Consider the following 45,944-nt stretch of genomic DNA (forward strand, 5'->3'; position numbering starts at 1 on the left):
CAGCGCGCCACCCGCAGGTCGAGTTCAATTACATCGGCCGCTACGACCTCAGTGCCGACCCCGCCGTGCGGGCGGGCGCCGACACCTCGCCGTGGTCACTGATCACCGACGCCGCGCTCAACGAACAGCTGCCACTGGCGCCGGAACCCGATCTGCCGCTGCGCTATACGTTCGACGTCATCGCTGTCGTGACCTCCACCACCGAAGGGCCGCAGCTGATGACGAGCTGGCGGCGGAGCGAGAAGCTTTCCACAGCAGCGGAACTCGACGAGTTGGCGGAGTTGTGGCGCCGCGCCATAGACGTGTTGGGGGAGGCCCTGTGAGTGCAACGCTGGCCGTTGTCGGCGCCGGCGCCAAAGCGGTCGCCGTCGCCGCCAAGGCCGCCGAACTGCGCACGATGGGAGTCGATGTCCCGGACGTCATCGCCGTCGAACGCACGGGAATCGCGGCCAACTGGCAGGCCAGCGGCGGCTGGACCGACGGGCAGCACCGGCTGGGCACGAGCCCGGAGAAGGACGTCGGGTTCCCGTACCGGTCGTCGCTGGTGCCGCGCCGCAACGCCGAACTCGACGAGCGGATGACCCGGCACAGCTGGCAGTCGTATCTGATCGCGACCGGACAGTTCGCCGAATGGGTGGACCGCGGCCGGCCCGCGCCCACGCATCGCAGGTGGAGCCAGTACCTGCGTTGGGTGGCCGACAACATCGACATGACTGTGATAGCCGGTGAGGTGCAACGCATCTCGGTGTCCGAACGGCGATGGGCGCTGCACACCCACGAGACCACGGTGCACGCCGACGCGGTGATGATCTCCGGCCCGGGGCAGGCCGAACGATCCATCCTGCCCGGCAACCCGCGGGTGCTGTCCATCGCGCAGTTCTGGCACCGCGCCGCGGCACACGAGCTGATCGTCGCCGAGCGGGTCGCAGTGATCGGTGGCGGGGAGACCGCCGCGTCGATGCTCAATGAGCTGTTCCGGCATCGGGTTTCGACCATCACCGTGATCTCACCGCAGGTGACGCTGTTCACCCGGGGTGAGGGCTTCTTCGAGAACACGCTGTTCTCCGATCCGACCGGCTGGACCGAACTGACGCTGGCCGAACGCCGTGATGCGTTGGCCCGCACCGACCGTGGCGTGTTCTCGGCGCGGGTGCAGGACGCCCTGCTTGCCGACGACCGGATCCGTCACTTGCGGGGTCGAGTCGCGCACGCTGTGGCCCGCGACGAGAAGATCCGGCTGACCCTGCAGACCGAGCGGGGCAGCGAACGCCTGGAGACCGTGCACGGTTTCGACCTGGTGATCGACGGGTCGGGAGCCGACGCGCTGTGGTTCGTGCCGCTGCTGGGTCAAGACGCGCTCGACCTACTGGAGCTCGGGCTCGGTGGTCCGCTGACCGGTGAGGCGCTGCAGCAAAGCATCGGTTACGACCTCGCGGTCACCGACGTCGTCCCGAAGCTGTTCTTGCCCGGGCTGTCCGGGCTCACCCAGGGCCCTGGGTTTCCCAACCTCAGTTGCCTGGGGCTGCTGTCCGACCGAGTCCTGGGATCCGACTATTCAGCAAGTGCCGACACCACGATCAGGAGTAGCGATGAGCACCAACCCATTCGATGACGAGAACGGCACCTTCTATGTGCTGGTCAACGAGGAGGACCAACACAGCTTGTGGCCGACTTTCGCCGACGTCCCCGCGGGCTGGCGGGTGGTGTTCGGTGAGAGCACCCGCGCCGACTGCCTGGCTTATGTCGAACAGAACTGGACCGACCTGCGCCCGCGCAGCCTGCGTGAGGCGATGGTCAGCGATTAACTCGCTACGTGCCCTGCGGCAGGATGCCGTCCATGCCGTCCATGTCGAAAATGCGGGCATGCAGGACGGTGCGGTTGCGCAGCGCGGCCCGCACCGCCCGGTGCAGGCCGTCCTCCAGGTACACCACGCCCTTCCACTTCACGGCGTGGGGAAACAAATCGCCATAGAACGTCGAATCCTCCGACAGCAAACGATCCAGCGCCAACACGGTCGTCGTCGTCACGATCTCGTCCAACCGGATTTGCCGCGGCGGGATCTGCGACCAGTCCCGATGACTCAGGCCATGGTCCGGATAGGGTTTGCCGTCGCGGACGCCCTTGAAGATCACCGCTGATCCGCCCCGCTGATCCGCCCCCGTCCCCTTCGCGTCAGCATGAAAAGTAAGGCTAGTCCCTGGGCGCCAGCGCCGTCAGCATCACGCTCTTGACAGCGCCACGCTCATGTGCGCGGAGAACGGGCTGATGATGACCGTAAAATGGGCGAGAACTAGGTGCGAGTGGGAGGTGAACAGTGGGTAGTGCCGACGACCGTCGCTTCGAGGTGCTGCGTGCGATCGTCGCCGACTTCGTTGCCACCAAGGAGCCCATTGGCTCCAAAACCCTTGTCGAGCGCCATAACCTCGGTGTTTCCAGTGCGACCGTGCGCAACGACATGGCGGTGCTGGAGGCGGAGGGTTACATCACTCAGCCGCATACCAGCTCCGGGCGAATCCCGACAGAGAAGGGTTACCGCGAATTCGTCGACCGGCTCGACGACATCAAGCCGCTGTCGTCGTCGGAGCGACGCGCGATCCTGAAGTTCCTGGAATCCGGCGTCGACCTCGATGACGTGCTGCGTCGCGCGGTGCGGCTGCTGGCGCAGCTGACTCGCCAGGTCGCGGTGGTGCAGTACCCCACCTTGTCGACGTCGAGCGTGCGCCACCTGGAGGTGGTGGCGTTGACGCCCGCGAAGCTGTTGCTGGTGGTGATCACCGACACCGGCCGCGTCGATCAGCGGATCGTGGAACTCGGCGACGCCATCGACGAGCACGAGCTGACCCAGTTGCGGGACCTGCTGGGCCAGGCGCTGGAGGGCAAGCCGCTGGCGGCGGCGTCGGTTGCGGTGTCCGAGCTGGCCAGCCACCTCAACGGCCACACCGGCCTGGCCGTCGCGGTCGGCCGCTGCGCGACGGTGCTGGTGGAGACGCTGGTCGAACACCACGAGGAGCGGTTGCTGCTCGGCGGTACCGCCAACCTGACTCGCAACACCGCGGATTTCGGCGGTTCGTTGCGCTCGGTTCTCGAGGCGCTCGAAGAACAGGTGGTGGTATTGCGTCTGCTGGCGGCGCAGCAGGAGGCCGGCAAGGTGACGGTGCGCATCGGCCACGAGACCGAGGCCGAAGAGATGGCGGGCGCGTCGGTGGTGAGCACGGCGTACGGCTCGTCGGGCAAAGTGTATGGCGGCATGGGTGTGTTAGGGCCCACGCGAATGGACTATCCGGGAACTATCGCTAATGTCGCTGCGGTTGCTTTGTACATCGGCGAAGTCTTAGGCAGCCGCTAACACCGGCATTCGAAAGGTCAGGCGTGGCACGCGACTATTACGGCCTGCTCGGAGTGAGCAAGGGCGCCAGTGATACGGAGATCAAACGCGCCTATCGGCGATTGGCCCGCGAGCTGCATCCCGACGTCAACCCCGACGAGGAGGCTCAGGCGCGGTTCCGGGAGATCAGCGTCGCCTACGAGGTGCTCAGCGATCCGGAGAAGCGCCGCATCGTCGACCTCGGCGGCGACCCGATGGAGACCGCGAGCGCTGCGGGCAACGGCTTCAGCGGCTTCGGCGGTCTCGGCGATGTCTTCGAGGCCTTCTTCGGCGGCGGTACCGCCTCGCGCGGACCCATCGGCCGGGTCCGGCCGGGTTCGGATTCGTTGCTGCGGATGCGGCTTGACCTGGAGGAATGCGCCACCGGCGTGACCAAACAGGTCACCGTTGACACCGCCGTGCTGTGCGACCTGTGCCACGGCAAGGGCACCCACGGCAATTCCACGCCCGTCACCTGTGACACCTGCGGCGGGCGCGGCGAGATCCAGACCGTGCAGCGCTCGCTGCTCGGACAGGTGATGACGTCACGGCCGTGCCCGGTCTGCGGCGGGGTGGGCGAGGTCATTCCCGACCCGTGTCACCGCTGCGGCGGTGACGGCCGGGTACGCGCGCGGCGCGATATCAGCGTCAAGATCCCGGCCGGCGTGGGCGACGGGATGCGGGTGCGGCTGGCCGCGCAGGGCGAAGTCGGGCCCGGCGGCGGGCCGGCGGGCGATCTCTATGTCGAGGTGCACGAGAAGCAGCACCCCACGTTCGTCCGCGACGGCGATGACCTGCACTGCACCATTTCGGTGCCGATGGTCGACGCCGCGTTGGGCACCACGGTTACCGTCGACGCGATCCTCGACGGGCCGACGGAGATCACCATCCCTGCGGGCACCCAACCCGGTGCCATCACCACGCTGCGTGGCCACGGCATGCCGCATCTGCGCTCGGGCGTGCGCGGCGACCTGCATGCGCACATCGACGTCGTGGTGCCCACCCGCCTCGACAACGAGGACATCGAGCTGCTGCGCAAGTTCAAGGAGCGCCGCACTCGCGACGAGGCGGAGGTGCGCTCGACGCAGGCGCCGGCGTCGACCGCGAGCGGTTTGTTCAGCCGGCTGCGCGAGACCTTCACCGGTCGCTAGTGCCCATGCGCCGCGAGGACGGTTAGCGCCATGTCGCGCGCGATGTTCTATGTCGACGCGCTACCCGAGGTTGGTGATGTGGCGGTCGTGGACGGCGACGAGGGTTTTCACGCCGCCAATGTCCGGCGCATCCGCCCCGGCGAGCAGATCGATCTCAGCGATGGCGCCGGCGCGCTGGCGCACTGCGTCGTCGAAGACGTCGGCAAAGGTCGGCTGACGGCGCGGCTGCTGGAGCGTTGGCAGGTCGCGCCGGCCACGCCGAGCGTCACCGTCGTGCAGGCATTGCCGAAATCCGATCGCTCCGAGCTGGCCATCGAGTTGGCGACGGAGGCCGGAGCGGACGCGTTTGTGGCTTGGCAGGCGTCGCGCTGTGTGGCCCGTTGGGAGGGCTCGGCGCGGGTCGAGAAAGGACTGCGACGCTGGCGTGCGGTGGCCCGTTCGGCGGCCCGCCAATCGCGGCGTCCGTACATCCCGGCGGTCAGCGGTGTGGTGACGACGGGGGAGCTGGTGCGACGGGTCAGTGACGAGGTTGCGGCCGACGGTGTGGTGCTGGCTCTGCACGAGGCGGCTACCGAGCCATTCGCCAAAGTCTCTCTGTCGCATACTGATTCGGTGATGTTGATCGTCGGACCGGAAGGAGGCATTAGCGACGAGGAGATCGACGCACTCGCTGGGGCGGGGGCTGTGCCAGTGCGGCTCGGCCCCACGGTATTGCGCACGTCGACGGCCGCGGCCGTCGCGCTGGGAGCGCTCGGTGTGCTGACGCCGCGCTGGGATTGAAACAGCACCCGACCCCGAACAGGTGTATCACTGAAGGCGTTGAGCGACAACTGAAGTCGCTTATGGCACGAGGATAAAGCCGCCAAGCGGATCGAGGGCGACTCAGATTCTAGCTAGCGGAGGGGAGTGTCAGCTGGAGAGCACCAGTGCCTAACGGCTCCAGCATCACGTCGGCGGGCCAACTCACGCGGTGGTCCTCTCTCCTTCAGGATTTCATCGAGCGGATCGGTCGGTGGCGGCTCGCCTTGAGGGTGATCGAGCGCCTGTCAGCACCTTTCTCTTCAGCGTTCCGGTCCTGGGGGATCATTTCCGGCGAGAGCGGCGGCACTGGCCTGCAGTTTTGAGCCGACCTGCGTGTCCTCGGAAGCCAGGATGCTGGCCCACTTGGTGATGTCGGCGTGGTGTTCTTCGGCTTGGGCTTTGCGCTCCAGATAGTGGTTCATCTCGCGGGCGGTGTAGCGGCGCGTGTCCGTGACCGTCAAATTTTCCGCTACCAGAAACTCGTTCTGTTCGGCCTCGGATATTGCGTGCAGTGCGCGCTCACGGACCTGGTATAGGTTGCCAGACCCAAGATCGGCCACCTTCGCCTGTATCAGCGGCATCACCATCCCACTCAGTGCCGCCGGGCGCGGAGAGCTGCTGGACGTGTCCATCGGCGGCAATCTCAAGACGCTCTGCGGCAGCCCTGTACTGGCTCGCCCTGCACCTACTACTACCCCCGCTAATCGTGACGATTCTGCAGTTAGTGGAGTGGCGCCCCTGGTCAGAGGCAGTTTCGAGGTAGATCGCGACCGGTTCCATCTCGTCTTTTCCGCCGCACAGACCCCCACGGGGAGTGAACGACCATGTCCCCTGCCTTCGCGCGCTTGCTTGCCGCATAGCCGAGCGCGCTTAACCGCTGGGATGTGTCGGCACCCGGCGGTAAACTGGTCGCTCAGCAGCAACAACACCGGCGACAACCAGGAAGCAGGCAGAAAACCCCACGTGACGCCCCGCGAGACGAACGCTGACTCGTCGCCGGACGCCCCGGTACGCAGCAGCATCGATGTTCCGCCCGACTTCGTCATGGGCCTCCTGGGTTCCGCCGACGAAAATCTGCGCGCCCTCGAAGACCTCCTTTCCGCCGATATCCACGTACGCGGCAACGAGCTGACCCTGACCGGCGAACCGGCCGATGTTGCGTTGGCCGAACGCGCTGTTTCCGAGCTCATCGCGATCGTGTCCAGTGGCCAGCCGTTGACCCCGGACGCCGTGCGGCACAGCGTCGCCATGCTGACGGGGACGGAGGGCGAGTCGCCGGCCGAAGTGCTCACCCTCGACGTTTTATCGCGGCGCGGCAAGACGATTCGGCCCAAGACGCTGAACCAGAAGCGCTACGTCGACGCAATCGACGCGCACACCATCGTTTTCGGTATCGGTCCGGCCGGAACCGGCAAGACCTATCTGGCGATGGCCAAGGCGGTCAGTGCGCTGCAGGCCAAACAGGTCGCCCGGATCATTCTCACCCGTCCTGCGGTGGAAGCCGGTGAGCGCCTTGGCTTCTTACCGGGCACGCTGAGCGAAAAGATCGACCCGTATCTGCGGCCGCTGTACGACGCGCTGTACGACATGATGGATGCCGAGCTGATCCCGAAGCTGATGAGCGCCGGCATCATCGAAGTAGCGCCGCTCGGGTATATGCGGGGACGAGCACAACCGAAATTCACAAACGTCTTGACCCCCAACGGCTTCCGGCCGATTGGTGAACTTCAGGTCGGCGATTTTGTGATCGGCTCTGACGGGCGGCCGACTGAAGTTCTGGGTGTCTATCCGCAGGGCTTCAAGGAGATCTACCGCGTATACACACAAGATGGTTCGTCAACGCTAGCGTCAGGTGACCATCTCTGGTCGGTATATACACGTCACGACAGGGCCAGAGGGAAGCCGGCGCGCGTCCTGCAGACAAAGGAGATGATCGGCAACCTCCGCGCTGCGCACTACCACCGTTATGAGCTGCCCCTTTTGGAGGCTCCGGTAGATTTCGAGCGCCGGCCGGTGCCGTTGGATCCATATGCCCTCGGGCTTTTGCTTGGAGATGGGTGCTTCTCCTGCAGCGCTACACCGACATTCGCAACCACTGATCCGGAACTGGCGGAAGAGCTTAAACGCTTGATTCCGGGCATCAAGGTCACACGCAAAACCGAAGTCGACTACGTACTCGGCAGAAGTTGCGGCCGCGGCGGCGATACCACTGTTGCCAACCCAATCACAAGGGCGATGCGCGAGTTGGGGCTCTTAGGGGCCAAGTCGAGCACCAAATTTGTTCCCACGGACTACCTCTTTAACTCGGCCGAGGTCCGACTTGCCGTTCTGCAGGGTCTCTTCGACTCCGACGGTGGCCCCGTAACTCAGCAGGGACGTAACTGCCGCATACAGTTCGCAACTGTCTCCGATCGCCTCCGCGACGATGTGATGTTTCTGGTCCAGTCGCTCGGCGGCGTCGTCTACCAGCGCACGAGGAAAGCCCTCGGGCGCAAGCCGGGGCTCGCGCGCGGTCGCCCAGTGCATCACCGTTCGGATGCACACATTCTTGACATCCGGCTGCCCGCATGCGTCGCCCCCTTCCGGCTCGCTCGCAAGGCAGCAAAGTACGACACCACCGGCGGCGGTCGGCCCATGCGGTTCATTGACCGCATCGAGCCGGAGGGCACGGAAGAAGCCGTCTGTATCCGCGTCGCTGCCGCCGATTCCCTGTACGTCACAGAGAATTTCCTGCTCACGCATAACACCCTCAACGATGCGTTCATCATCCTCGACGAGGCGCAGAACACCACTGCCGAACAGATGAAGATGTTTCTGACGCGGCTTGGCTTCAACTCGAAAGTCGTTGTCACCGGCGACGTTACACAGATCGACCTACCCGGTGGTGCGACCTCCGGCCTGCGCGCCGCTATGCGGATTCTCGAGGGCATCGACGATATCCACTTCGCCGAACTCACCAGCGCCGACGTGGTGCGCCACCGCTTGGTCTCCGAAATCGTCGACGCCTACGCGAAATACGAGGAGCCCGCGCTGATGAACCGTGCGCAACGGCGCGCTTCCGGAGCCCGGCCTACCCGCCGGTGAACGCCGCATGAGCATCGAGGTTTCCAACGAGTCGGGCATCGACGTGTCCGAAACCGAGCTGATCAGCGTCGCCCGGTTCGTCCTCGAGAAGATGAAAGTGAATCCGGCGGCCGAGCTTTCGATGGTTCTGCTCGACAAGCCCGCGATGGCGGATCTGCACATGCGCTGGATGGACCTGCCGGGACCGACCGATGTGATGAGCTTTCCGATGGACGAGCTCGAGCCCGGCGGCCGGCCCGACGCGCCCGAACCGGGACCGGCGATGCTCGGCGACATCGTGTTGTGCCCCGAGTTCGCCGCCGAACAGGCCGCCGCGGCCGGCCACCCGCTCGGCCAGGAATTGGCACTGCTCACGGTGCACGGGGTGCTGCATCTGCTCGGCTACGACCACGCCGAGCCCGACGAGGAGAAAGAGATGTTCGCCCTGCAGCGCCAACTCCTCGAAGAGTGGGTGGCCGCCCAGGTCGAGGCCTACCACAAGGACCGTCGGACCGAGAAGGATCGGCGCCTGCTGGACCAGTCCCGATACTTCGACGAGCCGTGAAACCTATAGCCCCGTTACTCGGAGCGATTGCGCTCATCGGCCTCGGTGGGCTGTTTGCCGCCGTCGACGCTGCGCTCAGCACGGTGTCGATGGCCAGGGTCGAAGAGTTGGTACGCGAAGAACGCCCCGGTGCGGTGCGACTGGCGAAGGTCGTCGCCGAGCGGCCGAAGTACATCAATCTCATTGTGCTGCTGCGCATTACCTGCGAAGTGACCGCCACGGTGCTGCTGGTGTCCTACCTCGGCGGGCACCTCGGAGTGGGCTGGGGGCTGGTCGCGGCGGCGGCCATCATGGTGGTGGTCAGCTTCGTCGCGATCGGGGTCGGCCCGCGTACCGTCGGCCGGCAGAATGCGTATCCGATCGCGCTGGTGAGTGCCCTTCCGCTGCAAACGATCTCGGTACTTCTCACTCCGATCAGCCGACTACTTGTGTTGATCGGTAACGCACTGACACCGGGCCGTGGGTTCCGCAACGGCCCGTTCGCCTCCGAAATCGAACTGCGTGAGGTCGTCGACTTGGCCCAGCAGCGCGGTGTCGTCGCCGACGACGAACGCCGGATGATCCAGTCCGTGTTCGAACTCGGCGACACACCCGCCCGTGAGGTGATGGTGCCGCGCACCGAGATGGTCTGGATCGAAAGCGACAAGACCGCCGGCCAGGCGACATCGCTGGCGGTGCGCAGCGGGCATTCACGCATCCCGGTGATCGGCGAGAACGTTGACGACATCGTCGGCGTTGTCTATCTCAAAGACCTTGTCCAGCAGACGTATTACTCCACCAACGGGGGGCGTGACACCACCGTCGCGCAAGTGATGCGGCCGGCGGTGTTCGTACCGGACTCCAAACCGCTGGACGCACTGCTGCGCGAGATGCAGCGCGACCGCAATCATATGGCGCTGCTGGTGGACGAATACGGCGCCATCGCCGGGCTGGTGACGATCGAGGACGTGCTGGAGGAGATCGTCGGCGAGATCGTCGACGAGTACGACGCCGGCGAAGTGGTGCCGGTGGAAGAGCTGGGCGACAAGCGTTTCCGCGTCTCGGCGCGGCTGCCGATCGAGGACCTGGGCGAGCTGTACGACATCGAGTTTCCCGAGGACCTCGACGTCGACACCGTCGGCGGCCTGGTGGCCCTCGAATTGGGCCGCGTGCCGCTGCCCGGCGCCGAGGTGACGTGGGACGGTCTGCGTCTGCGCGCCGAAGGCGGCCCAGACCATCGCGGCCGCGTGCGAATCGGCACCGTTCTGGTCAGTCCCACGGAGCCGCAGGAAGGGGAGCAATGACCGAGCTCGACGCCGAGGACACCAAGCTGGTGGTGCTGGCCCGTGGTGCGATGGGACGTGCCGAAGCATCCAGCGGAGCGGCGGGGCGCGACGCCGACGGCCGCACCTACGCCGGCGCCCCGGTTGTCCTGAACGCGCTGCGGCTCACCGCATTGCAGGCTGCTGTCGCAGCCGCCGTGTCCAGCGGTGCCACGGGTCTGGAGGCCGCCGTGCTGGTCGGCGGGGCGGCCGACGATCCCGGCGTCGCCGCGGTGCACGAGCTTTCGGGTGAGGCGAAGGTCATCGTCACCGACCGCGCGGGCACCCCGGTATGACCGTCGCGAGTATGAAGCCACTGCGAAATATCGCGCCGAAACTCGCGCTGAGTTCACACTCGGCGCGACCCGGATGCCGCGCATGACGCCAGAATTCCGCTCCGGCTTCGTCTGCTTCGTCGGCAGGCCCAACACCGGCAAGTCAACGCTGACCAACGCGCTCGTCGGCGCCAAGGTCGCCATCACGTCGAATCGGCCGCAAACCACTCGGCACACCATCCGCGGCATCGTGCACCGCGAGAACTTCCAGATCATCCTCGTCGACACACCGGGCCTGCACCGGCCCCGCACGCTGCTGGGTCAGCGGCTCAACGAGCTGGTCAAAGACACCTACTCCGAGGTCGACGTCATCGGCCTGTGCATACCCGCCGATGAGGCGATCGGACCCGGCGACCGGTGGATTCACCAGCAGATCCGCACCGTCGCACCGAAGACCACGCTCGTCGCGATCGTCACCAAGATCGACAAGGTGCCCAAGGATCGGGTGGCCGCGCAGCTGCTGGCGGTCAGTGAGCTCGTCGGGCCGGACACCGAAGTCGTTCCGGTGTCGGCCACCACAGGCCAACAGCTCGACGTGCTTATCGACGTGCTCGCGGCAGCACTGCCGGAGGGCCCGCAGTTCTATCCCGACGGCGAGCTCACCGACGAGCCGGAGGAAACGCTGATGGCCGAGCTGATCCGCGAGGCCGCGTTGGAAGGTGTGCGCGACGAACTTCCGCATTCGCTGGCCGTCGTCATCGACGAGGTCAGTCCCCGCGAGGGCCGCGACGACCTCATCGACGTGCACGCGATCCTCTACGTCGAACGCGACAGCCAGAAGGGCATCGTCATCGGCAAGGGCGGTGCCCGGCTGCGCGAAGTCGGCACCGCGGCACGCACTCAGATCGAGAAGCTGCTCGGCACCAAGGTGTATCTGGATCTGCGCGTCAAGGTCGCCAAAAACTGGCAGCGCGACCCAAAACAGTTGGGCCGCTTGGGCTTCTAGAACGCGTCAGCTCTGCGCGCCCGAGCCCGGTTCTCCGAACGGCCTGCCGGGCCCGTGCACCGGGGGCGCGGCGTCGCCCTTGCCGTAGACGGCCACCACCACGGTGCGGTCGATAGCGTTCGCCGACCACACGCCGATGTCGACGTTCGAACAGTCCGACATGATCGCGTAGTAGTCCGGCCGGTAATACCACCGGTTCATGATCTCGATGCCGCTGATCGCCAGCGCCGGGTTGATCGCCACCGTCTCGGCCACCGCGCCGGCGTAGCCCGCATTGCGGGCTCGGTCGGCCACCGTGGACCCGTCCGAGCCGATGTCGCCGTCCAATGCGCGGTTGTTGAGCACGTCGTTGGTGTGCCACTCGGCGGCCAGGCGCAGCTTCGGATTGATCTTGATGTCGGTGTCGCAGCCGGCCTTCCGCTGCACGGTGTAGACGTTGGCCACCACGCCGTCGTTGAGCCGTTTGTTGTCCGCCGCGGCGCTCGGCATGCCGGCGACCGCCGCGCCCGCGACGGCCACCGCGGGCAGTATGTGCAACCAGCGAAGTGTCACGGTCGAGACCTTACGCGACGTCACCGGTCAGCGAAGCCTCACGAGCGTTAATCGCGGCCGCTGCCCGGGATACATCGGTTTCCCCTGCAGCCGCGGTGGCTGCTGGCTTCGCCGCAGGTGGGACGATGCTGCGGCCCTCGGGGACATTCCACCAGACCTTGGGCTGCTTCGCCGACCATCCGTTGAGCGCTTCGAGCTCAGCGGCCAGGGAGATCAGCAGTGGCTCGCTGTTGGCGGGGCCCATCAGCTGCACCCCGATCGGCAGTCCTTCCGAGGTGAACCCGGCCGGCACGTTGATCGACGGCCACCCGAGCAGATTCCACGGCCAGGTCACCGGGCACGCCTTGATCATCGTGCGGTCGGTCGCCAACCCGCCGAGTTCGTCGAACTCATGCACCAGCGGCGGCGGCTGCGCGGTGGTCGGCGCCAACACCACGTCGGCGATGTTGAAGATGAAGCCGATGCGCCGCTGCGCCTCGGCCTCGCGCGCCCGCGCCTTACGCAACACGTGTTTCGACAGCAGCCGGCCCATCCGCATGTTGGCCATGGTGCGCTTGTCCCAATTGGCCGCCCCGTCGAGCCGATGAGCCCAGTCCAGCAGGCCCGACGTGGACCGCGCCAGGAAATTCCACGACATGCCCAGGCTGTAGTCGGGGTCGTTCGCGCGCACCCGGTGGCCCAGCTGCTCGAGCTGACCTGCGACGGTTTCCAGTGCATCGCGGATCTCCGGGTGCAGCTTGGCCCGAAAGAACGTGAACGGGAACTTGGTGGACATCGCGATCCGCAGCGGTCCCGGCGCCCGTCCCACATAATCCGACACGGTTACCGGCGGCGGTTGATGCAGATCGCCGACGACGGTTCCGGACGCCGCGTCGAGCACCAAGGCGGCGTCGGTGACGGTGCGCGCCAACACACCGTTGACCGTGATGCCGTTGAACGCCTCGGGCAGCGGCCATGTGGAGATGCGGCCCCGCTGCGGTTTGACGCCCACCAGATGCGTCCACGCCGCCGGTATCCGCACGCTGCCCGCGCCGTCGGAGCCGATCGCCGCGGTCACCAGGCCGGCGGCCACCGCCGCCGCGCTGCCTCCCGACGAACCGCCCGGGGTGTGCTTGCGCGACCACGGATTGCGGGTGTGGCCGAACGCCGGCCCGCTGGTGAACGGCCACTGACCGAGCTCGCAGGTGTTGGTCTTGCCGACGATGACGGCGCCGGCCGCCCGCAGTCGTCGCACCACTTCGGAGTCGGTGGTCGCAGGCCGGAAGTTGCCGTCGGCGCCGAACCTCGTCGGCACACCCGCCACGTCAACGTCGTCCTTGACCGCGATCGGAATGCCCAACAACGGAAGTTGTTCGCCCGCCGCACGTTTGCGGTCGGCCTCCGCGGCGTCGGCCAGGGCCTGTTCGGTCAGCACCACCCGAAATGCGTTGAGAGTGGACTGGCTGGCGGAAATGGCGTGAAGCGATCGCCGTACCAGTTCGTCGGAGGTGGCTGTGCCGCTGGCGAGCTGGTAAAGCTGATCGGTGAGGGTGGGAAAGCAGGCGCCGTTGGTAGAAGTCTCGACCATCACTGTAGAGAATATCGGCGTTGCCAACCCGAATCTGTCGGTTCGCGGTGGGAGACTGTGCCGATGCGGTTGTACCGGGACCGAGCGGTGGTGCTGCGTCAGCACAAGCTCGGCGAGGCCGACCGGATCGTCACCTTGCTCACCCGTGAGCACGGCTTGGTCCGGGCGGTCGCCAAAGGGGTGCGCCGGACGCGCAGCAAGTTCGGCGCCCGGCTGGAGCCGTTCGCGCACATCGACGTTCAGCTGCATCCTGGCCGCAACCTCGACATCGTCACTCAGGTGCAGGCCATCGACGCCTTCGCCACCGACATCGTCAACGATTACGGCCGCTACACCTGCGCCTGCGCGATGCTGGAGACCGCCGAACGCCTGGCCGGGGAGGAACGGGCGCCGGCACCCGCATTGCACCGGCTGACCGTGGCCGCACTGCGCGCGGTCGCCGACGGCAGCCGGCCCCGCGAACTGGTGCTCGACGCGTATTTGTTGCGCGCCATGGGGATCGCCGGCTGGGCGCCCGCCATCACCGAATGCGCCCGCTGCGCCGCACCCGGCCCGCATCGGGCGTTCCACGTCGCTGCGGGCGGCAGCGTGTGCGTGCACTGCCGCCCGTCCGGATCGGCCACACCGCCGCAGGGCGTGCTGGATTTGATGGCCGCACTGCACGACGGCGACTGGGAGTTCGCGCAGGCCTCCCCGCAGTCCTATCGCAGCCAGGCCAGCGGGCTGGTCGCCGCGCATCTGCAGTGGCATCTGGAGCGTCAGCTGCGCACATTGCCGCTGGTGGAACGCGTGTACCGGGTCGATCGCACACTCGCCGAGCACCGCATGTCACTGGTCGGGCAGGATGTCAGCCATGGCGGTACAGCGGCTGCGCAAGGAGGAATACCCCCAGCTGCCTCCGGCGCCTGACGACTATCCGACCTTTCCCGACAAGTCGACGTGGCCGGTGGTTTTCCCGGACCTGCCACCCCACACCAACGGCAGGTTCGCCCGTCCGCCGCAGCACACCAGCAAGGCCGCCGCGCCGAAGATCCCGGCCGACCAGGTGCCCAACCACGTGGCCGTGGTGATGGACGGCAACGGACGCTGGGCCACCCAGCGCGGGCTGCACCGCACCGAGGGCCACAAGATGGGTGAGGCGGTGCTGATCGACATCACTTGCGGCGCCATCGAAATCGGCATCAAGCACCTCACGGTGTACGCGTTCTCCACCGAGAACTGGAAGCGCAGCACCGAAGAGGTGCGGTTCCTGATGGGATTCAACCGCGAAGTGGTCCGCCGGCGCCGGGAAAACCTCAACGACATGGGTGTGCGGATGCGTTGGGTCGGCTCCCGTCCGCGTATGTGGCGCAGCGTCATCAAAGAGTTCGACATCGCCGAGCAGATGACCGTCGGCAACGACGTCATCACCATCAACTACTGCGTGAACTACGGCGGCCGCACCGAAATCGTCGAGGCGGCAAGGCAACTCGCTCAAGAGGCGGTGGATGGCAAGATCAACCCCCGTCGCATCACCGAGGCCACCTTCGCCAAGCACCTGCACCGCGCCGACATCCCCGACGTTGACCTGTTCATCCGCACGTCGGGGGAGCAGCGGGCCAGCAACTTCCTGCTCTGGCAGGCGGCGTACGCCGAGTTCGTCTTCCAGGACAAGCTGTGGCCCGACTACGACCGCCGCGACCTGTGGGCGGCATGCGAAGAGTACGTGAACCGCAACCGCCGATTCGGTAGGGCCTGATGGAGCTTGCGCAGCGGTTGGCCGCCGTCCTCGACGAAATCCTGCCGGTGCAGCAGGAATCCGACGGCGCGGTCACCGTGCACCACGACGACACCTTCGCCTCGTTGCGGGTGGTGACGATCGCCGAGGGTCTCGACATGGTGTCGCTGACGCAGATCCTCGCGTGGGATCTGCCGCTGGACGCGCGCGTTCGCGCCAAGGTGGCCAGGCACGCCCACGACACCCTGTTGGGCACGGTCTCGCTGGTGGAAAAGATCTCGCAGACCACCACCGCCAAGAAGAACTCCAAAAAGATCGCGGATGTGATGCTGCGCTATAACTTTCCGGCCGGCGGGCTCACCGACGATGCGCTGCGCACCCTGATCCTGATGGTGCTGGCCACCGGTGCCGACGTCCGCCGGGCCCTGGTCGGCTGAGCGGTCAGCCACCGCCAGTCTGTTGTTATCGAGGTCGGTTCTCGAAAAACCTCTCGCTAACGACAGTCTCGCGGAGGCGAGGCGCGGCTCAGCCGCCCGCGCAGTCGCCACACACCCCGAAGATCTCGATGGTGTGGCTGACGTCGGAGAACCCGTGTTCGCGGGCAACCTCGGCGGCCCACGCCTCGACGTCTCCGCCCTGGATCTCGACGGTGGCGCCGCACGTGCGGCAGACCAGGTGATGGTGGTGATGTTCGGAGCAGCGGCGGTACACCGATTCGCCGGTGTCGGTGCGCAACGTGTCGACGAGCCCGGCCGCCGCCATCGACTGCAGGGTGCGATAGACCGTCGTCAGCCCGATGCCCTCACCGCGGCGACGCAGCTCGTCGTGCAGCTCCTGGGCGGAGCGGAAGTCGTCGATGTTCTCCAGCAGGGCGGAGATGGCGGCGCGCTGTCGCGTGGCCCGCACGCCAGTCGTGCTCACTCGTCGCCCTCCGTATCTTCGCCGGCGTGGGTGACCGCGGCGACGACGATCTCGGCGAGGTGGTGATCCACCAGGCGGTACATGACTTCGCGCCCCGACCGTTCACCGGCCACCACGCCCGCGGCCTTGAGGATCCGCAGATGCTGGCTGACCAACGGCTGCGGCACGGCCAGGGCGTCGACGAGTTCGTGCACGCAGCGCGAGGATTCGCGCAGCTGCAACACGATCGCGATACGCACCGGCGCGGCCAGCGCACGCAGCAGATCGCCTGCGGTGTCGAGGACGTCGCGCGGTGGCAGGTCGGCCATCTGTGTGCCGACGTGGTCGTGCGAGTGTTCGGCGGCGTCGAAATTGGAAACGGTTTTCATTATGACGCCAGGTTACATGCACGATCGCGCATGTCAACGGCGACGGCAGGGTCGCTACGCTGTTGCCTCGTGGCCCAGTCTTCGTCGATCATCGAAACCGTCGTCAACCTGGCCAAGCGGCGCGGCCTTGTGTATCCGTCTGGCGAAATCTACGGCGGCACAAAGTCGGCGTGGGACTACGGGCCGCTCGGCGTGGAACTCAAGGAGAACATCAAGCGGCAGTGGTGGCGGTCGGTGGTCACCGCCCGCGACGACGTCGTCGGCCTGGACAGCTCGATCATCCTGCCGCGCGAGGTGTGGGTGGCTTCCGGGCACGTCGAGGTCTTCCACGATCCGCTGGTGGAATGCCTGCACTGCCACAAGCGGCATCGTCAGGACCACCTGCAGGAGGCGTTCGCGGCCAAGAAGGACATCAGTGATCCCGAATCGGTGCCCATGACGGAGATCGTGTGTCCCGATTGCGGCACCAAGGGCGAGTGGACCGAGCCTCGTGAGTTCAACATGATGCTCAAGACCTACCTCGGGCCGATCGAGACCGAGGAGGGGCTGCACTATCTGCGTCCGGAGACGGCCCAGGGCATCTTTGTGAACTTCACCAACGTCGCCACCACCGCGCGACGCAAGCCGCCGTTCGGAATTGCGCAGACGGGCAAGAGCTTTCGCAACGAGATCACGCCGGGCAATTTCATCTTCCGCACCCGCGAGTTCGAGCAGATGGAGATGGAGTTCTTCGTCGAGCCGTCGACGGCGCCGGAATGGCACCAGTATTGGATCGACGAACGCCTGCAGTGGTATGTCGACCTCGGCATCGACCGCGACAACCTGCGCCTGTGGGAGCACCCCAAAGACAAGCTGTCGCACTATTCCGACCGCACCGTCGACATCGAGTACAAGTTCGGCTTCCAGGGCAACCCGTGGGGTGAGCTCGAGGGCGTGGCTAACCGCACCGACTTCGACTTGTCCACGCACTCAAAGCATTCCGGCGTCGACCTGTCCTACTACGACCAATCCACCGACACCCGCTACATCCCGTACGTGATCGAGCCCGCGGCCGGTTTGACCCGGTCGTTCATGGCGTTCTTGATCGACGCCTACGCCGAGGACGAGGCGCCCAATGCGAAGGGCGGCGTGGACAAGCGCACGGTGCTGCGGCTGGATCCGCGGCTGGCGCCGGTCAAGGCCGCGGTGCTGCCGCTGAGCCGGCACGCCGACTTGTCCCCGAAGGCCCGCGATCTGGCCGCCGAACTCCGCAAGTCGTACAACGTCGAGTTCGACGACGCCGGCGCCATCGGCCGCCGTTATCGCCGCCAGGACGAGATCGGTACGCCGTACTGCATCACCGTCGACTTCGAATCGCTCGACGACAATGCGGTGACGGTGCGCGAACGCGACACCATGACGCAGGACCGGGTGCCGATCGACGGCGTGTCCGACTATCTGGCGGTGCGGCTGAAAGGCTGCTAGCCGGGCTGGAAGCGGCCTAGAAACGGCCTAGAAACGGCCACCGCCGCCGCTGTAACTGCGGCCCGACGAATGCGAGGCGCCGCCGTAGGAGGTGGGCCGGCCCATGCCCCGGCCACCTCCCCAACTGCCGCCCCAACTGCCGCCCCAGCCGCCGCCGTAACCACCGCCGCTGAACCCGCCGCGCAGGATGTTGCCGATGATGATGCCGCCGATCACCGCGCCCATGTCCGAACCGCCGCGGCCGTACTGCGACGTGTAGGACCGCTGCGCGGCCCGGACGTCGTCGTTGGCCAGCGACTGCGCCTGCGCGGCCAGCATCGCCGCGCCGTTGGCGTGCGCGACGGCCTCGGCGATATTCGCATCCCGCTTGGCCCGCGCCGCCTCGAGCTGGCGGGTGGCCTCCGCCAGCCGGGTCCGCGCCTCGGGGCCGATGCTGCCGCGGCGGGTGTCGATGAAATCCGACACCGCCTTGACCCGCGACTGCGCGGTGAACAGCGCCTGTTCCAGTGACCGGGTCAAGCGCTCGGTGGCTTCGCGTTCCTCGGCGACGCTGGCCAATATCCGGTCCAGATCGGCGTCGGCCTTGGTCAGTCGGGTGAAGGCGCCCAGCGGATCGGTGCTGCCGTTGCGCTGCGCATCGGCGACGGCGGTCACCGCGGCGTCACGGGCCTCTGACAGTTCGGCCGTGTGCGAGGTCTGTCCCTTCTGCAGTTGTTCGCCGGCCTGATTGATGCCGTTCTGAATGTCGGTGATGGCCGCCGGCAGCGCGGCCACCGCGCGGTTGATGTCGGTCGACGCGCTGTCGACCGCGTCGAGCAGCGTGCGCGCCTGGCCCAGCGCCGACTCGGCGGCGCGGATGGTGTCAACCAGACCCATCTGCTGACCGGCCGGCCGGGCCACCAAGTCCCGCGCGCTGGTGATGTTCTGATCGGCGAACGCCAGCCGCTGTTTGGCGGTCTGGACGTTGTCGGCCACCGAGGTCAGGGCGGCGGCGTCGAACTGCTTGTGCAATTCGGCCAGGGTCTGCTCGGATGGGCCGATGCGCGCCGTGAGGTCGACCATCTGCTGCGTCAGCGCGTCCAGCCGGGATGGTGCGTTGATCAGCAGATCGCGCAGCTTCTCGAACTCGTCGCTCTGCGCTTCGAGCTCGCGGTCGGCCTTCGCGGCGGCGACGACCACCCGCGTCAACAGGTCGCGGCGCTGCAGCGGTGACTCCGGCACGGCGTCGTCGAGGATCTGCCGCACATTGAACGCCTCGGCCAACGTCTTGCGTGCGTTGGCCACCGCCGTGCTGAACGGTTCGGTTTGCGTGGGGCCGAATTCCTCGACGGCCAGCGCCAATTCGCTGTCGCTGGTGCGTACCGCGTTGTCGACGTCCACCACGATCACCCGCGACAGTTCGTCCAGCGCGTCGATCGGCACGCTGGCCAACGCGTTCGGGTCGGTCGGGTCGACCCGCTTGGCCGCCTCGAACTCGGCTTCGCGGCGCTTGCGCCGGCGGCGGCGCATCCACCACCACAGCACCAGCACCAACAGGACAAGCACTGCCAGCGCGATGAGCACCGCGGTCCACGACACCCCACCGGAGTCCATTTCGGCGGCAAGGCCGTTGGCCGCCGCCACCGCCGCACCGCTGTAATCCCCGCGGCGCAGCGCGGGTTCGATGGCGTTGCGCCGGATGTCGTCGGCGCGGGTCGAGCTGCCGCCGGTGATCGTCGAGGGCACCTGGAAGGCGAACGCGCGATCCTCGGTGGCGATCGCCAACAACGCGTCGTCGTCACCGAAATCACTGATCTGCATGGTGTTTTGCGCCCAGGCGAGCCAGTTCTGGCCGGAGAAGTCCTTGACGTAGACCACCCAGAGCTGAATCCGGCGCTCGTTGTAAAGCGCATCGAGGGCGCGCTCCACGTCCGCACGCTGCGACCCCGACAGCACCCCGGCGTTATCGGTCACCTGGGAGGGCAGCCGGAACGGTGGCTCCGCCACGACGGCGGGGGCGACGAGCAGGCCGCCGAACGTGATCGCAAGAACGAAGCTGAACAAGCGGACGATGCGCATGATCGCCATCCTGGCAGACTGTGCGTCGGTGGCTAGCAATCTCGACCCGTATAGCGAGTTCGACCGGCAGCGGCTGGTGGTCGAACCGCCGAAGGCTGCCGCGCTGCCGGGCACCGATTCCGAGCACCGCACCGATTTCGCCCGCGACCGCGCGCGTGTCCTGCACAGCGCCGCGTTGCGCCGGCTGGCCGACAAGACGCAGGTGGTCGGCCCACGCCAGAGCGAGACTCCGCGCACCCGGCTGACGCATTCGCTGGAGGTGGCGCAGATCGGCCGCGGCATGGCGATCGGCCTGGGCTGCGATCCCGATCTGGTCGACTTGGCGGGACTGGCCCACGACATCGGCCATCCGCCGTACGGGCACAACGGCGAACGCGCGCTCAACGAACTGGCCGCCGAGCACGGCGGGTTCGAGGGCAATGCGCAGAACTTCCGGATCCTGACCCGGCTCGAGCCGAAAGTCCTTGACCCGCAAGATAACAGCGCCGGACTCAATCTCACCCGGGCCGCCCTCGACGCGGTCACCAAGTATCCGTGGATGCGGGGCAGCGACCGCGGCAAGTTCGGGTTCTACGCCGACGACGCCCGTGCCGCGGAGTGGATGCGCTCAGGTGCGCCGCAGGGCCGACCGTGCCTGGAGGCGCAAATCATGGACTGGGCCGACGACGTCGCGTACTCGGTGCACGACGTCGAGGACGGTGTGGTGTCCGGCCGCATCGACCTGCGAGTGCTGGCCGACGACGACGCCGCCGCCGAGCTGGGCCGGCTCGGTGAATCCAGCGGGATGGGCGGGGGACTGGCGGCCGACGACCTGGTGGCCGCCGCTCAGCGGTTGTCGAACCTGCCCGTGGTGGCCGCCGTCGGCAAGTACGACGCCACCCTTGCGGCGTCGGTCGCGTTGAAGCGGCTCACCAGCGAGCTGGTCGGCCGGTTCGCCTCGGCGGCGATCGCGGCCACCCGCGAAGCCGCTGGCCCCGGGCCGCTGGTGCGTTATGAGGCCGAGCTGCGGGTGCCGTCGCTGGTGCGCGCCGAGGTCGCGGTGCTCAAAATCCTGGCGCTGCAATTCATCATGTCGGATCCGCGACACCTCGAGCTGCAAGCCCGCCAGCGCGATCGGATCCACCGGGTGGCGCAGTGGCTGCTCGCCGGGGCGCCGGCGACGCTGGACCCGATCTTCGTGCCTGCGTTCAACGACGCCGCCGACGACGGCGCCCGGCTGCGCGTGATCGTCGACCAGATCGCGTCGTTCACCGAGGGCCGTCTGGAGCGCTTGGAGCCGGCCTAGACGGGCCAGTTCGTCCGCGCCCAGTTGGTGAGGCGTTCCATCAGGTCGCCACTGGCGATGAGGTTGACGCGTTCACCGTCGGCGGTGGCTTCCGACGCGACGACGCCGACCACCCGCGGATCCAGGCTTCCCGACGACGTGCGAATGAACGTCCAGAACGGGCCGCCGGAGTTGCCTTTGGTCAGGTCGGCTTTGGTGGTGACCAGTGTCGCGTCCTTCTCGGTGTCGAATTCCTTTCCCGAGCATGACGATTGGAAAAACGGTCGCGCTCCGCCGAACTGGCCGGGGTAGCCGATGGTGGCGAAGTGCGGGCGGCCGTCCCAACCGTCGTCCCATTCCTGGACGCCGAAGAAGCCGATGTTGGCGCCGAGCGGCTGATACAGCCGGCCGACCATCATGTCGAAGTGCGGGCCTGACGGGGTCGGGCGACGCAGGTCGCTGACGAACGACGCGCCGAACGGCTCGGTGCCGTCGAAGCCGTGCGGGACGAACTTCACCCACCACGAGCCCTGGCTGATGCTGCGGTCGGGCCGAAGATGGCGTGCGGTGAGCAGCACCCGACCCCCGATGAGCACGCCGGAACCCGCCTTGCCGTCGCTGTTGGTGAGCAGCCCGGCGCAGCGCCACGGAAAGCTCCGGTCGGTGAGCAGTTGACGCTCTTCGGGCGGAAATGAGAACAGCGGGTTGATCTTCCACTGCCTGCCCGCGATGGTGTGTTCGCTGACCTGGTCCTCGTCGAACGCGCCGAAATTGGGCACGGCCGTCATCGGGGCGTCGTCTGGGCGGTAGCCCTCCAGGCCGCCGTCGTCCAGCGCGGCGAGTTCGTCGAGATCGATGTCTTCGGCGGTTCTGCCGAGATACTCCGGCGGTACGACTTCGCTCGGATCGGGGTTCGACAGGTGGCCGGGCTTGGACCCGATGATGCGTTGGGCCTCCTCGAAGGAGACGGGCTCGTCGGGTGATTTGGGTGCGGTCATGATGTCCTCGTTTTCGGAGTCGTGATTGACGCCTGACTGGCGATCAAGACGCAACGTATGGCCGCTGCGCAGGACACGCGCGCGTAGTCGACTACCTGATTTCGATGCGCAACTCTGCGCGTGTCCGCCCTCGGCGCGGCCCTAGACTGAGCGGATGACCGCGCCGGAGAGCAGGGGGACGACCAGGGGTCGCGGGCGTATCCCTGATCGCGATATCGCGGCCATCCGGGAGAAGGTCCGCATCGAGGACGTCGTCGGCGACTATGTCCAGCTGCGCCGCGCGGGCGCCGATTCCCTCAAGGGCCTGTGCCCGTTCCACGATGAGAAGTCACCGTCTTTCCACGTGCGGCCCAACCACGGTCATTTCCATTGCTTCGGCTGCGGTGAGGGCGGCGACGTCTACGCGTTCGTGCAGAAGATCGAGCACGTCAGCTTCGTCGAGGCGGTGGAACTGCTGGCCGACCGGGTCGGCTACACCGTCACCTACACCGGCGCCTCGGCCACCAACGTGCAGCGCGACCGCGGCAGCCGCAGCCGGCTGCTGGCCGCCAACGCCGCCGCGCAGGAGTTCTATGCCGAGGCGCTGACGTCCGACGAGGCCGCCCCGGCCCGCCAGTACCTGCTCGAGCGCAACTTCGACGCCGAGGCCGCGGCGCGCTATGGCTGCGGCTTCGCGCCGTCGGGCTGGGACACCCTGACAAAACACTTGCTGCGCAAGGGATTCGAATTCAAGGAACTCGAGGCGGCCGGGTTGTCGCGGGAGGGCCGCCGCGGGCCGATGGACCGGTTCCACCGTCGGCTGCTGTGGCCCATTCGCGCCAGCAGCAGCGAGGTGATCGGTTTCGGCGCCCGGCGGTTGTTCGACGACGACCCGATGGAAGCCAAGTACGTCAACACCCCGGAAACGGTGCTGTACAAGAAGTCTTCGGTGTTGTTCGGGCTCGATCTGGCCAAACGCGACATCGCCAAAAGCCACCAGGCCGTGGTGGTCGAGGGCTACACCGACGTGATGGCAATGCATTTGGCGGGCGTCACCACCGCGGTGGCCTCGTGCGGCACCGCGTTCGGCGACGAGCATCTGGCGATGCTGCGTCGACTCATGATGGACGACAACTTCTTTCGCGGTGAACTGATCTATGTGTTCGACGGCGATGCCGCTGGCCGCGCCGCCGCGGTGAAGGCCCTTGAGGGTGAACAGAACCTGGCCGGACAGTCGTTTGTGGCGGTCGCCGACGACGGTATGGATCCCTGCGATCTGCGGCTCAAGCACGGCGACGGCGCCCTGCGCGATCTGGTGGCGCGCCGAACCCCGTTGTTCGAGTTCGCCATTCGCACCGCGCTTTCCGAGCATGACCTCGACAGCGCCGAGGGTCGGGTCGCGGCGTTGCGCCGATGCGTGCCGATGGTCGCCCGCATCAAAGATCCGACGCTGCGCGACGAGTACGCCCGCCAGCTCGCCGGCTGGGTGGGCTGGGCGGACGTGGCCCAGGTGGTCGGGCGGGTGCGGGAGGAGGCCGGCCGTGGCAGCGCCGGGCGGCGCGACGGCCGTCGAGACGGGAAGCGTCACTCCGCGTCGACGTCGGGGTCGGAGCCACAGCGCACGGCGCCGGCGGTGCAGCGCCCGGATCCGGCCGACCCCACACTGTGGCCGCAACGCGAGGCGCTCAAGTCGGCGCTGCAGTACCCGGCCATCGCGGGCCCGGTGTTCGACGCGCTGACGGTGGAGAGCTTCACCCATCCCGGATACGCCGCGGTGCGGGCCGCCATCGCCGCGGCCGGCGGCACGTCGGCCGGGCTGTCGGGGGCGCAATGGATCGAGGCGGTGCGTGAGCACTCCGCGTCGCCGGCGGCGGCAAACCTGGTCAACGAACTGGGCGTGGAAGCGATCAACGTCGACGACGACGAGCGGTTGCCCCGCTACATCGGGGGCGTGCTGGCCCGCCTGCAGGAGGTCTGGGTCGGTCGTCAGATCGCCGAGGTGAAGTCCAAGCTGCAACGCATGTCACCGGTGGAGCAGGGCGACGAGTATCACGCCCTGTTCGGCGACCTGGTGGCGATGGAGGCCTACCGGCGCAACCTGCTCGAGCAGGCCAGCGGCGACGACCTCACTGCGTGAACAGGCGCGGCGGGTTATGGTTGATGCGGTCCGACCAGAGGGAGGCAAGCCGGTGGCACGTAGGGCGAACGGAACTCGGCTGATCGCGGGCGCTTTTGCGGCCGCCGCTGTCGCCGTCCCGCTGTATGTCGGGTTCAGCAGCACGCAAGCGGCCCCGTCGATCAGCGCCGCGCCGGAGTGCCTGGCCTGGTTCGGCAACAAGGAGGACGGCAAGTGCCTGTCCTACTCGAACACGCCGATCTATATAGGCACGCCGAACGCGTCGATCGGTAACCCCGACGGAAACGGCTCGCGGGTGGGCATCAACACCGGGCCGTTGCTGCCCGGCACCACCTTCACAGAGCCGGTCGGCTAGCTTTCTCGTCGGCAGCCTCGGGCGCCAGCACAGCGGTTTCAGCGTCGATCGGCGTCAACGTCACCATGGCCGGATCGGGTGACACCCGGTCGGCGATTTTGCGCCGCCCGGCGTCGATCATGGCCTTCGCGGCCGGGCTGCCGGTCACAGCGCGATACGTGCCGGCGATCTGCTCGTAGCGGCGCCGACCGGCCTTGGTGCCCAACACGTAGCCGACGGCCAACACGACGAGATACCGGATCACAGGGCCCCTCCCAGACGACAGTGCGTGCCCGTCCATCCTGCCTCACATCCTCCGGTGTGCGCGGTGCCGGGCGCGTATTGGCGGGCAATCCGGCACGTACGCTAAAGTCATCCATCGGCCCGCGGAGGTGTAATCCGCGCGGCAGGGCAATCCCCTGTAGCTCAATTGGCAGAGCATTCGGCTGTTAACCGAAGGGTTGTTGGTTCGAGTCCAACCGGGGGAGCAATTTGTTCTTGCAGCCCCCTACAGTTTCTTCCCCTGTTGTTGCCGCGCTGCCTGTGTGAGCGCCTCGATCAGCGGGTTGGCGGCCTGGGCGAGGGCCTTGCGCTCCTCCTCGGAGAGTTGGTAGAAGGTCCACATACCCCACGCGGCCGGCCGCACGTGCAGCGTCACCTGCTGCTGGTTGTTCTGCAGCAGAGCCGGAACGGCGACGACCCGGTCGAGGGTCGCGGCGCTGCGCATCTCCTCCTCGAGCTTCTCGATGTCGGCCGATTCCTGCAGTTGGTACATGACCGCCTTGGCGGACGGGCCTTGCATGGCGAGGAACCAGGCCATCGGTACTCCTTGTCGTTGTTGACGTCAGCGACAGCGTATGAGATTCGCCTTCGCCACGTAAGCTCATCGCCATGCGGCTGACGCGCCTGATCCCCGTCTTGATGTCGATGGGCCTGTTGGCCGCCGGTTGCGGATGGAGCCCGCCCAGCGCGCCGCCGCCGAAGGCCGATACCTGTAAACCGAGCGACGGGCCGAGCCCCGAGACCGTGCAGCAGGCCATCGCAGGCGTCGACGCGTCCTGGAAGCAGACGGCCAACGGGCACACCGCCGACTGCCGCCTGCACTGGGTGCAAATCGCCGCCGACGCGCCCGCGTCGAACAAGCCGCAGCAGGTGCTGTTCTTCGACCGGCAGACCCCGCTCGGGCCGGCCACCCCGGACCCACGGCCCTACATATCCGTGATCACCTCGGGCGACGACACCGTGGTGGTGCAGTACCAGTGGCAGCAGGGCTCCGACCCGGCGTGCTGCCCGACCGGCATCGGCACCGTGCGGTTCCAAATCGGCGAGGACGGCAAGCTCAAGCCGATCGACCCGATCCCCAACGACTAGTCGGGGTAGTCCGGGATGTTCTCCGGATGCAGCATTTCGGCGTAGCGCAACTGCTCGGGAATTCCGAACCCGTCGACCAGCGTCTCGGCGTACGGCCGCAGCGTGCGGCACCGCTCGTTGATGCCGCGGGTGACCGCCTTGGCACGCTCGGTCGACAGGAAGCGGTGCTCGATGTACCAGGCCTTGTCGTCCTCGATCACCGACAGCGCGTACAGGTCACACACCATGTCCAGGATGCGACGGGCCTCGTCGTCCTCGCAGGCGTCGATGCCGGCGACGAACGCCTCCAGGATCACCCGGTCGATATGCGCTCTGGCCGCGTGCAATACATGGTCCTGCACCGCGTTGAACGCGTCGAAGGCCGACATCTCCTTGGACTTGCCCTGCAGTCGCCGCGCCACCGACGCGATCATGTATTCCTCGCGGTCCTCGAACATCTTGAGCTGGGTGCCGCGGTTGAACAAACTGCCTTCTTCCTCGTTGTCCTGTCTGGTGTCGAGGATCGTCTGGATAATCGTCTCGGCCGCCGTGCGTTTCATCACCCTCTCGCCGGCGAAGTTGGCCGCGAACCGCACCCATTCCACCGGGCTCATGCTCTTGATGTCGTCGGCGTAGGCGGTCAGTAATTCCTTGGCCACCAACTGCGTCAGCACATGGTTGTCGCCTTCGAAGGTGGTGAACACGTCGGTGTCGGCCCGCAGCGCGATGAGCCGGTTTTCGGCGAGATACCCTGCGCCACCGCAGGCTTCGCGTGCTTCCTGAATGGCCCTGCTCGCGTGCCACGTGTTGGCCGCCTTCAATCCGGCTGCGCGCGCTTCGAGTTCGCGCTGCTCTTCGGGGTCGGGATTATCGGAGGTCTGCAGGTCGTGGCACTTGGCCACCAACTCGTTCTGGGCGAACTGCAGTGCGTAGGACTCTGCGATCAGCGGCAGCAGCCGGCGCTGATGCACCAGGTAATCCATTATCAGCACCTCGCCTCTGTCGTCGGGTGCGGTGAACTGCCTGCGCTGCAACGCATATCGGGTGGCGATGTCCAGTGCGACGCGGGCTGCGGCGGCCGCGCTGCCGGCCACCGTGACCCGGCCGCGGATCAGTGTGCCCAGCATCGTGAAGAACCTGCGGCCCGGATTCTCGATTGGCGAGGTGTAGGTACCGTCCTCGGCCACGTCGGCGTAGCGGTTCAACAGGTTTTCCCGCGGCACCCGGACGTGGTCGAACATGATGCGGCCGTTGTCGACTCCGGGCAGCCCGCCTTTGTAGTGGCAGTCCGACGTGGTGATGCCGGGCAGGTCGTTGCCTGCGTCGTCGCGGATCGGCACGACGAGGCAGTGCACGCCGTGGTTGACCGGTTCACCGTCCTCATGGGTAATCAGCTGTGCGAAAACCGCTGCCACCCGCGCGGTTTCGGCGGCCCCGCCGATATAGTCCTTGCGAGAGGTGCGGGTGGGGGAGTCGATGACGAACTCCTGGGTGGCCGGGTCGTAGGTGGCGGTGGTCTCGATGGACTGGACGTCACTGCCGTGGCCGGTTTCGGTCATCGCGAAGCAGCCGAGCAGATCGAGGTCGATGATGCGCTGGACGTACGCCTCGTGATGACGTTCGGTGCCGAGGTTCTCGATGGCACCGCCGAACAGCCCCCACTGCACACCGGCCTTCACCATCAGCGACAGGTCCGACATCGCCAGCATCTCGATCCGGGTGATCGCGGCGCCGACATCGCCATTTCCGCCGTGCTCCTTTTTGAATCCGTCCTCTGCGGCGCCCGCGGCCGCCATGATCTTCAGTTGCTCGGCCACTTTCGTGCGGGCGATGACTGTGTTGGGGGTGTAGTGCGGGCGGAAGATCTCGTTGGTCAGTTCCTGACGCATCTTGTTCTTGACGTCACGCCAACGGCCGTCCAGCGTATTGCGCAGATGCTCGGCAGTGGTGGTCATACCTGACGGTAACCGAACCTAGGTAAACCTGAGTAGATCCCGGAATTTCTGCAGGCGTTGAATCGGCTCATGACCAAGTCAGGCAAGCTGCCGCTGTCGCCGACCGGGTTGCCTCACGTCGCCTATCACACGCACTCCGACGTCTCGGGCGGCTGGCTGCGGGCCGCGACGTTCGGTGCCATGGACGGCCTTGTCAGCAACACGGCGCTGATCGCCGGTGTGGCGGCCAGCGCCAGCGCGCACACCGTCGTGCTCAGCGGTGTCGCCGGTCTGCTGGCGGGTGCGTTCTCGATGGCGCTGGGCGAGTACACCTCGGTGACCACCGCCAACGAGCAGATCGACTCGGAGGTGCGCGTCGAGCGACGCTCGTTCCGCAAGCATCCGCAGGCCGAGAAGGCCGAATTGGCCGCCATGCTGGTCGATATGGGAATGACGCAGGAGACCGCCGCCAAGGCCACCGACGAGATCCACCGCGACGAGAAACGTGCGGTGAACTTCCATCTCGTCCAGGAGCTGGGGGTCGATCCCAGCGAGAAACCCTCGGCGCGGGTCGCTGCCGGCTCGTCGTTCGTGATGTTCGCGATCGGTGCGATCATTCCGTTGATCCCTTACCTGTTGGGATTCGAATCGCTGTGGGCGGGACTTGCCTGCGGCGGCATCGGCCTGTTGATCGCGGGCGCGCTGGCGGCGCGGTTCACCAGCAAGCCGGTGTGGTGGGCGGCGTTGCGACAGCTGGGCTTCGGGGTGATCGCGATCGCCGCCACGTACGCTGTGGGCACACTCGTCGGCACGGTGACCACCTGACCCATGCGACGAATACTGTTGGCCTGCACGCTGTTGCTGGCCTCATGCGCCGCCGCCGACACCGCGACCGCGCCGCAGTACCTGGGCCAGTGGCGAGTGCCAGCCGGGGCGACGCTGGAAGGCACGGTGATCGGCGGGTTGTCCGGTATCAGCTACGACGCCGGGCGCGACCTGTACTACATCGTCAGCGACGACCGCTCTGCCAAGAACCCGGCCCGCTTCTACACCGTACGAATCTCATTGTCCGACAGCGGTATCGATGGCGTCGAGTTCGTTTCGACACACCCGTGGCTGGACGAGGACGGCCGAGAATTCGCGCCTTTGAACATGGATGCGCACCCTTCCGTCGTGCCGCCGGACGCCGAGGGCATCGCCGTCGACACCCGCCGGCAGCGGCTGTACTGGTCCAGCGAGGGGGAGCGGCGCGATGCGGCACTCTTGGATCCGTGGGTGCGCATCGCCGATCCGCAGGGCCGCTACATCGGCGAGTTCACAATGCCGCCCGGATTCGAAATGTCCTCCCACGAGCGGGGCCCGCGACGCAACAGCGGGCTCGAGGGCCTGACGCTGACACCTGATGGCCGCTCGCTGTTCGCCGCGATGGAAGGCCCGCGCTACGAGGACGGCGCGCCGCCCGACGGCGAGCACGGGGCGTTGACGCGGATCACCAAATTCGACGTGGAAACCCGAAACCCGGTGGCGCAGTATGCCTATCCGCTCGATCGGGTCAGTGCCGGGCCCGAGGGCGACAACGGGCTCTCGGATCTGGTGGCGCTCGATGACGAGACGTTTCTGGCTGTCGAAGGCGGTTACGGCCTGCGCGCCGCCTCGCGCCTCTACCGGGTCAGCGTCGGCGAGGCAGACGACGTGCTGACGCGCCCGACGCTGGACGGTGCTACGGCGATGACCAAGACCCTGCTCGCGGATTTGTCGACGACGCAGGGGCTTTCGCCGCTGGACAACATCGAAGGCGTCACGCTCGGGCCGACGTTGCCCGACGGGCGCCAGTCGGTGGTGATGGTCAGCGACGACAACTTCTCGCCGACGCAGACCACCCAGTTCCTCGCGTTCGCCCTGTGAGATCTAGCTGTCGTTACCGACGGTGATCGCCGTCGCCTGCTGGGTGATCTCGTCGAGCTCGTCCTCGTCGACGTCGATGCCGACGAGGTGGTGGCGACTGGCGAGAAGCACGAGTGCGCCCAGCAACACCGCGGCGGCGCCGACCCAGAACGGCAGGTGCACGCTGACCCGCTCGCCGAGCAGACCGGCCAGCCACGGGGCCAGCGCGGCACCGGAGAATCGCACGAAACTGTATGCCGCCGACGCCACACCTCGTTCCACCGGCGCGGCCTTCATCACCGTCTCGGTGATCAACGTGTTGTTGATCCCGATGAACAACCCGGCCACCACCACGCACGTCGCGAGCACTGCCTTGGAATCGGTGCCCAGCGCCATCACCACCAGCGTCGCCGTCATCGCCAGCAGGTTCACGACCACCACCGGCACGGTGCCGAACCGGCGTTGCAGCCGCGGCGCCACCACCACGGACGTGAACGCCAGCGCGAAGCCCCAGCCGAAGAAGATCAGCCCGATCTGGTGCGCAGTCATGTCGAGCGGGAACGGTGTGAACGCCAGCAGCGTGAAGAAGCCAAAGTTGTACAGCAGCGCGGTGATCGCCACTCCCAGCAATCCCCGGTGCCGAAGCGCGCGGAACGGATCGGCAAGCGTGGTCGCGTGTTTGGCACGCGGTGTCGACGGCAGCAACAACGCGGTGACCACCAGCGCCACCGCCATCAGCACCGACACCCCGAAGAACGGTCCGCGCCACGAAATCGACCCGAGCACCCCGCCGACCAGCGGGCCGACCGCGATGCCGAGGCCGAGCGCGGCCTCGTAGAGGATGATCGCTTGGGCCACTGAGCCTTTCGCCGAGTTGACGATCGTCGCCAGCGCGGTCGCGATGAACAACGCGTTGCCCAGCCCCCACAGCGCCCGCCACCCGACGATGCCCATGACGGTGTCCGACATCCCGGCCAGACCGGCACCCGCGATGATCACCACGAGCCCAATCAGCAGTGTGCGCTTGGGCCCGATGCGGCTGGCGACCACACCGGTGATCAGCATCGCCACGCCCATCACCGCCATATAGCTGGTGAACAACAGCGACACCTGTGACGGTGAGGCATCGAGGTTTTCGGCGATCGGTTTGAGAATCGGGTCCACGAGGCCGATGCCCATGAACGCGACCACGCACGCGAAAGCAACGGCCCAAACGGCCTTGGGTTGGCGCCACATGGGTGGGGCGACTCCTGTCTAGTTGTCCGGCGGGGTGTCTTCGATGAGCCGGCGCAGCACGTCGACGGCCGCCGTCAAGACTTGGCGGTCCTCGGGTGTCAGCCGCGCCAGCCGGGGGTCGATCGCCGCGGCGCGATCGGCCCGGACTCTCGCAAGGGTTTTGCGGCCCTGGTCGGTGATGCGGATGCGCACCGCCCGGGCGTCGTCGGGGTCGACGGCGCGCGTCACCAGGCCGGCGTCTTCGAGTCGATGAACCTGGGTCGTCATCGTCGGCTGCGAGCAGTGGTCCAGGCAGGCCAGTTCGGAGATACGGGCTTCGCCCTTGTCTTCGATTGTCGACAACAGCCGGGCCTGCGCCCACGGCAACGGCGGCCGGCTGCGCTGATTGGCCAGCCGGTTGAGCCGGGCGACGACCGCCAACAGGTCCACACCGAGAGTCACCCGCCCATAATTACATAGGTTTACTATGTAGATCAAAGGCGCGTGGCGTGTGACCCGTCACAGCGTGATCCCCTGGCAGAATCGGGTAATGACCGCGACCCCGCCTCGACGCGCTGGGTCGCTGCATCCCGGTGAACTCGCTCAAGCCGCGGTGATGGCGGCGTTGACGGCGGCCACCGCGATCATCGCCGTCGTGGTGCCGTTCGCGGCGGGCATCTCGCTGCTCGGCACGGTGCCGATGGGTCTGCTGGCGTACCGCTACCGGCTGCGGGTGTTGATTGCCGCGACGGTGGCGGGCGGCACCATCGCGTTTCTGATCGCCGGTATGGGCGGCATGATGACCGTGATCGACTGTGCCTACATAGGCGGGCTGACCGGCATCGTCAAGCGCCGAGGCCGCGGCACGCCGACGGTGTTGGTCGCGGCCGTCATCGCCGGGGCGGCGTTCGGCGCCGCGATCGTGGCGGCCCTGAGCGTGCTGTCGCGGCTGCGCCATCTGATCTTCGATTCGATGACCGCCAACATCAACGGCCTGGCCGCGGTCATCGCCCGCATCCCCGACATGGAACCGTTCGCCGAACGTCTCAAGAGCGATTTCGCGACCGCCCTGCACTACTGGCCGTTGCTGTTCGGCGCCGCGGGGATCGTGAGCATCACGTTCGTCACGCTGGTCGGATGGTGGGCACTGTCGCGGGTGCTGACCCGGCTGCTCGGAATACCCGACGTGCACAAGCTCGACATGGTTCCCGAGACCGGGCCCGTCGCACCGGTCCCGGCGCGTTTGACCGACGTCGTCTTCCGCTACCCGGGCGCCGACCACGACGCGCTTGGCCCCGTGACGCTGGACGTGCAGCCCGGTGAACACCTCGCCATCACCGGCGCCAACGGGTCGGGTAAGACGACGTTGATGCTGGTCCTCGCGGGCCGTGAACCCACGTCCGGAACGGTGGAACGGCCCGGCGCCGTGGGCCTGGGCCGCATGGGCGGTACCGCGGTGATCATGCAGCACCCGGAGAGTCAGGTGCTCGGCACCCGTGTCGCCGACGACGTGGTCTGGGGGCTGCCGCCCGGGACGACGACGGACGTGGATCGGCTGCTGTCGGAGGTCGGCCTCGACGGGCTGGCCGAACGTGACACCGGCGGTCTGTCGGGTGGTGAACTGCAACGCCTCGCAATGGCCGCCGCGCTGGCGCGCGAACCGTCGCTGCTGATCGCCGACGAGGTCACCAGCATGGTGGACCAGGACGGCCGCGACGCGCTGTTGTCGGTGCTGTCCGGGCTGACCAAGCATCACCGAATGTCGCTGGTGCACATCACGCATTACAACGACGAGGCCGATTCGGCCGACCGCGCCATCAACCTCGCGGGGGCGGGCGCGACCGCGGACAACACCGACATGGTCGAGACCGCCGCCGCACCCGTGGCCACCCCGGCACTGGGCCATCACAGCGTCGAGTCGGTGCTCGAACTCAACGGTGTCAGTCACGAGTACGCAAGTGGAACACCCTGGGCCACAACCGCTTTACGCGATATCAACTTCACCGTACACGAGGGCGACGGTGTGCTGATCCACGGCCTGAACGGGTCGGGCAAGTCGACGCTGGCGTGGATCATGGCCGGACTGACCGTTCCGACTCAGGGCAGCTGCCTGCTCGACGGTCGGCCGGCATCAGAACAGGTTGGCGCCGTGGCCATTTCATTCCAGGCTGCGCGCTTGCAGTTGATGCGCAGCCGGGTGGACCTCGAGATCGCCTCGGCGGCGGGGTTTTCCCCGCACGACCATCGCCGGGTGGCGGAAGCGCTGGCGACCGTGGGATTGGACCCGGCGTTGGCCAGGCGCCGCATCGACCAGCTCAGCGGTGGTCAGATGCGCAGAGTCGTGCTCGCCGGGCTGCTGGCCCGCTCGCCGCGTGCGCTCATCCTCGACGAGCCGCTGGCCGGGCTGGACGCAGCCAGCCAGCGCGGGCTGCTGCGGCTGCTGGAGGATCTGCGGCGGCGCGCCGGACTCACGGTCGTGGTGATCTCCCACGACTTTTCCGGGCTGGAGGAGCTGTGCCCGCGGATCCTGCACCTGCAGGACGGCGCACTGGCGCCCACGCCCACCGCGGCGGGAGGGATGTCATGACCGCGCCCGCGACGCGCCAGCGCAAACCCGTCGTGCTGCTGCGACCGGTGCCGGGCCGCAGCGTCATCCACGAACTGTGGGCGGGCACCAAACTGCTCGCGGTGGCCGGCATCGGCGTGCTGCTGACCTTCTATCCGGGCTGGGTACCGATCGGCATGGTGGCCATCCTGGTGCTGACGACGGCCTGGCTGGCCCGCATACCGCGCGGTGTGCTGCCGTCGATACCGCGGTGGCTGTGGGTCGTGCTGTTCCTGGGCGGTCTCACCGCGACGTTCGCGGGAGGCAGCCCGATCATCGACCTCGGTTCGATCGAGATCGGCCTTGGCGGCTTGCTCAACTTCCTGCGGATCACTGCGTTGTCGATCGTGCTGCTCGGGCTCGGGGCGATGGTGTCGTGGACCACCAATGTGGCCGAAATTGCCCCCGCGGTAGCCACTTTGGGCCGCCCGCTGCGACCGCTGCGGATCCCTGTCGACGATTGGGCGGTCACGCTGGCGTTGGCGCTGCGCGCATTCCCCATGCTGATCGACGAGTTCCGGGTGCTCTATGCAGCGCGGCGACTGCGCCCGAAGCAGCGACCGGAGACGCGGCGCGGCCGGCACCGTCAATGGTGGGTGGATGTCATCGATCTGCTCGCCGCCGCCATCACGGTGGCGCTGCGCCGCGCCGACGAGATGGGCGATGCGATCACCGCCCGCGGCGGTCCCGGGCAGATCTCGGCGGCGCCGTCTCGGCCGAAGGGCCGCGACTTCGTCGCGCTGGCAATCGTTCTCGCGGTGTGCGGGGCGGCGTTGGCGCTCGAGCTGACGATCCTGGGCACAAGCGGTTAGCGCGCAGCGGCGGCGTTGGCGGCATCCTGCGCCTCGGCCAATGTGTCGGCCACATCGCGGCGGCCCAAGAACATTTCGTCGAAGTAGGGCTTGAGCGCCTGGTAGCCCGCGGCGAACCCGGCCCCGCCCGGCGCAGCGATGCGGGGGCCGTTGAGCACACTGAAGAACGGTGTGACGTCGACGCCGCGGCCCGCCCAGAAGTCGAAGTAAACCTCTTGCGCCGCCAACACCGCCGGAATGGCTGCGCCGCGGGCGCCGAGGTACTCGTTGCCGCGCCGACTGCCCATCCACGCCAGCACCCGCCGCACTGCCTCCGGATGCGATGTGGCCGAATTACCTGCTGCGGCAATACCATTGGTGACGCTGATGCGGCCCTTCGGGCCCTCGGGCAGCATCGCCACCCCCCACCGGAAGCGGGCTTGCTCCGCGACGGCCGCCAGGTTGTAGGTGCCGGACTGGAACAACGCCATCCGCCCCGCCAAGAACTGGTTGCGGGCGAAGTCACCGTTGTCGTTGGTCGCCGACGCCGGCGGCGACACCCGATCGGTGTTGATCAAGCCGACCAGATACTCGAACGCTTGCACCGACTGCGGGTTGTCGAACACGAACCGGTCGCCGACGCTGAACACTCCGCCGGCCGAACCGATGTAGTTGAGGTAGATGCCCTGCAGGTCGTTGGCCGCGTTGTAGCCCCACTGACGCGTCCGGGTGAGCCGCTGCAGGATCGGACGCAGCGTGTCTCGCCGCGGGTCGGGGTCCCAGCGCAGTGTCATCAATTCCGCGCGCTGCACCCCGGCGGCGTCAAGCAGATCGGCGTTGTAGTACACCGCGATTCCCGCGTCGGTCAACTGCGGTACCGCCCACAACGCTCCGCCGCGGGTGAACTGGTTGACCACCGACGGCTCCCACCCGCGCACGGCGTCGGGCCCCAACGTCGCGTCGATGTTCATCAACCGGCTGCTGTCGGCGTAGCCGGCGAAGTAGGCGTTGGACAACCAGAAGATGTCGTCGGCGCTGCCGCCGGCGACGTCGGTGCGCAGCGTGTCGAAATACGTCGAGTAGGCGACGACGTTGACGCGCACTTCGAGGTCGGGATTGTCACGGCTGAACGCGTCGAAGGATTCCCGGTAGGCGTCGGCGACCTGCTCATCCCACAATCGCACGGTTACCACCGTCCTATTGCCCGACTCGGTCGAGCGGCCGAGCAGCATGGCGGCCACCAACAGCACGGCCATGGTGAGCGCCAACCCGGTGGCGACGAGCGTGGAGAACCGCGGCCTCATCGGCTTGCCTGTCCGATCATTTCAGCCCCGTCACGACGATCGAGCGGACGATGTGACGGCCGAACGCGACGAACAACACGATCAGCGGAACGATCGCCACCGTCGTAGCCGCCATCACCAGCGTCCACTGCGCGTTGTAGCGCGACTGCAGACCCGCGGTCGCCACCGTCAGCACCTGCCACTTGTCGCCGCTGGTGATCACCAACGGCCACAGGAAGTTGTTCCATTGCGAGACAACGGTGATCAGCCCCAGCGTCACCAGAATCGGACGACTTGCCGGCACCACCACATGCACGATGACGTCCAGCGTGTTGGCGCCGTCGAGCCGGGCGGCATTGATCAGGTCGGCGGGGATGGAGCGAAAGTACTCCCGCAGCAAGAAGATCGCATACGGCGAGCCGAACATGAACGGCAACACCAGCGCCCAGAACGTGTTGCGCAGACCGGCTTCGGCCATCATCAGATAGAGCGGCACCACCGTCACGGTCGCCGGCACCATCAGCGTCGCGAGGTATACCCAGAATAATGTGTCGCGCCCGGGAAACTGCAGCCGCGCAAAGGCGTACGCGGCCAATACCGAAAACGTCAGCTGGCCAAGCAAAATGACCGCGGTCATCAGTGCCGTCACGACGATCGCGCGGCCGAAACCCGCGTCGGCCAGGCCCAGATAGTTCTCCAGCGTCGGAGGTGTGGGCCACGACAGCGCCGACTCGATGTTGAACTGCTGCGCCGAGGTGAACGACGTCAGCAGACCCAATCCGAACGGCACCAAGGTGATCAGCGCGCCGAGCGCCAGCGCGGCGTAGACGAACGGGGCGCTAAACGATCTCATAGCTGATCCGCCGTCGGAAGTACAACTGCTGGACGATGGTGACCCCGACGAGCAGCACGAACAGCACCACCGACATCACCGCGGCCCGACCGACCGCGGCCGCGCCGAACGCCTCGGCGTAGATGCGATGCGCGACCAGATCGGTTCGGCCCTGCGGACCGCCGGCCGTCAGCGCGTACACCGTGTCGAATACCTGAGCGGCACTGATGATCCCGGTGACGAGCACGAAGAACGTCGTCGGCCGCAGCATCGGCAATGTGATGTGCCAGAACCGCTGCCACGCGGTGGCGCCGTCGGTGCGGGCCGCGTCGTGGATGTCCGACGGGATCGCGAGGATGCCCGCCAAGAAGAACAGCGTCACGTAGCCGACGTTGGTCCAGATCACCACCGCCGACACCACCGGCAGCGCCAGTCCCGGATCGGTCAGCCACTCGATGCGACGGTCCAGGAGCGTGCTGAGCGCGCCGTCGGTGGGCGCCAGGATCCAGCGCCACAGCACCGCAATCGCCAGCGGTGCGCAGATCCACGGCAACACGTACAGCGTGCGGAAGAACCCGGTACCGGGCAGCCCGCGGGCCAACATCGACGCGGCCGCCAAGCCGAGCAGAGTCTGCGTGGGAACCACCATCGCGATGAACAACAGCGTCACCAGCAGCGAGGTGGCGAACGACGCTTCGCTGAACACCGCCTGCCAATTGCGCAGTCCCACATACTCGATGGGGCCAAGCATGTCCCAGCGGTGCAGGCTCAGCCACAGCACGACAAGCATCGGCAACAACATGAACGTGACCACACCGAACAGGCTCGGCGCCAGCAGCGCATAGGCCAGCAAGGCCTGTCGACCCCGCCGGAACGCCACCCCAGCCATTAAAGCGGGCCGACGCGCCGGCCACTACGGTGGGAGCCGTGACAGTGCCCCGACGAATCGATGCCGAATTCCTCGCCCTGCCACGACACCAGTTGGCCGATGCCGCGTTGCCTGCGGCGACGGCAGCCGGCGCCAGTTACGCCGACCTGCGCGTTCACTGCATCACCGAAGAGCTCGTAGGGCTGCGCGACGGTGCACTCGAAACGTCCGTCGTCAACCGGGAGATCGGCCTGGCGGTGCGGGTCATCGTCGACGGCACGTGGGGCTTCGCCTCCCACGCCGAGCTCACCGCGGACGTCGCGGCCGACACCGCGCGGCGGGCCGTGCAGGTGGCCAAGACGCTGGCCCCGCTGAACGCCGAACGCATCGAGCTGGCCCCCGAACCCGTCTACCCCGACGTCAGCTGGGTCTCGGACTACCGGATCGACCCGTTTACCGTCCCGGCGGCCGACAAGATCGCTGCGTTGCAGGAGTACTCCGGGCGACTGCTCGCGGCCGACGGTGTCGACCACGTGTCCGCCAGCCTGCACACCGCCAAGGAGCAGACGTTCTACGCCGACACCTTCGGCTCGTCGATCACCCAGCAGCGGGTGCGGGTGCAGCCGACGCTGGAAGCGGTGACCGTCGACGCCGCCGCGGGCACCTTCGAGTCGATGCGCACCCTCGCGCCGCCGACCGCCCGCGGCTGGGAGGCGGTGGTCGATGACCACATCTGGGACTGGTCGGCGGAGCTGGCCGAACTGCCGACACTGCTCGCCCAGAAGGCCAAGGCGCCGAGTGTGACGCCCGGGCCGACGGATCTGGTGATCGACCCCTCGAACCTGTGGCTGACGATTCACGAATCGATCGGCCACGCCACCGAATACGACCGAGCCATCGGTTATGAGGCCGCCTACGCGGGCACCTCGTTCGCGACGCCGGACAAACTCGGCACGATGCGCTACGGCTCGCCGGTGATGAATGTGACCGCCGACCGCACCGTCGAGTTCGGCTTGGCCACGGTTGGTTTCGACGACGAAGGGGTTCGCGCACAGAGCTGGGACCTGGTCCGCGACGGCATGTTCGTCGGCTATCAGCTCGACCGGGTGTTCGCGCCGCGACTTGGCGTCGCCCGGTCCAACGGCTGCTCGTACGCCGACTCGCCGCATCACGTGCCGATCCAGCGGATGGCCAACGTCTCGCTGCAGCCCGGGCCCGACGACACCAGCACCGACGACCTCATTGCGCGCGTGGCCGACGGGCTCTACATCGTCGGCGACAAATCGTGGTCGATCGATATGCAGCGCTATAACTTTCAGTTCACCGGCCAGCGCTTTGTCCGGATCCGCGACGGGCGGCTCGCGGGCCAGGTGCGCGATGTGGCATACCAGTCGACCACCACCGATTTCTGGAATTCGCTGGAAGCCGTTGGCGGAGCGTCCACCTGGCGGCTCGGTGGTGCCTTCAACTGCGGCAAGGCCCAGCCCGGACAGGTGGCCGCGGTCAGCCACGGCTGCCCGTCGGCGCTGTTCCGCGGCATCAACATATTGAACACCCGGACCGAGGCGGGCCGATGATCGGCGCGCAGCAGGTGGTCGAGCGCGCACTGGCCGCGGCCGCCCGATCCGGCAAGGCCGACGAGACGACGGTGCTGGTGACCGACCGCGCCGACGCGTCGCTGCGCTGGGCGGGCAACACCATGACCACCAACGGCGAATCCGTCAGCCGCAGTACCACCATCATCTCGATTGTCCGCAAAGGCGAACGCGCACAGGTGGGTTCGGTCCGATCGGCGGACGTCGACCCGTCGTCGATCGACGACCTGGTGGCCGCGTCACAGGAGGCTGCGCTCTCGGCCCCCGAGGCGATCGACAGCGCGCCGCCGCTGCCCGCCGTCGAGGGTCCTGACGATTGGGACGCCCCGCTGCCCGGCACCGGGGCGGCGGCGTTCACCAGCATCGCGGGTGAGCTCGCGCGCGGCTTCAAGGGGGCCGATCAGCTGTACGGGTATGCCCGCCACGTCGTGGAGACGACATTCGTGGCCACGGCACACGGGTTGCGGCGACGGTACACCCAGCCCACAGGCTCGGTGGAGATCAACGCCAAACGCGGCGGCGCGAGCGCGTGGTCGGGCGTCAGCACGCCCGACTTCGTCGGCGTGCCAGTCGATTCGATGCTCGAACAGTTGTCGACGCGGTTGGGCTGGGCGTCGAAGACCGTGGAGTTGCCCGCGGGACGCTACGAGACCATCATGCCGCCGTCCACCGTCGCGGACATGATGATCTACCTGGCGTGGAGCATGGACGGCCGCGGCGCGCAGGAGGGCCGCACCGCGCTGTCGGCGCCGGGCGGAACACGGGTGGGGGAGAAGCTCACCGACCTGCCGCTGACGCTGTACTCCGACCCTGAGGCCGACGGGCTGGCGTGCATGCCGTTCGTCGCGGTGCCGAGTTCCTCAGAGCGCGTGTCGATTTTCGACAACGGCATGGACATCGATCGCGTGGACTGGATTCGCGACGGCACGATCAACGCGCTGGCCTATCCACGGGCCGCCGCCGAGGAGTTCGACGCCCCGGTGGCAGTGCCCGCGGACAACCTGGTGATGACGGGCGGTGACGCGAGCCTGGCCGACATGATCGCCGGCACCGAGCGCGGCTTGTTGCTGACGACACTGTGGTACATCCGCACCGTCGACCCGACGGTGCTGCTGCTGACCGGGCTCACCCGCGACGGGGTGTATCTGGTGCAAGATGGCGAAGTGACCGCGGCCGTCAACAACTTTCGGTTCAACGAGAGCCCGCTGGAGCTGCTGCGGCGGGCCACCGAAGCCGGCATCAGCGAGATCACGCTGCCGCGCGAGTGGGGTGATTGGGCGACCCGGGCGGCGATGCCGTCGCTGCGGATTCCGGACTTCCACATGTCATCGGTCAGTCAGGCGCAATAGTTTCAAATGTCCTACGCGCAGCAGCAGTTCACGGCATACGGGCCGTCGTACTGGGGTGCCATCGCGGTGTTCGCGATCGGGTCGGTGGTGCTGGTGTGGGTGGGGCGCAGGCAGACCGAAGCGCAGGCCAGGCTGCTCGGCCGTGTGCTCGGGGCGCTGACGGGGGCGATCTACGTGACGATCCTGATCTACTCGCTGATTCCGCCGTCGCTCTCGTGGTCGGTGCCGCTGCGGTTGACGGATCTGGCGACGGCCGCCGCGGCGTATGCGTTGTGGTCGCAACGGCAGTGGGCGTACGCGCTCACCTATTACTGGGGGCTGGTGCTGAGCGTGCAGGCGCTGATCTCGCCGGTGCTGAAGAGCCCGGACTTCCCGCACTACGAGTTCCTGGCGTTCTGGGCGATTCATCTGCTCGTCGTCTGGGCGGCGATCTACCTGACGTGGGGGCGAGGGATGCGCCCGGATTGGCGCAGCTATCGCTTCGTGGCGGTGGTCACCGCGGTGTGGGCGGTCGTGACGTTCGTGTTCAACCGGATCGCGGACACCAACTATGGCTTCCTCAACGGAAAACCGGTCACGGCAAGCCTCTTGGACGTGCTCGGCCCGTGGCCGGTCTACATCTTCACGGCCGCAGCGCTGATCCTCATCGTCTGGGCGCTGATGACGTGGCCGTGGGTGCGAAACCCCGAAAGCAAGCGGACACTTAGGCACTCGCCAGCCGACGGCGGCCAGTGAGTGCCGCAATTCATTGAGTGAGCCCAAAGCGATGGCCGTTAGACTGCCTATGTCAACGGCAATTTAGGGGACCAGATGAATGCGCTGAACGTCAATGCGGACGGCCTACGAGCGGCGTCCGCTGAGCTAGGCGAAAGCGCGAGCGCGGTAATCAGAGCCGCCACCACAAGTGGCCAAACAAGCGGCAAACCCTCCGGCGAAGGAATTGCTGCTGCAGCGGCGTCGCTTGCTGCGTTCGGCCGGGCCTACCAAGGTCGGATCGAGGGTCATGCCCAGTCCACGCACTCAGCAGCGGCCCTCTACACCACTACCGACAGCAACGCGTCTGGCGACATCGCAAGAACCGTATGAGCGCCGGGCGCACCCCCTTTGACCTGCTGAGACCGCCTGGGTCCCCGCCCAGGGTCGCGGCACCAACCGGTCTGCCGACCAAGGTAGAAATCGATGAGTGGACAGGCGCGATCAACGATCTGTTTAGCGCCGCCGCCGAGTACCGACGGTGTGCAAAGAGCCTCGACGCGATTGCCGATGCCCACTGTCAAACGTTGTCTGCACCCGGTGGCACCGACTGGGAGGGCAGCGGCGCCGACGCTGCGCGAGAAGCGGCATACGCCGACCGCGGGGTTGTGTGGCAGGCTACTGATCACATCCGGCATAACCTTGCGAAGGCTGCTGAGGACGGCGCGCAGGCCGTCAGCGCCGCCCGAAACCGCGTAATAGAAGCGATCGACCAGGCTGAGCAGGACGGGTTTACGGTGGGGGACGACCTATCTGTGGCTGATACGAATACCTATACAGACATGTCGGTTTATCAGGCCCGACAAGCCAAAGCTGCGGAGCACAGTCAAGATATCGCCAAGCTGGCTGGCGAGCTTGTGGCTGCGGATACCCACGCGGGAAGGCAACTAAGTACGGAGGCCGCCGCTCTTGACGCCATGGTCCCCACAAGCTGGGGCCCGAGGAGGCAAGAATCGGATGACCGGCCTACGTCGGATATCGAGGCCGTCGATCATGAGCGGGGTGAGCCAGCGCTGGAATCGGATCCGGCTCCAGCAGGGCAAGCGGGTAATCCGCCTAATGGGTTTGTTGGAGATCAGCGCTTTGGACATTGGGAGCCTGTTGTTCCACCGCCCTACGTCGGGGCAACTCCGCCTCCTTTGAAACCGGAATACCGGCCATTCCCCGAGGATCCGACGAAGCTGGGTGGCACGACGGGTATGTATACGCCTGGAAGGACGTGGGTACAGGACTCGTCCGCGCCCTACGTGCAGCGTCAAGAAGAATACCGTTTCCGTATTGCAGGTCAGGAAGCCACGACCTATACCCGGATGGTTAACGAAAACGGAGTCTGGAAACAGGAACGATGGGTCCAAAACGTTTATGAATATCAACGGAATACCCAGTTAGTTTTTGGCGGCGACATTAGCAGGAATGGTGAGAAGGGCAGCCTAGCGGGCCTGCCTCCAATGCCAAATTTCGACAACGAGTGGAAGCGGATATTGCCACAAGAAATTGCGGTACTATCCGCCCAAAATCCGACCATAAAGTACTATCTCCCCGACGGCTGCGGTGGCCAGTTCACTTTCGAAAATGGAGTGCCAGTCGGTGGTTACAGCGGGCTGCCGCCCGCTTCCATGACGCCGATACCCGGTACAGGACAGGTACCTCCCGTAATGACGCGTCCATGGTGATAACGCGGCGCAACTGGTTAATTGCTGGTGGTCTTGCTGCCGTCGTGGTTGTGCTGGGGGCGACGGCGGCGGTCGTCCTGTCGAACCGCGCCCCGTCGGATTGCGCCGTCGTGAGTTCAATCATCGACTACAACAACCAATTCAACGAGAGCGTCAGGCAAAAATCCGACGCGCGTGTCGAAACAAGCGACTCTGATTACACGGAGTGGGCTGCGCGGATCAAACAACTCGCCGATCAAATCCACAACAACCAGGGACTGGCTGAACAAGCCGATAAGTTGGCCGACCTTGCTGGCCAGACAGCCGCGCTGGTGCCCCGGTATCGGGCCGAATCGTCTGCGATGTCCCCGCTGGAGACAACACCGCCTGAATCGGTGCGCGATTATTCCCGTATCGGCACGGAGTTCAACGACACCTTGGCAGTCCTCGACAACGCTTGCCCAAGCTAGGGCAATTTTGAGTCGTCCTCGTCGTTATCATCGGTCCAGTGCACCCACTCCGGCAACGGCGTCGGAGGAACCCCAACTGTCGACAACGAGCCGAGATTCGGGTCGCTTCTTGGGCGAAACCTTACTGTTCGGCTTTTACGGATGTAGGTGATCACTATGACCGTGACGCCTATAGCGATGAACGCCAGCAGGACAAACTTGAAGATTTGCAACCACACGTGAACTTTCCAAATCATCGACAAATCAGCGAAGATCCTGCCGTCAACACTGAACGATGCTACCTGTTGGCAACGCGCGCTGTTATTGGTCTGGTTATGGACTCGCCGGATTACTGCGGCTGCTTCGGCGACCCTGTGGCGCCGTGACCGCAGAATGCGACCTTTTGGGCGTTGATGGCATGCCCGCGTTGCGAACGTGGAGCCAAGCCGATTAAGAGTGTGTATGCTCATTACACATGAGCAGCCGTGTTCAGGTCATCTTGTCCGACGCCGAACGGGAGGCGTTCCGGCGGCAGGCGGCATCCAAGAAGATGTCCCTGAGTAACTGGCTGCGCGAGGCAGGCCTCAAGCAGCTCGAAGCTGAGCAAGATCGACCGATTCGGACGGTTGAGGATCTGCGCGAATTCTTCGCGTCGCTGCCGGAAGAGGCTGGCACCGAACCGGACTGGGATGAGTATCTCCGCGTTATGGCAGAGTCGCGGCGGCGCGGCGCGTCGGCGACATGATCTTCGTCGACACGAACGTCTTCATGTACGCAGTGGGGCGAGAGCATCCGCTTCGGCAGTCGGCCCGGGATTTCTTCGCGCACAGCGTCGAGCACCGGACCAGGCTGGTCACCTCGGCGGAAGTACCCCATGAGCTGCTGCACGCGTACATCCCCGCCAATCGGATGGAAACACTCGACGCGGCCCTGACGCTGACCCGCTCATTGACCGAGATCTGGCCGCTCGAGGAGGCCGACGTTGTGCACGCCCGCGCACTGTGCGAGCGCTATCGTGCGCTCGGCGCACGTGACCTCATACACGTTGCCTGCTGTCAACGTCGGGGCGTCACCGACATCAAGACGTTCGACCGGGGCTTGGCAAGCGCGTTTCACTAATAGGCGTGGTGATGACCTCTGCAGGTCTGTGCAACGATTAATGCCGCCGTTGCGCCGGGGCGGTAGCTCAGTCGGTTAGAGCCGCGGACTCATAATCCGTTGGTCGCGGGTTCGAGCCCCGCCCGCCCCACTGTATTTGACCTGGTCAGACCATAGTTGTGGCGGTTAGGTCAGCTAGGTACGGTGCGATTTACCGGCGTCGTACCGGCGTGTGGCGCGGTACATGCGGCGCGAGCTAACTGCAACACCAGCCACTCCCGTCACAATCGGCCAAACAGTCAAGCAGATCGTCAATCTGAAGTCGCGGAGGTTGACGGGCGTGTCGCGGCCCCGTCTCGTCGGTGCTTCGCCATACCCATGTGGGCCATGAGTGGGTTCGTGGAGTTCGTGACGACGCCGGAGTTCCTGACCGGCTCGTTCGTGTCCGGCCTACTCGGCGCTGGCATCGGCTACATATCGACTCGCAACAGCGACAAGCGGAAAATGTCGCATGAGGACTTGCGGTCCGACCGGCAGATACTCCGAGAGTCGGCTAACGAGTTCAGTGCGGTCTGCTCGTCCGTCTTCGAGAAGGCCATCGACTCCAAGGGCGTGTTCAACACGGTGATGGACTTCGTGCAGAACATGAACGAGATTCCAGATGGAGTACGCCGTGGACCTGATGGATGAGACCAAACGGATCACGACGGCATACAACCACCTTCGTGTCGCCGCGCCGGTCGCTGTTCTAGAAAAGGCAAGCGCTCTCAACGTCGCAGTGATTGCGCTTTGCAAGGCAACAACCGTTCCTCTCGCCAAGCCGCCGTTGATGCTTCAGGCGGGGAAGGCGATGGAGGACTTTACGAACGCGGTACGCGCTGAGTTGGAGCTGGATCCGTTCACCGCCGAGGACGTTAACCGTGTGGGCACGACGTACATGGAAGCGCTCACCAAGCAGATGAACGACTACATCAAGGAAACGCAAGACGAGGCAAAGAAATTCGGGTTCCTTGAACCGGGCGCGGTACCAGTCACGGCGATTAAGGCCGGTGATCTGACGGAGGAGCACGTCGGCAAGTTCGTGGGGTGCCACGATCCCGGAGCGGGGTTCAACTACGGCGCGAAGATAATCACCGTCATCCGCGTCGAGGAAGGCAACAAGCCAGGCATGCTCGTGCGCATACAACATCCGCCAATCCCCGGCGGGAAGCCAGCGCATCAAGAGCGTATGCGGCTCCCATTCGACTATGAAGTCCAGATGGTGGAGCTACCGGACCTCAAAGCGTCAAGCTGACTTGTGCTTGGCCGCCCTTGCCGCGCCTCGCAGCCGGTCTCCCATCTTGGAGTCGTGAATCAGCCCACCGCCCTCTCTGCCAACCTGGGTTGAGGCACCCGCCCCC

General features: G+C 66.4%; 47 protein-coding genes, 2 tRNA genes and 3 pseudogenes (1 of these 52 only partly in view). 36 read left to right on the top strand and 16 right to left on the bottom strand.

All coding sequences use genetic code 11. The annotated features are described in order from the left end of the window. The 3 genes in view from CWS39_RS15820 to CWS39_RS15830 are tightly spaced (each overlapping or abutting the next) and all read left to right on the top strand, a layout consistent with a single transcriptional unit that may run on beyond the window. On the top strand, positions 1 to 323 hold the final stretch of the coding sequence (locus CWS39_RS15820) for a non-ribosomal peptide synthetase (RefSeq protein WP_102143879.1). Its footprint begins 4,180 nt before the window's first position; only the last 323 of its 4,503 coding nucleotides appear in the window; the start codon falls outside the window, past its left edge; the stop codon is at positions 321 to 323. Further along, positions 320 to 1,612: an NADPH-dependent L-lysine N(6)-monooxygenase MbtG gene (gene mbtG / locus CWS39_RS15825; RefSeq protein ID WP_102143880.1), complete on the top strand. Its 1,293-nt coding sequence runs from the start codon at positions 320 to 322 to the stop codon at positions 1,610 to 1,612. The genes CWS39_RS15820 and mbtG overlap by 4 nt, the downstream gene beginning before the upstream one ends. After that, complete coding sequence (locus tag CWS39_RS15830; RefSeq protein WP_102143881.1) at positions 1,590 to 1,805, top strand: MbtH family protein; 216 nt, start codon at positions 1,590 to 1,592, stop codon at positions 1,803 to 1,805. The genes mbtG and CWS39_RS15830 overlap by 23 nt, the downstream gene beginning before the upstream one ends. Before the next feature lie 4 nt (positions 1,806 to 1,809). Here the strand turns inward: CWS39_RS15830 and CWS39_RS15835 are convergent, their stop codons facing one another. Continuing rightward, positions 1,810 to 2,133, bottom strand: coding sequence for a type II toxin-antitoxin system VapB family antitoxin (locus tag CWS39_RS15835; protein ID WP_102143882.1), 324 nt, complete (start codon positions 2,131 to 2,133; stop codon positions 1,810 to 1,812). A 182-nt stretch (positions 2,134 to 2,315) separates the two neighbouring features. On the opposite strand from CWS39_RS15835, the gene hrcA reads away from it, so the two are divergent. The 3 genes from hrcA to CWS39_RS15850 are packed head-to-tail and all read left to right on the top strand — an operon-like array spanning position 2,316 to position 5,296. Next, positions 2,316 to 3,347, top strand: coding sequence for a heat-inducible transcriptional repressor HrcA (gene hrcA, locus CWS39_RS15840; protein WP_102143883.1), 1,032 nt, complete (start codon positions 2,316 to 2,318; stop codon positions 3,345 to 3,347). Between the two features lie 23 nt (positions 3,348 to 3,370). Next, positions 3,371 to 4,516, top strand: a complete 1,146-nt coding sequence (dnaJ, locus tag CWS39_RS15845; RefSeq protein WP_102143884.1) for a molecular chaperone DnaJ — start codon at positions 3,371 to 3,373, stop codon at positions 4,514 to 4,516. Between the two features lie 30 nt (positions 4,517 to 4,546). Next, a complete protein-coding gene (locus CWS39_RS15850; RefSeq protein ID WP_102143885.1) occupies positions 4,547 to 5,296 on the top strand; it encodes a 16S rRNA (uracil(1498)-N(3))-methyltransferase in 750 nt (249 codons plus the stop codon). A gap of 281 nt (positions 5,297 to 5,577) precedes the next feature. Here CWS39_RS15850 and CWS39_RS15855 read toward each other — a convergent pair whose 3' ends face one another. Beyond that, a complete protein-coding gene (locus tag CWS39_RS15855) occupies positions 5,578 to 5,904 on the bottom strand; it encodes a hypothetical protein (protein ID WP_102143886.1) in 327 nt (108 codons plus the stop codon). A 376-nt stretch (positions 5,905 to 6,280) separates the two neighbouring features. Here CWS39_RS15855 and CWS39_RS29580 point away from each other — a divergent pair. The 7 genes and pseudogenes from CWS39_RS29580 to era all read left to right on the top strand — a co-directional run. Continuing rightward, a pseudogene (locus CWS39_RS29580) lies at positions 6,281 to 6,985 on the top strand (PhoH family protein); the annotation flags it as partial. A 567-nt stretch (positions 6,986 to 7,552) separates the two neighbouring features. After that, a pseudogene (locus CWS39_RS29585) lies at positions 7,553 to 7,783 on the top strand (LAGLIDADG family homing endonuclease); the annotation flags it as partial. 276 nt (positions 7,784 to 8,059) lie between these two features. Beyond that, a pseudogene (locus tag CWS39_RS29590) lies at positions 8,060 to 8,401 on the top strand (PhoH family protein); the annotation flags it as partial. Between the two features lie 7 nt (positions 8,402 to 8,408). Continuing rightward, positions 8,409 to 8,945: an rRNA maturation RNase YbeY gene (ybeY, locus tag CWS39_RS15865; protein WP_102143928.1), complete on the top strand. Its 537-nt coding sequence runs from the start codon at positions 8,409 to 8,411 to the stop codon at positions 8,943 to 8,945. After that, on the top strand, positions 8,942 to 10,228 hold the full coding sequence (locus CWS39_RS15870) for a hemolysin family protein (protein ID WP_102143888.1): 1,287 nt from the start codon (positions 8,942 to 8,944) through the stop codon (positions 10,226 to 10,228). Before ybeY ends, CWS39_RS15870 begins: the two co-directional genes overlap by 4 nt. Beyond that, positions 10,225 to 10,542 (top strand): cytidine deaminase, encoded by a 318-nt coding sequence (locus CWS39_RS15875; RefSeq protein WP_102143889.1) that lies wholly within the window; start codon positions 10,225 to 10,227, stop codon positions 10,540 to 10,542. The genes CWS39_RS15870 and CWS39_RS15875 overlap by 4 nt, the downstream gene beginning before the upstream one ends. A gap of 82 nt (positions 10,543 to 10,624) precedes the next feature. Next, positions 10,625 to 11,527 carry a GTPase Era gene (era, locus tag CWS39_RS15880; protein ID WP_102143929.1) on the top strand — a complete coding sequence of 301 codons (903 nt, stop codon included), beginning with the start codon at positions 10,625 to 10,627 and terminating at the stop codon, positions 11,525 to 11,527. A 6-nt stretch (positions 11,528 to 11,533) separates the two neighbouring features. Here era and CWS39_RS15885 read toward each other — a convergent pair whose 3' ends face one another. After that, a complete protein-coding gene (locus CWS39_RS15885; protein ID WP_431306138.1) occupies positions 11,534 to 12,016 on the bottom strand; it encodes a CAP domain-containing protein in 483 nt (160 codons plus the stop codon). Between the two features lie 73 nt (positions 12,017 to 12,089). Next, complete coding sequence (locus CWS39_RS15890; RefSeq protein WP_199178140.1) at positions 12,090 to 13,646, bottom strand: amidase; 1,557 nt, start codon at positions 13,644 to 13,646, stop codon at positions 12,090 to 12,092. 63 nt (positions 13,647 to 13,709) lie between these two features. Between CWS39_RS15890 and recO the strand changes: the two genes are divergently transcribed. From recO to CWS39_RS15905, 3 genes are read left to right on the top strand one after another with little or no spacing between them, the layout of a single operon-like run. Further along, positions 13,710 to 14,555 carry a DNA repair protein RecO gene (gene recO / locus CWS39_RS15895; protein WP_102143891.1) on the top strand — a complete coding sequence of 282 codons (846 nt, stop codon included), beginning with the start codon at positions 13,710 to 13,712 and terminating at the stop codon, positions 14,553 to 14,555. After that, complete coding sequence (locus tag CWS39_RS15900) at positions 14,500 to 15,384, top strand: decaprenyl diphosphate synthase (protein WP_102143892.1); 885 nt, start codon at positions 14,500 to 14,502, stop codon at positions 15,382 to 15,384. Before recO ends, CWS39_RS15900 begins: the two co-directional genes overlap by 56 nt. Further along, positions 15,384 to 15,800, top strand: coding sequence for a hypothetical protein (locus CWS39_RS15905; RefSeq protein ID WP_102143893.1), 417 nt, complete (start codon positions 15,384 to 15,386; stop codon positions 15,798 to 15,800). The genes CWS39_RS15900 and CWS39_RS15905 overlap by 1 nt, the downstream gene beginning before the upstream one ends. Before the next feature lie 88 nt (positions 15,801 to 15,888). Here the strand turns inward: CWS39_RS15905 and CWS39_RS15910 are convergent, their stop codons facing one another. Next, complete coding sequence (locus CWS39_RS15910) at positions 15,889 to 16,284, bottom strand: Fur family transcriptional regulator (RefSeq protein ID WP_102143894.1); 396 nt, start codon at positions 16,282 to 16,284, stop codon at positions 15,889 to 15,891. Beyond that, positions 16,281 to 16,592 carry an ArsR/SmtB family transcription factor gene (locus CWS39_RS15915; protein ID WP_233213534.1) on the bottom strand — a complete coding sequence of 104 codons (312 nt, stop codon included), beginning with the start codon at positions 16,590 to 16,592 and terminating at the stop codon, positions 16,281 to 16,283. The genes CWS39_RS15910 and CWS39_RS15915 overlap by 4 nt, the downstream gene beginning before the upstream one ends. Before the next feature lie 90 nt (positions 16,593 to 16,682). Here CWS39_RS15915 and CWS39_RS15920 point away from each other — a divergent pair, with 90 nt between their 5' ends. Beyond that, positions 16,683 to 18,116 (top strand): glycine--tRNA ligase, encoded by a 1,434-nt coding sequence (locus CWS39_RS15920; protein ID WP_102143896.1) that lies wholly within the window; start codon positions 16,683 to 16,685, stop codon positions 18,114 to 18,116. 27 nt (positions 18,117 to 18,143) lie between these two features. On the opposite strand, the gene CWS39_RS15925 is transcribed toward CWS39_RS15920, so the two are convergent. Next, complete coding sequence (locus CWS39_RS15925; protein ID WP_102143932.1) at positions 18,144 to 20,174, bottom strand: TPM domain-containing protein; 2,031 nt, start codon at positions 20,172 to 20,174, stop codon at positions 18,144 to 18,146. Here CWS39_RS15925 and CWS39_RS15930 point away from each other — a divergent pair. Further along, complete coding sequence (locus tag CWS39_RS15930; RefSeq protein WP_199178143.1) at positions 20,173 to 21,459, top strand: deoxyguanosinetriphosphate triphosphohydrolase; 1,287 nt, start codon at positions 20,173 to 20,175, stop codon at positions 21,457 to 21,459. The genes CWS39_RS15925 and CWS39_RS15930 overlap by 2 nt on opposite strands. Here CWS39_RS15930 and CWS39_RS15935 read toward each other — a convergent pair. Beyond that, positions 21,456 to 22,436 carry a trypsin-like serine peptidase gene (locus CWS39_RS15935; protein ID WP_142386851.1) on the bottom strand — a complete coding sequence of 327 codons (981 nt, stop codon included), beginning with the start codon at positions 22,434 to 22,436 and terminating at the stop codon, positions 21,456 to 21,458. The two genes, CWS39_RS15930 and CWS39_RS15935, sit on opposite strands and share 4 nt — an antisense overlap. Positions 22,437 to 22,590: 154 nt before the next feature. Here CWS39_RS15935 and dnaG point away from each other — a divergent pair, with 154 nt between their 5' ends. Both dnaG and CWS39_RS15945 read left to right on the top strand, forming a co-directional pair. Next, positions 22,591 to 24,552 (top strand): DNA primase, encoded by a 1,962-nt coding sequence (dnaG, locus tag CWS39_RS15940; RefSeq protein WP_102143898.1) that lies wholly within the window; start codon positions 22,591 to 22,593, stop codon positions 24,550 to 24,552. 16 nt (positions 24,553 to 24,568) lie between these two features. Further along, on the top strand, positions 24,569 to 24,907 hold the full coding sequence (locus CWS39_RS15945; RefSeq protein ID WP_102143899.1) for a DUF7155 family protein: 339 nt from the start codon (positions 24,569 to 24,571) through the stop codon (positions 24,905 to 24,907). Here CWS39_RS15945 and CWS39_RS15950 read toward each other — a convergent pair. Next, entirely contained in the window at positions 24,888 to 25,151 is a 264-nt protein-coding gene (locus CWS39_RS15950; protein WP_102143900.1) for a hypothetical protein, read from the bottom strand. The genes CWS39_RS15945 and CWS39_RS15950 overlap by 20 nt on opposite strands. 150 nt (positions 25,152 to 25,301) lie before the next feature. Here CWS39_RS15950 and CWS39_RS15955 point away from each other — a divergent pair. Continuing rightward, positions 25,302 to 25,374, top strand: a tRNA-Asn gene (locus tag CWS39_RS15955). A 20-nt stretch (positions 25,375 to 25,394) separates the two neighbouring features. Here CWS39_RS15955 and CWS39_RS15960 read toward each other — a convergent pair. Next, positions 25,395 to 25,706, bottom strand: a complete 312-nt coding sequence (locus tag CWS39_RS15960; protein ID WP_102143901.1) for a hypothetical protein — start codon at positions 25,704 to 25,706, stop codon at positions 25,395 to 25,397. A gap of 71 nt (positions 25,707 to 25,777) precedes the next feature. Here CWS39_RS15960 and CWS39_RS15965 point away from each other — a divergent pair, with 71 nt between their 5' ends. Continuing rightward, positions 25,778 to 26,257, top strand: coding sequence for an LppP/LprE family lipoprotein (locus CWS39_RS15965; RefSeq protein WP_102143902.1), 480 nt, complete (start codon positions 25,778 to 25,780; stop codon positions 26,255 to 26,257). On the opposite strand, the gene CWS39_RS15970 is transcribed toward CWS39_RS15965, so the two are convergent. After that, on the bottom strand, positions 26,254 to 28,191 hold the full coding sequence (locus CWS39_RS15970) for an acyl-CoA dehydrogenase family protein (protein ID WP_102143903.1): 1,938 nt from the start codon (positions 28,189 to 28,191) through the stop codon (positions 26,254 to 26,256). The genes CWS39_RS15965 and CWS39_RS15970 overlap by 4 nt on opposite strands. Before the next feature lie 69 nt (positions 28,192 to 28,260). Here CWS39_RS15970 and CWS39_RS15975 point away from each other — a divergent pair, with 69 nt between their 5' ends. Together CWS39_RS15975 and CWS39_RS15980 are read left to right on the top strand one after the other, a co-directional pair. After that, complete coding sequence (locus CWS39_RS15975) at positions 28,261 to 28,995, top strand: VIT1/CCC1 transporter family protein (protein ID WP_102143904.1); 735 nt, start codon at positions 28,261 to 28,263, stop codon at positions 28,993 to 28,995. 3 nt (positions 28,996 to 28,998) lie between these two features. Beyond that, on the top strand, positions 28,999 to 30,075 hold the full coding sequence (locus CWS39_RS15980) for an esterase-like activity of phytase family protein (protein WP_102143905.1): 1,077 nt from the start codon (positions 28,999 to 29,001) through the stop codon (positions 30,073 to 30,075). 3 nt (positions 30,076 to 30,078) lie between these two features. Here the strand turns inward: CWS39_RS15980 and CWS39_RS15985 are convergent, their stop codons facing one another. Together CWS39_RS15985 and CWS39_RS15990 are read right to left on the bottom strand one after the other, a co-directional pair. After that, entirely contained in the window at positions 30,079 to 31,290 is a 1,212-nt protein-coding gene (locus CWS39_RS15985; protein ID WP_102143906.1) for an MFS transporter, read from the bottom strand. Positions 31,291 to 31,308: 18 nt separating this feature from the next. Then, on the bottom strand, positions 31,309 to 31,767 hold the full coding sequence (locus tag CWS39_RS15990; protein WP_199178141.1) for a MarR family winged helix-turn-helix transcriptional regulator: 459 nt from the start codon (positions 31,765 to 31,767) through the stop codon (positions 31,309 to 31,311). Positions 31,768 to 31,819: 52 nt separating this feature from the next. Between CWS39_RS15990 and CWS39_RS15995 the strand changes: the two genes are divergently transcribed. Both CWS39_RS15995 and CWS39_RS16000 read left to right on the top strand, forming a co-directional pair. After that, on the top strand, positions 31,820 to 33,856 hold the full coding sequence (locus CWS39_RS15995; RefSeq protein ID WP_102143908.1) for an ABC transporter ATP-binding protein: 2,037 nt from the start codon (positions 31,820 to 31,822) through the stop codon (positions 33,854 to 33,856). Continuing rightward, entirely contained in the window at positions 33,853 to 34,686 is an 834-nt protein-coding gene (locus CWS39_RS16000; RefSeq protein ID WP_102143909.1) for an energy-coupling factor transporter transmembrane component T family protein, read from the top strand. Before CWS39_RS15995 ends, CWS39_RS16000 begins: the two co-directional genes overlap by 4 nt. On the opposite strand, the gene CWS39_RS16005 is transcribed toward CWS39_RS16000, so the two are convergent. From CWS39_RS16005 to CWS39_RS16015, 3 genes are read right to left on the bottom strand one after another with little or no spacing between them, the layout of a single operon-like run. Then, positions 34,683 to 35,969, bottom strand: coding sequence for an ABC transporter substrate-binding protein (locus tag CWS39_RS16005; RefSeq protein WP_102143910.1), 1,287 nt, complete (start codon positions 35,967 to 35,969; stop codon positions 34,683 to 34,685). The genes CWS39_RS16000 and CWS39_RS16005 overlap by 4 nt on opposite strands. Positions 35,970 to 35,985: 16 nt before the next feature. Next, the gene (locus CWS39_RS16010) at positions 35,986 to 36,801 is read right to left on the bottom strand and encodes a carbohydrate ABC transporter permease (RefSeq protein WP_102143911.1); all 816 of its coding nucleotides are present in this window, start codon (positions 36,799 to 36,801) and stop codon (positions 35,986 to 35,988) included. Next, the gene (locus CWS39_RS16015; RefSeq protein ID WP_102143912.1) at positions 36,788 to 37,669 is read right to left on the bottom strand and encodes a carbohydrate ABC transporter permease; all 882 of its coding nucleotides are present in this window, start codon (positions 37,667 to 37,669) and stop codon (positions 36,788 to 36,790) included. Before CWS39_RS16015 ends, CWS39_RS16010 begins: the two co-directional genes overlap by 14 nt. A 38-nt stretch (positions 37,670 to 37,707) precedes the next feature. Here CWS39_RS16015 and CWS39_RS16020 point away from each other — a divergent pair, with 38 nt between their 5' ends. From CWS39_RS16020 to CWS39_RS16065, 10 genes are all read left to right on the top strand, one after another. After that, complete coding sequence (locus CWS39_RS16020) at positions 37,708 to 39,225, top strand: TldD/PmbA family protein (RefSeq protein ID WP_102143913.1); 1,518 nt, start codon at positions 37,708 to 37,710, stop codon at positions 39,223 to 39,225. After that, entirely contained in the window at positions 39,222 to 40,592 is a 1,371-nt protein-coding gene (locus CWS39_RS16025) for a TldD/PmbA family protein (RefSeq protein ID WP_102143914.1), read from the top strand. The genes CWS39_RS16020 and CWS39_RS16025 overlap by 4 nt, the downstream gene beginning before the upstream one ends. Positions 40,593 to 40,598: 6 nt before the next feature. After that, the gene (locus tag CWS39_RS16030) at positions 40,599 to 41,327 is read left to right on the top strand and encodes a YwaF family protein (RefSeq protein ID WP_102143915.1); all 729 of its coding nucleotides are present in this window, start codon (positions 40,599 to 40,601) and stop codon (positions 41,325 to 41,327) included. 347 nt (positions 41,328 to 41,674) lie between these two features. Beyond that, positions 41,675 to 43,018, top strand: coding sequence for a hypothetical protein (locus CWS39_RS28635; protein WP_142386852.1), 1,344 nt, complete (start codon positions 41,675 to 41,677; stop codon positions 43,016 to 43,018). Beyond that, on the top strand, positions 43,012 to 43,467 hold the full coding sequence (locus CWS39_RS16035; protein WP_142386853.1) for a hypothetical protein: 456 nt from the start codon (positions 43,012 to 43,014) through the stop codon (positions 43,465 to 43,467). The genes CWS39_RS28635 and CWS39_RS16035 overlap by 7 nt, the downstream gene beginning before the upstream one ends. A gap of 454 nt (positions 43,468 to 43,921) precedes the next feature. After that, the gene (locus CWS39_RS16045) at positions 43,922 to 44,191 is read left to right on the top strand and encodes a DUF6290 family protein (RefSeq protein WP_233213531.1); all 270 of its coding nucleotides are present in this window, start codon (positions 43,922 to 43,924) and stop codon (positions 44,189 to 44,191) included. Further along, on the top strand, positions 44,188 to 44,565 hold the full coding sequence (locus CWS39_RS16050) for a type II toxin-antitoxin system VapC family toxin (protein WP_102143918.1): 378 nt from the start codon (positions 44,188 to 44,190) through the stop codon (positions 44,563 to 44,565). Before CWS39_RS16045 ends, CWS39_RS16050 begins: the two co-directional genes overlap by 4 nt. Positions 44,566 to 44,621: 56 nt before the next feature. Continuing rightward, positions 44,622 to 44,695 (top strand) — tRNA-Ile (locus tag CWS39_RS16055). A gap of 236 nt (positions 44,696 to 44,931) precedes the next feature. After that, positions 44,932 to 45,234, top strand: a complete 303-nt coding sequence (locus CWS39_RS16060; protein WP_142386854.1) for a hypothetical protein — start codon at positions 44,932 to 44,934, stop codon at positions 45,232 to 45,234. Then, positions 45,206 to 45,838 carry a hypothetical protein gene (locus tag CWS39_RS16065; RefSeq protein WP_102143920.1) on the top strand — a complete coding sequence of 211 codons (633 nt, stop codon included), beginning with the start codon at positions 45,206 to 45,208 and terminating at the stop codon, positions 45,836 to 45,838. Before CWS39_RS16060 ends, CWS39_RS16065 begins: the two co-directional genes overlap by 29 nt. The last annotated feature ends 106 nt before the right edge of the window (positions 45,839 to 45,944 follow it).

This window comes from Mycobacterium hubeiense, from assembly GCF_002838065.1.
In the GTDB taxonomy this organism is placed as follows: domain Bacteria; phylum Actinomycetota; class Actinomycetes; order Mycobacteriales; family Mycobacteriaceae; genus Mycobacterium; species Mycobacterium hubeiense.

Excerpts from the sequence above, each read along its gene's own strand:
- CWS39_RS15920 (WP_102143896.1), top strand. The coding sequence starts at position 16,683 with ATGTCAACGGCGACGGCAGGGTCGCTACGCTGTTGCCTCGTGGCCCAG.
- CWS39_RS15925 (WP_102143932.1), bottom strand. The coding sequence starts at position 20,174 with ATGCGCATCGTCCGCTTGTTCAGCTTCGTTCTTGCGATCACGTTCGGC.
- CWS39_RS15885 (WP_431306138.1), bottom strand. The coding sequence starts at position 12,016 with ATGCCGAGCGCCGCGGCGGACAACAAACGGCTCAACGACGGCGTGGTG.
- CWS39_RS15975 (WP_102143904.1), top strand. The coding sequence starts at position 28,261 with ATGACCAAGTCAGGCAAGCTGCCGCTGTCGCCGACCGGGTTGCCTCAC.
- recO (WP_102143891.1), top strand. The coding sequence starts at position 13,710 with ATGCGGTTGTACCGGGACCGAGCGGTGGTGCTGCGTCAGCACAAGCTC.
- CWS39_RS16035 (WP_142386853.1), top strand. The coding sequence starts at position 43,012 with ATGGTGATAACGCGGCGCAACTGGTTAATTGCTGGTGGTCTTGCTGCC.
- CWS39_RS15985 (WP_102143906.1), bottom strand. The coding sequence starts at position 31,290 with ATGTGGCGCCAACCCAAGGCCGTTTGGGCCGTTGCTTTCGCGTGCGTG.
- CWS39_RS15905 (WP_102143893.1), top strand. The coding sequence starts at position 15,384 with ATGGAGCTTGCGCAGCGGTTGGCCGCCGTCCTCGACGAAATCCTGCCG.
- CWS39_RS16005 (WP_102143910.1), bottom strand. The coding sequence starts at position 35,969 with ATGAGGCCGCGGTTCTCCACGCTCGTCGCCACCGGGTTGGCGCTCACC.
- ybeY (WP_102143928.1), top strand. The coding sequence starts at position 8,409 with ATGAGCATCGAGGTTTCCAACGAGTCGGGCATCGACGTGTCCGAAACC.
- CWS39_RS16000 (WP_102143909.1), top strand. The coding sequence starts at position 33,853 with ATGACCGCGCCCGCGACGCGCCAGCGCAAACCCGTCGTGCTGCTGCGA.
- CWS39_RS15930 (WP_199178143.1), top strand. The coding sequence starts at position 20,173 with ATGATCGCCATCCTGGCAGACTGTGCGTCGGTGGCTAGCAATCTCGAC.
- CWS39_RS16060 (WP_142386854.1), top strand. The coding sequence starts at position 44,932 with ATGAGTGGGTTCGTGGAGTTCGTGACGACGCCGGAGTTCCTGACCGGC.
- CWS39_RS15890 (WP_199178140.1), bottom strand. The coding sequence starts at position 13,646 with ATGGTCGAGACTTCTACCAACGGCGCCTGCTTTCCCACCCTCACCGAT.
- CWS39_RS15875 (WP_102143889.1), top strand. The coding sequence starts at position 10,225 with ATGACCGAGCTCGACGCCGAGGACACCAAGCTGGTGGTGCTGGCCCGT.
- CWS39_RS16050 (WP_102143918.1), top strand. The coding sequence starts at position 44,188 with ATGATCTTCGTCGACACGAACGTCTTCATGTACGCAGTGGGGCGAGAG.
- CWS39_RS16065 (WP_102143920.1), top strand. The coding sequence starts at position 45,206 with ATGGAGTACGCCGTGGACCTGATGGATGAGACCAAACGGATCACGACG.
- CWS39_RS15855 (WP_102143886.1), bottom strand. The coding sequence starts at position 5,904 with ATGGTGATGCCGCTGATACAGGCGAAGGTGGCCGATCTTGGGTCTGGC.
- CWS39_RS15960 (WP_102143901.1), bottom strand. The coding sequence starts at position 25,706 with ATGGCCTGGTTCCTCGCCATGCAAGGCCCGTCCGCCAAGGCGGTCATG.
- CWS39_RS16045 (WP_233213531.1), top strand. The coding sequence starts at position 43,922 with ATGAGCAGCCGTGTTCAGGTCATCTTGTCCGACGCCGAACGGGAGGCG.
- CWS39_RS16015 (WP_102143912.1), bottom strand. The coding sequence starts at position 37,669 with ATGGCTGGGGTGGCGTTCCGGCGGGGTCGACAGGCCTTGCTGGCCTAT.
- CWS39_RS15915 (WP_233213534.1), bottom strand. The coding sequence starts at position 16,592 with ATGGCCGACCTGCCACCGCGCGACGTCCTCGACACCGCAGGCGATCTG.
- dnaG (WP_102143898.1), top strand. The coding sequence starts at position 22,591 with ATGACCGCGCCGGAGAGCAGGGGGACGACCAGGGGTCGCGGGCGTATC.
- CWS39_RS16010 (WP_102143911.1), bottom strand. The coding sequence starts at position 36,801 with ATGAGATCGTTTAGCGCCCCGTTCGTCTACGCCGCGCTGGCGCTCGGC.
- CWS39_RS15900 (WP_102143892.1), top strand. The coding sequence starts at position 14,500 with ATGGCGGTACAGCGGCTGCGCAAGGAGGAATACCCCCAGCTGCCTCCG.
- CWS39_RS15970 (WP_102143903.1), bottom strand. The coding sequence starts at position 28,191 with ATGACCACCACTGCCGAGCATCTGCGCAATACGCTGGACGGCCGTTGG.
- era (WP_102143929.1), top strand. The coding sequence starts at position 10,625 with ATGACGCCAGAATTCCGCTCCGGCTTCGTCTGCTTCGTCGGCAGGCCC.
- CWS39_RS15965 (WP_102143902.1), top strand. The coding sequence starts at position 25,778 with ATGCGGCTGACGCGCCTGATCCCCGTCTTGATGTCGATGGGCCTGTTG.
- CWS39_RS15850 (WP_102143885.1), top strand. The coding sequence starts at position 4,547 with ATGTCGCGCGCGATGTTCTATGTCGACGCGCTACCCGAGGTTGGTGAT.
- CWS39_RS15945 (WP_102143899.1), top strand. The coding sequence starts at position 24,569 with ATGGTTGATGCGGTCCGACCAGAGGGAGGCAAGCCGGTGGCACGTAGG.
- CWS39_RS16030 (WP_102143915.1), top strand. The coding sequence starts at position 40,599 with ATGTCCTACGCGCAGCAGCAGTTCACGGCATACGGGCCGTCGTACTGG.
- CWS39_RS15830 (WP_102143881.1), top strand. The coding sequence starts at position 1,590 with ATGAGCACCAACCCATTCGATGACGAGAACGGCACCTTCTATGTGCTG.
- CWS39_RS28635 (WP_142386852.1), top strand. The coding sequence starts at position 41,675 with ATGAGCGCCGGGCGCACCCCCTTTGACCTGCTGAGACCGCCTGGGTCC.
- CWS39_RS15980 (WP_102143905.1), top strand. The coding sequence starts at position 28,999 with ATGCGACGAATACTGTTGGCCTGCACGCTGTTGCTGGCCTCATGCGCC.
- CWS39_RS15935 (WP_142386851.1), bottom strand. The coding sequence starts at position 22,436 with ATGACCGCACCCAAATCACCCGACGAGCCCGTCTCCTTCGAGGAGGCC.
- CWS39_RS15995 (WP_102143908.1), top strand. The coding sequence starts at position 31,820 with ATGACCGCGACCCCGCCTCGACGCGCTGGGTCGCTGCATCCCGGTGAA.
- CWS39_RS16025 (WP_102143914.1), top strand. The coding sequence starts at position 39,222 with ATGATCGGCGCGCAGCAGGTGGTCGAGCGCGCACTGGCCGCGGCCGCC.